Origin of the sequence: Xanthobacter sediminis (genome assembly GCF_043195015.1) — a bacterium.
Classification (GTDB): domain Bacteria; phylum Pseudomonadota; class Alphaproteobacteria; order Rhizobiales; family Xanthobacteraceae; genus Xanthobacter.
Map to the genome: position 1 here is coordinate 398,658 of NZ_JBAFWH010000002.1, position 55,466 is coordinate 454,123.

Sequence of the window (55,466 nt, forward strand, 5' to 3'; positions counted from 1 at the left end):
GGGGTCGGCGTCGAGCTCGACAAGGTGGGGGCGGTGGTGGTGGACGCGCAGTCGCGCTCCTCCGTGCCCTCCATCTATGCGGTGGGAGACGCGACCAACCGGGTGAACCTCACGCCCGTCGCCATCCGCGAGGGCCACGCCTTCGCCGATACGGTGTTCGGTAACAAGCCGTGGACCATGGACCATTCCCTGGTGCCCACCGCGGTGTTCTGCGAGCCGGAGATCGGCACCGTGGGCCTCTCTGAGGAGGCGGCGCGCGCCGCCGGGCGGCCGGTGGACATCTACAAGACCGCGTTCCGGCCGCTGAAGGCCACCCTGTCCGGCCGCGAGACGCGCATGTTCATGAAGCTGGTGGTGGATGGGGAGACGGACCGGGTGCTCGGGGTCCATATCGTCGGCGAAGGGTCGGGGGAGATGATCCAGGTCGCCGGCATCGCCGTGGGCATGGGCGCCACCAAGGCCGACTTCGACCGCACCATCGCGGTGCATCCCACCGCCGCCGAGGAGCTGGTGACCATGCGCACCAAGGCCTCCTGACGGCGGGCGTTCCACCCGTCCGCGCCGGAGCGCGGACGGGCATTCGCGCGGCCTGGCGGGGGTCAGGCCGCGCAAAGGGTGCTGGAGCGCAGCGGCATTTGGGCCATCTCCTCCAGCAGGCTGACGAGGGGCGAGTTTTCCGCCTCCGCCCGCACCTGGTGGCCGAGGCCCACTGCGGCATCGGTGAAGCCCGGCTCGTCGAGCAGGCGGCGCAGGGCGGCATGGATCTCGTCCACGCCCGCAGCCGCATCCAGCGTGAGGCCGGCGCCCCGCGCGGCGACGCGGGCGGCGTTGTCGGCCTGGTCGCGGCCGTGGGGCATCACCAGCAGGGGGCAGCCGGCGGCGAGCGCCTTCATGACCGTGCCATGGCCGCCATGGGTCACCACCACCGCGGCATCACGCATCAGCTCTCCGTGGGGAGCGGTATCGATCACCGCGACATTGTCCGGTATCGCTGCGAGTTCGGAGCGCAGCAGTGAGCCGCCGAGGGTCACGAGCCCGCGCGCCGGCAGCCGGGCAAGGGCGTCGACCACGTTCCGCACGGTGCCGGCGTGGTTCTGGAAGGTGGTGCTGAAGGCCACCGCCACCAGCGGCCTGCGGTCGTCCCGTGCGAAAGGGGATTCGAAGGTCGCCGCCCAGCCCGGCTCGGCCAGGACGGGGCCCACGTAGTGCAGTCCCTCCGGTACTGGATCGGGCGCGAAATCGAAGGCCCGGCTGGTGGCGAGCAGCAGGGCGCGGCCGGCCCGATGCTGGTCGACGAGGTGGGCGAGCGGCAGAAGGCCGAGACTCTCGCGCGCGGCGTTGAGCGCCGGCAGGGCGCCGGCGTCGAACGCGGCGCGGATGCCGTCGCGGACGGCTTCGTGCTCCGCCGCCTCCTGCGCGGTCGCGGCTGGCATCAGCCCCGGCCCCATGGGGGGCACTCCGGCGGGCGGGAACAGATTGATGTTCACCCCGAGCAGAACCATGTTCTGCCCCACCGCCTCGCAGCCCAGGTGCGTGCCGAACAGCAGCTCGTTCGCCACCACGAGGTCCGCCGGCTCGCGCGCCAGCTCGGCCATGATGTCGTCCGCGAAGGCGCGGGCCGGGCCGGTGAACTGGGCATGACAGGCGGCCATGATGCCCTCGATCGGCGTCGGGGCGGCCCAGTCGCGGAAGAGGTCGAACTCCCGTGTGCGGCCGATCTTGGAGGGGGCGATCGTCCAGGGCACGAAGCGGGCGCCGGTGGCAAGCGCGTCCACGCGGTTGCAGGCGTCGCTCATGAGGCGCACGCGATGGCCCCGCGCCACGAGGCGGCGGGCGACCTCCAGCACGGGCGTTACCGAGCCGCCCCCCTCGAAGGTGGCGAGAAGGAACGATTTCATGGGCATGTCAGTCACGGCGGGGCACCTCCGGGCGGACGGCGGCGGAGGGCGCCCCGGCGTGCGTGCCGAGAATGCCCTCCGCCAGGGATTGCATGAGAATGCGCGTCTCGTCAGCGCTGCGGCCCATGTCGCGGCGCAGGAGCTTCCAGGTGTAGAGGTCGGTGGCCACCACGAGGGTGTCGAGCCGGTCGCGGCGCGCCTCGTCCGGCAGCGGCTCCAGCCAGGGATTGAAGACGGCGGCGATCCAGGCGCGGTGGGAGGCGCGGCCGGCGTCCGTCATGGCCCTGAACGGGGCGTGGCGCTCCTCCTGCGCGAGGACGCGCATCACGAGGTCGCCGGCCGCCTCGTAATCCTCCACCAGCACGGTGAGCGCGCCGGCGATGTCACCGGGGGCAATGCGACGACGCTCGTGGATCTCACTGGCGAGGCGCTGCTGGACAGCATCAAGCAGCCCGTCCTTGCCGCCGAAGCGGCGCACCACGGTCGGCACCGTGACCTCGGCGTCGCGGGCGATCTGCTCAAGGGTGATCTCCTCGAACCAGTCGTCGCGGATGCGGCGGGCGAAGGCGTCGAGGATGCGCTCGGCCGTCTGCTCGGCGGCGCGGGCGCGGGCGCCCTGGTTGTAGGCGCGCCGGGGCGGATTTTCGGACGAGGGAGCGTTCGCAGATTTCATGATAGTATGACTATCTCGAAATCCGCGTCCGCGTCAATAAATCATTTAAGTGAGGCTTACATGAAAATGGCGGTCACGGCTGGTGGCCGAACAGCCGCCACTTCTCGGCCCACAGGGTCGCCACCACCGACAGCGCGGACAGCACCAGATAGGTGAGGCTCAGCGGCAGCACCGTGCCGTCGAAGGCGCGGCCGGCAGCGAGCGCCAGCAGCGCCGCCATGAGCGTGGTGTAGCAGCCGATGAAGGAGGAGGCGGTGCCCGCCACCGCGCCCAGCGGCTCCATGGCCATGGAGTTGAAGTTCGGCACCGTGAGCGCGAACAGGAACTGGCCCGCCGCGATCAGCGCGCAGAACAGCCAGAAGGGCGGCCGGCCGCCGAAGGCCAGCGCCGCGGTCACCAGACCCGCCGACACCACGAGGAAGCCCAGGAGCCCGCCGTGGGAGAGCCGCCGCATGCCCATGCGCCGCACCAGGCTGGCATTGAGGAAGGAGGCCACCGCCATGGTGCCCGCCACGCCCGCGAACAGCACAGGGAACATGACCCCGAGCTGGTACACGTCGGTCTGGAACACCTGGGAGGCGGAGCCCACATAGCTCATGAGGCATCCCATCATGAGGCCCATGGCCGTGGCGTAGCCCACCGAGCGGCGGGTGGTGACCGAGAGCCTCATGCCCGCGAGGATGGCGCGCGGCGAGAAGGGGAGGCGGTATTCGGGGTGCAGCGTCTCGGGCATCCGCAGGCCGAACCAGAGGGCGAGCACGAGCGCGAGCGCCACCATGGCCACGAAGATCAGCCGCCACGAGCCGAAGATCAGGATGGCGCTGCCCGCCGCCGGCGCCAGGATGGGCACCGCCAGGAACACCATCATGGTGAGCGACATGATGCGCGCCATCTCGCGCCCCTCGAAGCGGTCGCGCACGATGGCGACGGCCAGCACCCGCGCCGCGCCCGCCCCCGCGCCCTGGATCACGCGCGCCACGATGAGGGTGGAGAAAGAATCGGTGACCAGGGCCAGCAATCCGGCCGCGATGTAGATGGCGATGCCCACCATCAGCACCGGCCGGCGGCCCACCACATCCGACCAGGGGCCATAGACGATTTGCGCCGCGCCGATGCCGATGAGGTAGGCATAGACCGCAAGCTGTACGTCGTTCGGGTTGGCGAGGCCGAAATGGTCACGCATGAAGCCGAAGGCGGGCAGAAGGTTATCGATCGAGAAGGCGGTGATGCCCATCATCAGGGCGATCAGCGCGACGAATTCGGTGAAGCCGGGGGTGGTCTTCACCGCGGAACCGGGGGCAAGGGACATGACGCTCTCGGGGTGAGGTGTCCCGCAACAGACACGCGCAGGGGCTTGCGGCAACGAGAAAAGCGTTGGCGCGCGGCGGTGCACTCATAGGGGAAGGCGCCGGCGAAGAGAAGGGTGCCGCGCGCCGCGCCGGGTGATCTTGCAACTGCGATGCAGCATCGCCACATGGGCTTCCACGGATGGCGTCGCCTTTCGGAAGCCGCGGTGTTCATGTATAAACCCGCTTCCGGCTAGGCGAACACAAGAGGAACGCCAGTCCGGGTCCGGCCGGGAACCGTCCCGCACCGGCAACCTCATGGAGAGTCAAATGGTGACCCGCCCGCACTCCGCACCCGTTTCTGGCGCCGAGAAGTCTCGCCGCGCCGAAGGCTGGCGTCCGGAGAGCTGGCGATTTTATCCCGGCGTCCAGATGCCCGATTATCCGGACAAGGCGCTGCTCTCCGAGGTGGAGGCCAAGCTTGCCTCCTATCCGCCGCTGGTGTTCGCCGGCGAGGCCCGCAAGCTGAAGGCGGAGCTGGCCCGCGTTGCCAAGGGTGAGGCGTTCCTGCTCCAGGGCGGCGACTGCGCCGAGAGCTTCGAGGAGCATTCCGCCGACAACATCCGCGATTTCTTCCGGGTGTTCCTGCAGATGTCCGTGGTGCTCACCTTCGCCGGCTCGGTGCCGGTGGTGAAGGTGGGCCGCATCGCCGGCCAGTTCGCCAAGCCCCGTTCCTCGGACAACGAGACGGTGGACGGGGTGACTCTGCCCAGCTACCGCGGCGACATCGTCAACGATCTCGCCTTCACGGCGGAAGCGCGCGTGCCCGATCCGCGTCGCCAGCTCGAAGCCTACCGGCAGGCGGCGGCGACCTTGAACCTGCTGCGCGCCTTCGCCAATGGCGGCTATGCCAACCTTGCGAATGCCCATGCCTGGATGCTGGGGTTTGTGAAGGATTCGCCCCAGTCCTCCCGTTACCAGGAGCTGGCGAACCGGATCACGGAGGCGCTGGACTTCATGCGCGCCTGCGGGATCGATCCCAAGAGCCATCCGGAATTGAGCTCGACGGATTTCTTCACGAGCCACGAGGCGCTCCTGCTTGGCTATGAACAGGCCCTGACCCGCGTGGATTCCACCTCTGGCGACTGGTACGCCACCTCCGGCCACATGCTGTGGATCGGCGACCGCACCCGCCAGCCGGACCACGCGCACGTGGAGTATTTCCGCGGCATCCACAACCCGATCGGCATCAAGTGCGGTCCCTCGCTGACTCCGGACGGCCTCATCCGCCTGCTGGACATCCTCCAGCCCGACAACGAGGCCGGCCGCATCACCCTTATCTGCCGCTTCGGCGCGGACAAGGTGGGCGATCACCTGCCGGCGCTGGTGCGGGCGGTGGAGAAGGAGGGCCGCACCGTGGTGTGGTCGTGCGATCCCATGCACGGCAACACCATCAAGGCGGCCTCGGGCTACAAGACCCGTCCGTTCGAGCGGGTGCAGGCGGAGATCCGCGCCTTCTTCGACGTGCATGCGGCCGAGGGCACCCATCCCGGCGGCGTGCACCTGGAGATGACCGGCAAGGACGTGACCGAGTGCACCGGCGGCGCCCGCGCCATCTCCGACGAGGACCTGCGCGACCGCTACCACACCTACTGCGACCCGCGCCTCAACGCGGAGCAGGCCATAGAGACCGCCTTCCTGGTGGCCGAGCTGCTGAAGCGCGACCGCGTTGCCCGCGGCCGGGTGACGGTGGAAGCGGCGGAGTGATCCACCGCCGATGACATGGAGGGGGCATCCGGAGGCTTTCGGGCTCCGGATGCCCATCTCACCGAAGGTTGGGCTTTCCCCCGAGCGGGGAAGGCCGATTCCTCAAGGCGCTGCCGGTGACGGCGGCGCCTTTTCCATGTCGGATGGCGCTTCGGGCGCAGAGGACGCTGGACACCCGGCGCGGCCAACCGCCGGCCGCGGTTGGAAGGTGACGGTCGTCTCTCGTGCCAGGGCGGGGCGGGCACGCCTCGCAGGCCTGTGGATGATCGACGGGGGAAATGGGATAGGCGCCGCCTCGCGCGCCTTCAGGGCCGGTGGGCCGTTTCGCGCGGCACAGCCGCGGGGACTCCGTTTCCGGCCGGCGGGAGTGGGAGCGCCCCGCTGCCGTCATTGATCGGGGAGCCGGCGCCACTTCCGATAGCGCGGCGTGGCCGAGGGGGCTCCGTCGCGCCGAGGCGCCGCGCCGCAGCGGGTTTAGCGGATGTGCCCGATCGTCCGCGCTTCTCTAGGGCGGAGGCGAGGCCGCTACCTGCCCCCGCCGTGCTGCCCTACCCGCGCATGAGCGCGGAGACGTGGGCGGAGGCGGAGGAGGCGAGGGCTTCGAGGTCGTAGCCGCCTTCCAGCAGCGACACCACGCGCCCGCCGCACACCCGGTCGGCCACGTCCATGAGACGGCGCGTGACCCAGGCGAAATCGGTGTCCACCAGCCGCAGCGAGGCCATGGGGTCGCGCACATGGGCGTCGAAGCCGGCGGAGATGAGGATCAGGTCCGGATGGAACGCCTCCAGCCGCGGCAACACGCGGCTGTCCATGGCGTCCTTGAACTGGGTGCCGTCGTCACCGGCGCGCAGGGGCGCGTTGACGATGGTATCGGCGGTGCCGGTCTCGCTCACCTCGCCGGTGCCGGGGAAGAGCGGCATCTCGTGGGTGGAGCAATACATCACGGTCTCGTCGTCCCAGAAGATCTGCTGGGTGCCGTTGCCGTGGTGCACGTCGAAGTCGACCACGGCGACCCGCTCCAGGCCGTATTTCGCCTGGGCGTGGCGGGCGGCGACGGCCACCTGGTTCAGGAGGCAGAAGCCCATGGGCTTGCGCACCTCGCAATGATGGCCGGGCGGGCGCATGGCCACGAAGGCGTTGGCCACCTTGCCCTCCATCACCTCGTCCACGGCGAAGCAGGCGCCGCCGACCGCGCGCAGCGCGGCCTCCCAGCTTCCGGGAGACATGACGGTGTCGGAATCGATGCGCACCAGCCCCTCGCTCGGCGAGGCGCCGCCCATGGCGTCGAAGAAGTCCGCCGGGTGCACGCGGATGATGTCTTCGCGCTCCCCGCGGGGGGCGCTGTCGCGCACCAGCAGGGAGAACTTCTCCTGCTCGAAGATGCGGTCAAGAACCCGGATCCGGTCGGCGCGCTCGGGGTGGCCGAGCGGGGTGAGGTGATTAAGGCCGGCCGGATGGGTGACAAGCAGCGTGGACATGAAACGGCGGACCTCCCTATGAGTTTTATTTTATAGAACTCATAACATAGGTCGCCGTCGCGGGCACAGCTTTGAGACGGCTCAAAGCCGCGTGTTCTATTTTTCGTCGAGCCGCTTGGAGAAGACGATGCGGGGTTCCTCGATGAAGCCTTCGGCGTGATAGAAGGCGCGCACGTCGGCATTGTCGGGGCGCACCAGCAGCATCAGCTTGGGCACCGCGCGGGCGCGCAGCCAATCCTCCGCCGCGGTCAGCAGCAGGCTGCCGAGCCCCTGGCGCTGGCGCGCCGGCTCCACGCCCAGATAATAGACCCACCCGCGATGGCCGTCGTGGCCTACCATCACCGAGCCGAGCAGCGTGCCGCCGGCCTTGCCCGTGAGGATGGTGGAATGCGGCCCGCGCCGCGCAAGGGCGATATCGGCATGGGGGTCGTTCCAAGGCCGGGTGAGGCCCGCCCGCTCCCAGAGCGCGACGAGGGCGGGGATGTCCCCGTCCTCCGCGTGGGCGATGAGGATGTCCTGGGTGTCGGAGGCGCTGAGGGACTGAGCGGTCATGGCTGCTGCTCGTCTTGGGAGGAAGGACGGGGCGCGGCGGCGCGGCCGAGCCGGTCGGCGATGGCCTCGCCGAGGCCGGCACGCGGCAGCGGCACCACGGCGATGGCTGGTGCGCCCGAGGCATCGAGGCTGCGCAGGGCGCCGTAGAGCCGGGCGGCGGCCTCGGTGAGGTCTCCGCCGGGGCTGAGGTCGAGGATGGCGCAGGCGTCCGCGCTGCCCGGCGGGCGGGCGCCGGCGAAGGTGAGCAGGGCCTCGCCGGGGGCGATGCTCGTGGCGTCGAGCCGCACGCGGGCGCTTGGCGCATAGTGGGAGGCGAGGCGGCCGGGGGATGTGGGGCGTGCGGCGTCTTCCGCACCGGCATCCGCGAGGGGCCGGCCGAGGAGCGCCTCGACCGCCTCCCGCGTCACGCCGCCGGGCCGCAGCAGGCGCGGCGTCTCGCCGGTGACGTCGAGGATGGTGCTTTCCACGCCCACCAGTGTCGCGCCGCCGTCCACCACCAGGTCGATCAGGCCGGAAAGGTCGCCCAGCACATGCTCCGGCGCGGTGGGCGAGACGTGGCCGGAGCGGTTGGCGCTCGGCGCTACCACCGCGCCGCCGAAGGCCGCGATCAGCGCCTGCGCCACCGGGTGGGCGGGCACGCGCAGGGCCACGGTGTCGAGCCCCGCGCGGGCGAGGTCGCACACCTTCTCGCTCCCGGCATAGGGCACCACCAGCGTCAGCGGGCCGGGCCAGAAGGCTTCCGCCAGCCGCCGGGCGGTGGCGTTGAAGGCGCCGTGCGCGAAGGCCGATTCGGCGGTGGCGAGGTGGGAGATAAGAGGGTTGAAGGCGGGCCTTCCCTTGGCGGCATAGAGCGCGGCCACCGCACGCGGATTGGCCGCATCGGCGCCCAGGCCATAGACCGTCTCCGTGGGAAAGGCCACGAGTCCGCCCGCCCGCAGCCGTCCGGCCGCCTCGGCGATGCCGGCCGCGTCCGCAGTGACGGTGCGGGTCTCGATCACAGGAGCCTTGAAACCCTGGGTGTGAGCCATGCGTGCCTTACATGCGGGGCGGCGAGTGCGACCAATGGCCGGTAGACGCGACTTGACGAACAGGGGCCATCGCCGCGAATTGGGGCCCGGCCGGCGCCTGTGCTTAGAGCGCGGGTGAAGGGTCCGGTCAAGCCGCTGGGCACCCGAGGGGACAGGGGTGCCCGCGCATCGCAAGGAGAGAGTGATGGCCTATCGTGCGCCGGTCGAGGACGTATCGTTTTTCCTGAAGACCTGCACCTCACTGCCGAAGCTCATGGAGCAGGGGCTTGTCGACCTCACCTTCGATGTGGTGGACCCGGTGCTCGAGGAAGCCGGCAAGTTCGCCAGCTCCGTCATCGAGCCGCTCGACCGCGGCGCCGACAAGGAAGGCTGCACCCTTAAGGACGGCGCGGTGACCACTCCCACCGGCTGGAAGGAGGCCTTCCACGCCTGGAACGAGGCGGGCTGGAATTCGGTGGCGGCCGAGGAGGACTTCGGCGGCCAGCACCTGCCCACCACCATCACTTCCGCTTTGACCGAGTTCTGGAACACCGCTTCGCCCTCCTTCGGAATCGGCGGCGTGCTCACCCAGGGCGCCATCGAGGCGCTCACCGCCCACGGCTCGCCCGAGCTGCAGAAGATCTTCCTGGAAAAGATGGTTTCCGGCACCTGGACCGGCACCATGAACCTCACCGAGTCGCAGGCGGGCTCGGATCTCGCGGCCCTGCGCGCCAAGGCGGTGAAGCAGGCGGATGGCACCTATCGCATCTTCGGCACGAAGATCTTCATCACCTACGGCGAGAACGACATCGCCGAGAACATCGTGCACCTGGTGCTCGCCCGCCTGCCCGATGCGCCGGCCGGCACGCGCGGCATCTCCCTGTTCGTGGCGCCCAAGTATCTCGTGAATCCGGACGGCTCCCTGGGCGCGCGCAACGATGTCTACTGCACCGGCATCGAGCATAAGCTTGGCCTGCACGGCTCGCCCACCTGCACCATGACTTTCGGTGACAAGGGCGAGGGCGCCGTGGGCTATCTCGTGGGCGAGGAAAACCGCGGCCTCGCCTGCATGTTCACCATGATGAACAACGCCCGCCTCGCCGTGGGCATCCAGGGCGTCTCGGTGGCCGAGCGCGCCACCCAGCGCGCCTTCGCCTATGCCAAGGAGCGCCGCCAGGGCAAGGCCGTGGGCTACACCGGCGAGGGCATGGCGCCCATCGTCTTCCATCCGGACGTGAAGCGCATGCTGCTCACCATGCGCGCCGAGACCGACGCCGCCCGCGCCATCTGCCTGATGACCGCCGACGCGCTCGACCGCTCGCGCCGCCTGGCGGACCCGGTGGCCCGCGCCAGCGCCCTCGCCGAGGCCAGCCTGCTGACCCCGGTGGCCAAGGCCTTCTCCACCGACATCGGCATCGAGGTGGCCTCCATCGGTGTGCAGGTGCACGGCGGAATGGGCTTCATCGAGGAGACCGGCGCCGCCCAGCATTATCGCGACGCCCGCATCTTCGCGATCTACGAGGGCACGAACGGCATCCAGGCCATCGACCTCGTCACCCGCAAGCTGCCGCTGGAAGGCGGGGACGTGGCGACCACCTTCATCGGCGATTTCCGCGACATCGCCGACGAGGTGCACGCCCTGGAGCTGCCCGGGTTCGGCCGCGCGGGCGAGCGGCTGGCGGAGGCGGTGGACGCCCTCGGCCGCGCCACCCGCATCCAGCTCGACCGGCTGGGCGAGGAGAACCAGAAGGCGCTGGCCGGGGCTTCGCCCTACCTGCGCCTGTTCGCGCGCGCGGCCGGCGGCGCCTATCTCGCCAAGGCGGCCCTTGCCGCCCATAAGGAGCGGGCGGCGGGCAACACCGATCCGCGCCTCGAGGCCCGCATCGCCATCGCCCGCTTCTTCGCCGAGAACCTTTGCCCGCAGGCCAAGGGCCTTGAAGAGGCGGTGGAAGGCGGCCACGCCAGCGTGCTCGACGCCGAGAGCGTGCTCGCGCTCGGCTGATGTTATCGGCCCCGGTTCTCGGCCGGGGCCGAATCGGTTTCATACACAGCCTCGCAGACCGGACCGAAGGCCTGCGCCAGGAAGCCGCTGCCGCAGGAGCGCGCGCCGCTCCGCACGGTCACCTTGGTCGGCCGAGGGGATTTCAGGACGGCAGCGTGGCGTCGGGGTTGTTCTCGCCGCGCATGCCCAGTGCGCGCCAGGTGCCGCGCCCTGCGTTCTTGGCGAGATAGAGGGCGGCGTCGGCCTCGGCCACCAGGGCGATAGGGTCCACGTCGCCTTCGCTCGCCACCGCCATGCCCATGGAGAACGACGCCGGCAGCACCAGGCCCTCTGTCTCCACCGGCTTGGACAGGTGCTCGTGGAGACGGTCGGCCATGGGCGCGAACTCCTCCGCGCTCTTGCCCATGGCGATCACCGCGAACTCGTCGCCGCCGAAGCGGGCGGCCACGTCGCCGGAGCGCAGGGCCGATTGCAGCCGCCGCGCGGTGGTGGTGAGCACGAGGTCGCCCGCCACATGGCCATGCATGTCGTTGACGCGCTTGAAGTGGTCCACGTCGATCAGCAGCACGGCGAACGGCGCCAGATCGCGCAGGAGGCGACGGCGGGCCTGCTCCATGGCCCGGTCGAAGGTGGCGCGGTTGGCGAGACCGGTCAGGGGGTCGTGGCTCGCGGCGTGCTCCAGCGCCTCCTCCAGGTGTTTCTTCTGTGAGATGTCGGTAATGGTGCCGACCGCACGCAGCGGCCGGCCGTCGGGGCCGCGCTCCACCACCTTGCCGCGTGACAGCAGCCAGACATAGGAGCCGCTGCGGTGCCGGCCCCTCAGCTCCACCTGGTAGAGCCGGTGCCGCCCCGCCACATGCTCGTTGAACTCGCGGCCGGCCTGGGGCAGGTCGTCGGGGTGGATCAGATCCTGGAAGCGTGTCAGCGCGTCGGCGTCGGCCGCCGGATCGTAGCCGAGCATGCGATAGGCGCGGGCGCTGAAGAAGATGGTGTCGGAGGGCAGGTGCCAGTCCCAGATGCCGTCGTTGGCGCCTTCGAGCGCATAGGCGAGGCGCCGCTGGTCTTCTTCCAGGGTGCGCTTCTGGCGCTCGCGCTGCGCCATGATGGCGGCGATGATGAGCGCCGGGCACGCCGCCAGCACCAGCCGGCCCTGCGCCTTCAGCAGCTCCAGCGCGAGGCTTCCGCCCGGCGCGTGCCAGATATTGGCCAGGGTGAGGCCCAGCACCGCTCCGGCGAACGCGGTGGCGGCGACCGCGGTGGGGAACGGCCCGAGCCTGAAGGCGAACCACAGCAGCACGCACGCGCCGAGATCCAGCAGCAGCGGCTCTCCGGTTGCGACGGCCAGAATCACCGCGCCGATGAGGCTGGTTGCCGCTGCCAGGATCTCAATCAGGTTGCCGCTCGCATGGCGCGCCGGCGGTGGCCGTCCGCGAAGCGCCGCCACCGGCTGTCCCTGTGGCCACAGCAGGAACAGGGGCAGCAGAAGGATCACCGCCGCCATGTCGGGCAGCCACCAGCGCAGCACCATGGGCCAGTAGCGCCCGCCAGCGTCGCCAAGGCTGGCGCCCGCACCGACGAGGGCGCCCGGGATGCCGGCCGCGAATGCCACCGCCACCAGCCCCGCCACATGGCGCACGTCGAAGGGGCCCCCGGGGCGCAGGTCGACCTCCCGGCAGCCGACGACGATGAGGCTGAAGGTGAGACTGCTTGCCAGAGCGCAGGTGGCGGCGTAGGCGCTCGAATCCCCCATCAGCAGGTGGGCGCCGAGGGTCGCGGCCGCCACCCCTGCCACGCACCAGCCGAGCGCCACGTCCACCGCCAGCAGGTAGATGCCCGCGGCGAGCGCATTGGCGGGCCAGATCGCGGAATCCAGCTGCAGGCTCCGCAGCGTGGAGATGAGGATGACCAGCAGGCAGGCGTAGAAGGTGGTGAACAGCACGAGCTGCGCGACCGCCGCTCGGAAGGAGGAGAGCGCGCCGGCTTCAGGGGGGCCGGGGACGGAACCGCGCGGCGCCCCCGGCGGCGTCTCTGAAGCTCGGCCTCCCGCCACAGCGGTGATGCCGCCGGGAGAAAGGGGAGGTGGCTCGTGGGGGCGCATCGGGGGCTCGTTCTCGGGCCGGCTGCCTCCCCCAATTCAACAAACGCTCGGCGTATATCTTGCCGATCATTGCTGTCGTGTCGAAATCTGGGGCGGTGGACAGGTCGGGCAACTCTGGTGCGGTATTTAGCTACATCTGGTTACTACGCTTCCACTGACGCCAATTCTTGGCACGGCCCTGCGGGAAAGCAAAGCTTCTTTCCCGCTGTGAACGGCCGCTGGTCAGGGGAAAAGGCGGGTCTTGGTCCAAGGAGCGCCGGCTTCCGGCCTCCGGAACACCACCCGGTCGTGGAGGCGGAAGGGGCGGTCGTGCCAGAACTCGATCTGCACGGGCGAGATGCGGAAGCCGGTCCAGTGGGCCGGGCGCGGCACCGTGCCCAAGGCGTATTTCGCCGTGGCGGTGGCGACCGCAGCCTCGAGCGCGAAGCGACCCTCCAGAGGCTGGGACTGGCGGCTCGCCCATGCCCCGATCTGCGACAGGCGCGGGCGAGAGGAGAAATAGGCATCGGCCTCGGCATCGCTCACGCGCGCCACCGGGCCGCGCACCCGCACCTGCCGGTGCAGCGACTTCCAGTGGAACACGATGGCTGCCTTGGGGGTCGCCGCCAGCTCCTGGCCCTTGGCGCTGCCGGTGTTGGTGAAGAAGACGAAGCCGTGCTGGTCCACGCCCTTCAACAGCACCATGCGCACGTCTGGCAGGCCGTCCGGGTCCACAGTGGCGAGTGCCATGGCGTTGGGGTCGTTCGGCTCGCTCTTCTCGGCATCGGCCATCCAGGCGCCAAACAGGCGAAAGGGCTCGTCGGCCTCGGTGAAATCACCAGTTGTTAAGTGGTCCTGGGGTTCCATGGTGGTGTTCGTCGTCATGTGGAGCGCCCCGTGCCTCGCCGATTCCCGGTTGCCCCGCCCACTGGCGGGACGCCTTCTTATAGGAGCCTCGCGCGGCTGCGCGAAGTCCTGCGCACGGGATTGGGCGGCGCCCTCCTCCTCGTCGCCGCGGCCTGCGCCGGCTGCAGCAGCGTGCCCCTGCCTGACGACGACATCGTGACCGGCTCCATCAAGCCACGTCCCGCCTCCTATCGCCTCCCCGAAGGTGATGCCCCGAAGGGCATCGCCACTTCCGACTGGACGGCGGCCAAGCTCGCCCTCGACCAGGCGCTCGTTTCCGGCGAGGCCGACATCAGCGTGCCCTGGGAGAATGCCGACACCGGCGCGCGCGGCACCGCCACCCCCATCGGCACGGTGCGTTCCGGCGGCTGCCGCGACTTCATGATCGCCGTGGTGGACGGCAAGGTCGCTGACCGCTGGGTCCACGGCGAAGCCTGCCGGGCGCGCGGCGAGACGGTGCTTTCCCAGGTCCGGGTGCTCGGCAGGGCCTGACGGGCACGAAATCTCGGGGGTAGCGCGGCATAAGTGTTGCAATTTGGTTAAGGCCGACCCACATCTTGGACGCGGCCGGCCGCCTGAGCGCCGGCCGGCGAGGTGAGATTTCATGCGTGATCCATACGACGTCCTCGGCGTTTCCAAGACCGCCGACGAAGCCGAGATCAAGCGCGCCTACCGGCGGCTGGCGAAAAAGCTGCATCCCGACGCCAACGCCGACGATCCCAAGGCCCAGGACAAGTTCGCGGAACTGAACACGGCCCACGAGATCCTTTCAGACGCGGGGAAGCGCGGCCAATTCGATCGCGGCGAGATCGACGCCGAGGGCAAGCCGCGCGCGCCGGAGTTCTCCGGCTTCGGCGGCGGTCGGCGTTCCGGTCCGGGCGGTTTCTCGGGGTTCGACGGCGACACCATCTTCGAGAGCTTTTCGTTCGGCCCCGATGGTGCGCGCCGCAGCTCGCGGCGCGGCGGAGGCGCGGGCAGCCAGGGCGGCTCCAGCTTCGACGATCTGGGAGACCTGTTCGGCTTCGGCCGCCAGCGCCGCGGCGCCGGTGGCGGCTCCGCCCCTCCCGCAGGTGACGACATGGAGATCTCGCTGCCGGTCACCTTCGAGGAGGCGACCCACGGCGCCAGCAAGCGCGTGGGCCTGCCCAACGGCAAGCAGATCGACATCAAGATCGCCCCCGGCACGCGCGAGGGCCATCGCCTGCGCCTGAAGGGGCAGGGCGAGGTCTCAGTCATGGGCGGCGCGCCGGGCGATGCCTATGTCACCATCTCCTACGCGCCGCACCCGGTGTTCGAACGCGACGGCGACGACCTGCGCCAGAACGTGGACGTGCCGCTCTTCGACGCCGTCCTCGGCACCAAGGCGCGGGTGGAAACACTGTCGGGCACGGTGGAGCTCTCCATCCCCGCCTGGACCTCCGGCGGGCGTGTCTTCCGCCTGCGCGGCAAGGGCCTGCCCAACACCACCGGCGGCCACGGCGACATGCTGGTGCGCGTGAACATCCTGCTGCCCAAGGCGAAGGACGCCGAGCTTGAAGCCCTGATGCAGAAGCTGCGCTCGGCCGCGCAATAGGCTCCATCAGCCCTCTGCGCCTGACACGCCAGGAAGAAAGCGACAGCCAAGCTGTCGCTTTTTCTTCTTGTCGGGCGGTTTCCCCGGCATGGGGAAATGATCTAAAGTCCGCGCCCCGATTGGACCTTGACGGGTGCACCCCATGTTTCTCGAGCTGCAGAATCTCTATTTCGAAGACCTGACGGTGGGTCGCACCGAGCATATGTCGAAGACCGTCTCGTCTTCCGACATCGTCGGTTTCGCCGAGCTGACGGGCGACCGCAACCCCATCCACCTTTCCGAGCACTTTGCGGCGAAGACGCCCTTCGGCGGCCGCATCGCGCATGGCCTCTACACGGCCGGCCTCATCTCCGCCGTGCTCGGCACACGCCTGCCGGGCCCTGGTGCGGTTTACATTTCCCAGACCCTGAATTTCCGGGCGCCGGTGCGCATCGACGACACGGTGGAGGTGGAAGTCAAGGTGATGGAGCTGATTCCCGAGCGCTGCCGCGCCCGCCTGTCCTGCGTCTGCTCGGTGAAGGGCGAGGTGGTGCTGGACGGCGAGGCCTGGGTGAAGGTTCCCTCGTCGGGCGCGCAGAAGGTCGTTTCGGCCTGATGGCCGGCATGTGAAACGAGGCCGCGGCGCGGCCTCGCTCCGGGGGGGACGCGGCCATGTTCGAATCCGCCAAGGTGGAGCACCGGCTGGAGAAGGCGGCCTTCAAGGCCCTGGAACCCAGCCTGCGCGAAGACCTGCTCAATGCGCAGGCCCAGCTCATCGACCAGAAGCGCCGCAGCCTCCTGGTGCTGATCCAGGGACCCGACGGCGCGGGTAAGGGCGCGGTGCTCAACCGGCTCTATGAGTGGCTCGACGTCCGCAAGCTGGAGACGCTCACCTTCGAGGCGCCCTGCAGCCCGGATTCCGGCCGCCCCGCCATGTGGAAATACTGGCGCGGCCTGCCGCCGTTCGGCGAGATCGGCATGATGCTCGGCACCTGGTACCATCGGCCCCTGTGCCGGCGGTCACTGGGCGAGGTGGGGCGTTCGGGCCTCGTGCGCGCCATGGAGGAGATCCGCCGCTTCGAGGCCATGCTCCATGCCGAGGGGGTGGGCCTGCTGAAGCTCTGGCTCTATGTGGAGCCGGAAGAAGCGCGCCAGCGCCTGAAGGCGTTGAGCGAGGGCGCCTACCAGCGCCCCGTGGTGCGCGAATGGGCGGAGCTCGCGGGTGCCAAGGAACGTCGGCGCCTGGAACTGGCAGCGGAGGATGCCGCCCGCCTCACCTCCACCGATTTCGCGCCGTGGCAGGTGGTGCCCGCCGCCGACGAGGCCTATCGCGACGCAACCGTGGGCAGCGTGCTCCTGGAGACGCTGCGGGCCATGACCGCAGACGGCGGCGGCAGCGCCCCCCGCCCCACGCCCAGCCCCACCCATGTGCCCAAGGCCCTGCCCACCTTCTCCATCCTCTCCACGCTTGACCTGAGCCAGAAGCTGGAGAAGGCGGACTATGAGGAGCAGATGGCGCACGAGCAGAGCCGCATCACGCGTGCCACGCTCTCGCCCCTGTTCGCCGGTCGGGGCCTCGTCCTCGCCTTCGAGGGCAGCGACGCGGCGGGCAAGAGCTCCACCATCATGCGCCTGCGCCGCGCGCTCGACCCGCGGCGCTTCCGGGTGCACCCCATTGCCGCACCCACCGACGAGGAGCTGGCGCGCCCCTATCTGTGGCGCTTCTGGCGCCACATCCCGGCCCACGGGCACACCGTGATCTTCGATCGCTCCTGGTACGGGCGGGTGCTGGTGGAGCGGGTGGAAGGGCTCGTCACGCCTGAGCAGTGGGGGCGGGCCTATGGCGAGATCAACGATTTCGAGGCCCAGCTGGCCGACGCCGGCTATGCGGTGGCGAAGTTCTGGCTGGCCATCAGCCAGGAGGAGCAGATGCGCCGCTTCGCCGAGCGCGAGGCCATCCCCTACAAGCGCTTCAAGCTGACCCCGGAAGACTGGCGCAACCGCGAGAAATGGCCGCTCTACGAAGCCGCCATCACCGAGATGGTGGACCGCACCTCCACCCCGGCCGTGCCCTGGACGCTGGTGGAGGCGGAGGACAAGCACTTCGCCCGCGTGAAGGTGTTGCGCACGGTGGCTGACCGGCTGGAGGCGGCCCTCGCGGAATAGGCCGCGCCCGCCCCTACTGAAGGGGCACAGCGCTGTTCCAGATGCGCTCGTAATCGTCCAGATAGGCCTTCGCGAGCGCCGGGTCGCGCAGGATGAGAAGGTCGTTGTCCTGCTGCTTCAAGGCGTTGGCGCTGAAATTGGCCGAGCCGGTGCGCAACACCTTGCCGTCCACCGCGAACGCTTTCAGGTGCATGATCGGCCGGCGCGGCTTCTTGCGCACGCGCTCGCCCAGCGGCGCGAGCAGCGCGTAGGCCTGCTCGTGGGTGGGGTCGAGCACGACCCGCACCGCCACGCCGCGCTTCACCGCATCCAGGAGGGCGTCGATCACCGCCGGGTCGGTGAGAAAATAGGCGGCCATGTCGATGCGCGCCTGCGCGGAGGCGATCAGCGCCACGTCGATGCGCTCGAGGTCCTCGGCGGGCGAGTGATGGAGCTCGACCGTTGGCACAGCCGGCTCCGCACGCGCCGGAGACAGCGGCAGCATGGCGGCAAGAAACAAGGCAGCAAGAGCGCTGGCGGCGGTTCGCGAGATGGCCATGCTGCTTTCCTTTGGCGCTGTGGCCGGAACCGTCCGCGAGCAGGGCCGGACCGCTGGAAACGACCCGGCTGCGGGCGGTTTCCGGTCCGGCCTGGGCGCGAGACGTGCTCGCGCCGGCCGTGCAGGCCGGCAACTCTCTGATGCGGCGGATGCCTCCGCCCGATGTTCCGGCAAGAGGTACAGCCGGGAGGGGCGGCAGGGCAAGATATTCTCAGGATCTGCGCTGGCAGATCATCCCCGCGGCCGGAAGCGTCGCTGGCATTCGGGTCCACTTCGCTGGGCGGGAGGGCGCGAAGCCGCAGGCACCGGGGCGCCTGCGGCTTCGCCACTTTGGGCCTGCCTCGGGGGTCAGACCGCTTCGACCGGGGTATAGACCGGCCACCACTGCGCCTCGCGCACGTCCTCGACCACGTCGTCGAGCTTCTCCTGCGAGAGGCCCTGCTGGATGGCTGTGCGCGCCACCTCGATGGCGACGACGCTGGAGGTGATGCGCAGGTCCGCGTTCGACGGCAGAAGCGAAGCGCCCGGCGTGGGGTCCGGCGCCTGGCCGGCGACAGCTTGGGCGGCGGCGAAGATCATCTCGTCGGAGATCATCTTCGGGCGGGAGACGATGACGCCGAAGCCGAGCCCCGGATAGAGCGCGGCATTGTTGGCCTGGCCGATCTTGTAGGTCACCCCCTTCAGCACCACGTCGTCGAACGGCGCGCCGGTGGCGACGAACGCCTTGCCGTCGGTCCAGGTGAGAAGCTGGGTCGGTGTGGCCTCGTGCAGCACGGTCGGGTTGGACAGGGGGAAGATGATCGGGTGCTCCACCTGGGCCGCCATGGAGCGCACGATCTCCTGCGTGAACTGCTGCGGCGTGGTGGAGGTGCCGATGAGGATGGTCGGCTTCACCGCGGCCACCACCGTCGCGAGGTCGATGATGCCGCCCTTCGCCGCTGCCGCAGCTCGCAGCGCCGACATCTCGGGCCAGCGGGTCTCGGCCGCCGGGATCGCCTCGCAGGGGGTGCGGGCGAGGCCGGCCACCTCCGCTTCAGGACGCGCATAGGGCCGCTGGTAGTCGAGCAGGCCGCCGGTCATGTCGGCCGTGAGCAGGCCGGGCAGATCCACCAGCCACACCCGGCGGGTGGCATCTTCCTTGGAGAGGCCATGGCGGACCATCAGGTCGCGGATCTGATCGGCGATGCCGACGCCCGCCGTGCCGGCGCCGAAGACGACCACGCGCTGCTCGGTCCACGGGGTGCCGGTGCGGGCGACGGCGTTGAGCAGGCCGGAGAGCACGATGGCGCCGGTGCCCTGCATGTCGTCATTGAAGGTCGCGACCTTGTCGCGGTAGCGGCCGAGGATGCGGCGGGCATTGGTGGAGCCGAAATCCTCCCAGTGCAGCATGGCCTTGGGAAACAGCTTCTTCACCGCAGTCACATAAGCGTCGACAAAGTCGTCATAGGCCTTTCCGCGCACGCGGCTGTGGCGATAGCCCACATAGAGGGGATCGTTGAGCAGTTTCTCATTGTCGGTGCCCACGTCGAGCACCACCGGAATGACGCGGTGCGGATCGACACCGGCCGCCGCGGTGTAGACCGCAAGCTTGCCGATCGAGATGTCGATGCCGTTCGAGCCCCAGTCGCCGATGCCGAGAATCGCCTCGGCGTCGCTCGCCACCAGCAGGTCGATGTCGTCGGCGCCGGCGCCGAAGTCCGCCAGCTTCGCCTCGACGCCCTCGGGATCGTCGATGCTCAGGAAGACGCCGCGCGGGCGGGTCATCACTTCGCTGTAGTTCTCGATCGCCTCGCCCACCACGGGATCATAGACCACGGGCAGCATTTCCAGCATGTGGCGCTGCAGGAGCGCGTAGAACAGCGTGGCGTTGTTGTCGTGCAGGCGCCACATGTAAATGTGCTTGGCGAGGTCGGTCGGCGCCGCGTGATACGCCCGGTAGGCGGATATGAGCTGCGGCTCCAGCTCGGTCGTCACGACCGGCGGCAGCAGGCCCTGCAGGCCGAGAGCCTTGCGCTCGGCCAGCGAGAAGGCCGTGCCCTTGTTGAGCGCCGGGTCGCGCAGAACGTCATAACCGCGGGCGGTCGTGGTGATGCGGCGGCCGGCGCCATCCTTGATGACCTTGGCTTGTCTGCTGAACATATTGCACTCGCCTTTCCGAATGGGCTGGAGTTGGGTGTGCTGCTTTCGAGCCCAGGTCCGGTTCGCCGGCTGGGCAGGAACTGAGGCGAAGGGGCCGACTGGCGGCGCGATCCGCGCTGTTTTCAGGCGGCCGTGGCGCCGGTGGCGGCCATGGCCGAGGAATTTCTCGTCGAGGTGCTTCGCGCCGATGAAGTCGCGCCTGAAGCTGAGGTTGCTGCGTCGTGTCCTCGCCGGTCGCCTCGATCCCGGTCCGGCCGTCAGGAGCCTGATTGGTCTGGCACTGCGCGATCTCCGAATGATGATGTTACCAGCCAGACACACGCCACCCTTCCAGGCTGCCAATAGCAGTACGATGGGTAGCGTTGTTCAGATTTGAATAAAGTGTAATTTCAGTTTAATTATTTTATGTAGTTATAAATATATTCGTATCAATATAATAAGCATTCAGCGTCTTACGAGATGAACATAGTAACTGGCCATGAAAGGTCAATGACAGTGCGTGTCGGTTAATGCATATATTTAAATTTGGCGCATGCGGATCATGTTTATATGCGCTTCACGATATATGCTTGAAGCCCGGTCGCGCGCTCAAGTGCCGTCGCGCTGCAGTCTGCGCCTTCGTCTGAGGGGCTGCAGGGAAGCAAAATGGCAGTGCCATGTCGTGGAACGGCTCGCCACTTCCTTGAAATGACGAGCCGCACCAAGAGTTTTCAAACTCATCGAAGTCCTCGGACCGGCTGTATGCCGGCCGGAGGTGGTCAGCGCCGGAGCCGCGATCGAAATCTCGCAGCGCGGGCCTCCGCTGTTTCAGCCCTTGACCACCGGGCTATAGCCCTGGCGCAGGGATGAGGTGAAGGGCTCGCCGATGTCGAGATGCCCCTTCACGAGCTCCCGCGGGGTCAGCGCCAGCCACTGGTTCAGCGAGACGTCCTTGTATTCGCCCTTGTTGAACACGTTCAGAACCCGCATGGGTTCGTCGCCGATGTTCTCGATATAGTGGGCCAGCGTCTTCGGCACATAACCCACGTCACCGGACGTGTAGTCGAAGGTGCGAGCGTTATTCACGGCATCGAACACCGTCATGCGCGCCTTGCCGCCGAGGTAATATTGCAGCTCGTCCGCATCCGGGTGCCAGTGGATCTCGCGCATGCCGCCGGGTTCGAGGTCGATCATCAGTGCCGCCATATTGGTGACTTCGAATTTCTTCGAATCGATGATCTTAGTGCCGCCGCCAGGGAAGGCATTGAAGGGCACCTCGGACGCGCGGAACACGTACTTCCCGGTCATCGAGACGGCACCGAGCTGACGGCGCACCTCCTCGATGGGGCCGGGAACCGGCAGGCGGAAGATGTACTTCTCAGCCGCCGGAATGCCCTCGAAGGCGCTTTCCGGCACGCCGAAATTCTTCGCGAGCACCTCGCGCGGGGTATGGGCGAACAGCTCGGTGACGAGCAGCGTCTGGTTCTCCGAGAAGTTGCCGTCATTGAAGACCAGCACGAACTCGGTGCCTTCGTCGAGGCCCTGGATGGCATGGGGGAAGCCGGCGGGAGCGAGCCACAGGTCACCGGGATTGAGATCTTCCACCAGCACCTGACGCTGGTCATCCACCAGGTAGAAGCGCACCCGGCCCTGCACCACATAGGCCCATTCGGCCTCCTTGTGCCAGTGCAGCTCGCGCACCACGCCCGGGCCGAGGCGCATGTTCACGATGGCGAGCTCCTTGAGCGCGCTGCACTCGCGGACGGTGACCTCGCGCGCCCAGCCGCCGTCCTCGAGGCGATTGTGCGCCATGGCGAACGGGAACTTGAGATTGGGGATGCCGCCGTTGTCGGTGGCGGGGGGAATCAGGATGTCGGGGTTCTGCGCTTCCACCTGCGGGTTGCGCGGCCCGGCGATGGTCGCGCCCTTCGTGCCCACGATCGGCTGTACGAGATCGCTCATCGATACTCCTCCTGTTAGTTGGGGTTCGGTGTTGTCGAAGCCGGGTTCCTTGAAGCGGGATGCTCCGTGCCCATTTTCGGCCCGAGCCACTGCGCGCCCGGACGCGGCTATGCCGTGACCCAGATGAACACGCCCATGGACAGAACCGATAGAATGGTACTCCAGAACAGTGTGGAAGCCATTTCCTGTTCGCCGCACTTGTATTCCACCGCGAATATGACGGCGATGGAGGCCGTGGGGATGGCGAGCGTGACGGCCACCAGCCCCCGCTCGGCTGCAGGCACCGCCAGTCCGATCATGGCCGCAAGGATGATGCCGGGCAGCAGCAGGTTCTTGCACACCACGTTGATGATGACCGGCAGCGATACGCTCACTTTCTGCGAGAACAGCACGACGCCGACGGCGAACAGGGCTACGCCCCCGGTGGACTGCCCGAGCAGGATGAAGGACCCCTTCAGCATCTTCGGCAGCTCGAGGCCCGCCAGCAGCAGTGCGAAGGCCAGCACCGGCGCCCACACCACCGGCTGCCTGACCGCTTTGACGATGCTTGCCCCCGCGGTTGCCAGCGGGCTCCGCCCAGGAGCGCCTGGAGCGTTGCCGCCCACCAGGAAGATCAGCGCCAGCGGCACCTGGACCAGATTCATGAGCAGGCTGCCGGCGGCGATGGCGAGGTCAGCGTCTGAGGGATAGAGCACGCCCAGCACCGGCGTGCCGATAAAGGGCACCGCCGGTCCGGCGATGGCGATGGCCCGCAGCGCCGCCAGCTTGGCCGATGACCGGAACAGGAGCGAGACCACGAAAACCAGGACCAGCCCGCCCACCATGCCGACCGTGGTCCAAATGAACAGCGGCACGTTCCGGCCGATCTCCGCCAGCGGTGTCCCCAGGATGCCGGCAAACAGCAGCAGGGGCAGCGCGTAGAGCATCACCATGCGGTTGAGGACCGTGGCCTGGTCCTGCGTGAAGCTGCGCTCCCACCCCGCGAAGAAGCCGAGCATCAGCGTCACGAGGATGGGCAGCAGCGCAGTGACGATGGTTTCAAGCATGGCACGCCTCTCCGTCGGATGGGACGGTTTCCGGCCCCGGCCGGAAGATGTGGAGTAGGGTGGTGGCCGGGGCGGAATGATCCCGCCGGCTGGGGGCTGTCCGGTGCGCATGCGGGCCGCGCCCCGCCGGGATGGTTCCGGGCGAGGCGCCGCCTTGCGCGCTGCTCAGAGCAGCGGGGGGATGGCCGGCGCGATCGGCACCTCGATGACGGTCGGCCCCTTGCGGGTGAGCGCCTCGGCCACCGCCTTGCGCACCTCGTCCAGCGTTCCCGCCCGCACGCCCGCGCAGCCGTAGCCCGTGGCAAGCGCGACGAAATCGAGCCCGGGAATGTCGAGCCCCGGCACGCCGGGCGTTTCCTCCAGAACCGCGAACGATTTCAGGATGCAATACTGGCTGTTGCGCGGGACCACGAAGATGACGGGGAGCTGGTGCTGCGCCGCGGTCCAAAGACCCTGGATGGAATATTGGAACGATCCGTCGCCGATGATGGCGAGCACCGGCCGGTTGCGGCCGCTGTCACGTTCGGCGAGGGCGAGGCCGACGCTGGCCGGCAGGTTCCAGCCGAGGCTGCCGCTGGCGAAGGTATAGAAGGAGTCCGGCCGCTCCACCGGCCACGCCGCATGCAGTTCGCCGAGGTTGGAGGGCGATTCCTCCACCAGCACGGTATCGCCCGGCGTGGCCGCGCGCAGCGTCTTGAACAGGTCGAGCGCGCCGATCACGCCCGCGACCTCGGCCGGGGCCGCGGCCGGATGCGGAGCGGCGCCATGCGGCTGCCGGATCACCGGCTTCGCGGGCGCGGTGCGCGCGGTTACCAGCTTTTCCAGCGCCTCCAGGGCGAGCACGGCGTCACCCACCAGGCTGTCCCCCACCGGGGCGCGCGCAGTCTCGGCGGCATCGTCGCTGATGTGCAGCAGGCGCAACCCTTCCGGCAGATAGGGGCCGGGCACATAAGGATAATAGCGGAAGATGGGCGCGCCGATGACGATGGCGACGTCATAGCCTTCGAGCTTCTTGGCCAGCGGGCCGATGGCGAAGGGCAGTCCGCCGCTGTAGAGCGGATGGGTTTCCGGGAACGGCGGGCGCTCGGACGCCGGCGCGGCGAACACATGGGCCTTGAGCTTCTCGGCGAGGGCGATGGCCTGGGGCCAGCCCGCGCCGCGGGCGATGGCCGATCCGTAGATCAGAGCAGGATTCTTCGCCCCGGAAAGAGCTTCGGCGAAAGCGGCGATGCGGGCCGGGTCGGGCGCGATGCGGGTCGCCAGGGTGCGCACCACGGCGGGCGCGCTGGCCGGCTTGTCCCAATCGTCGAGGGGGATGGAGAGGAACACCGGCCCGGCCGGCGCCTGGACCGCCATCGCGTAGGCGCGCATGAAGGCGGCCGGTACGTCCTCGGCGCGCACCGGCTCGTAGCTCCACTTCACCCAGGGCCGCGGCAGGAGAGAGGGTTCCACGTTCGTCAGCCAGGGCTCCATCAGCAGCATGTCGCGGGTCTGGTTGCCGGCGGTGATGATGAGCGGGGTCTTGTTCTGGAATGCCGTGAGAATGTTGCTCATGGCATTGCTGAGCCCGGCGGAGGTGTGCACGTTCACCAGGGCCGGCTTGCGGGTCGCCTGCGCGTATCCATCCGCAGCGCCCACGGCAGAGGCTTCGTGCAAGGTCTGAATATAGCGGAAATCGCTGGGGAAGTCCTTCAGGAAGGTTTCTTCCGTGGAGCCGGGATTTCCGAACACGGTCGTGATCCCGAGCTCCCGCAGAAGCGCGAACGTGACGTTGCGAATGGTCGTCTCGGACATCTTCACCTCTGTTGTTCAGCGTTTCAAGTGGCGCGCGTGGAGCGAGCGCCAATACCCCACTCTGCTATTTATATTCGTAATAAGACAGTATTATTATGGTATGGAACTCGCCTTCAGTTGCTTTCGCACAGCTCCGTCACGTGCTCAAGAAATGTATCTTCCTGCAGGTGCTCGCGCTCAGGGTGCGATTTTGTGCCGAAAGGTAGGCGCATGCTTGTGCAGAAAGCCATATCCCAAATGGGAATGGCTTGAGCGGAGGTGTGGGTTCAATGGTCTTGCGCGTGCGCCGGATGACCCGTTTCCGCGGGAGCGTCGTGTCGGAGCCTTGCGGGTCGCGAATGGTTGGGTCGGTGAGCTTGGGGGTGTCAGCCCGTTCAGATCGCCATGCATTTCGCCTCTTCATGGGCGGCAAAAAACGTCGGTTCTCGCGCGGGGAAAAGATGTGGGCGCCCCAAGAGGATGCTCTTTCCATGGTGCTCAGACCATTTGGAAAAATCAAAATATTCGGATTTTACTTATTACTGTATCATAATTATCGGGTATGACGATGAGTGTGGCTGGATCATCGAGGGGGCTGTGATGTGACTGCCGGCATGCTACCAACGTGTGAATATTTACAGGCAGAAGCAGGCTGAACATGGCGGAGCATGACGATCTCATAGACACCGACGAGCTTCGGGCATTCGATGTGGTCGCGACACGGCGCAGCTTCAGCGTCGCCGCTGCCGAGCTCGGTTGCTCTCAATCTACGATCAGTCAGCGCATCGCACGACTTGAGAAGCGGCTCGGCCGGCAGCTCATCCGCCGCACCACCCGCCGGGTCGACCTGACAGTGGAGGGCGAGGCGATGCTGATCTATGCCCGCTCCATCCTCGCCATCGCCGAGGACGCGCGCCAGCACCTCCTGCGCCCGGTGATGAAGGGGGTGCTGAAGGTGGGCATCGAGGACGAGTTCGCGACCACGCGGCTGCCGCTGGTGCTGGCCATCTTCCGCGACCAGTTCCCGCACTTCGCCATGAAGTTCGTTACCGGCCGCAATGAGCATCTGCACGATGCGCTGCGCTCCCATGAGGTCGACATCATCCTGGGCAAGAGCCATCAGGAGGGCGGCGGCGAAGTGCTGTGGCAGGAGCGGCTGACGTGGGTGGGCCGCCACAAGGCGCTGCCCCCCGTTGGCGAGCCGCTGCCCCTCGTCACCTATACGAAGCCGAGCATGACGCGTGATCTTGCGGAGGCGGCCCTGCTTGCCGCCCGGCGTGCCTGGGTGAATGTCGCCGAAGGCAGCAACCTTCTCGGCCTGCTGGCGGCGGCGGAGGCCGGGCTGGGCGTGATGGCCATCGGGCGCAGCTTCCGCACGCCCGGCATTGCCGAGATCCCGGCAGAGGCGGGCCTGCCCCAGCTCGGCACGCTGAATTATGTGCTCGAGGGCTTCTCCGCCCAATCCGACGCGGCCTCGCGCGCATTCTTCGCCGTGCTTCGGGAGGCGGCCAAGCAGACCACCCATGATACCGCCGCGCCTGCTGGTGAAAGCTCCGGCACTGCGTCGCAGAGCTGAGCGGTCAGGCCCCGGAGCCTCGCCGGCTATTGGTCAACGCGATTACAGCGGCCGGGAGGCGTCGCAGAAGGTGGCTGGTTGAAGGCTGCGAGAGTGCTCGTCAGTGCCGTAGGAGCGCGGTCAGCTCGATCCTGCCAGAGGGAAAGCTCGAGCGAAGCCGCGCTGGCCAATTCTGGTGCGTCTCAGGGGCCACCCCGTGGGCGGCGGCGATGTCTTGCGCGGTGAGCTGATTTTGGATCCAGAAGCTGGCTGGGGCGCCAGGATTCGAACCTGGGAATGGGGGAATCAAAATCCCCTGCCTTACCACTTGGCTACGCCCCAAGACCGGAGGCGGCGGACAATATCGTCCGCGTCTCATCCTGTCCAATGCGGTGTGCGACATATCCAAAGCGTGCTGCGCCTGCCGTCAAGAGACGGAAGGCGCAGGCGGATCAGGCTCCGGTGAAGCGCGGGGCACGCTTTTCGGCGAAGGCGAGGCGGCCCTCGCGGTAATCGGCGCTGGCATTGGCGGTGCCGGTGGCGCGCTTGGCCTCCGCTAGCAGGGCGCTATGCGCGCTCTCGGCGGCGCGGATGGAAAGCTTCGCGGCCTTGAGCGTCAGCGGGGCGTTTTCCGCCATGCGCAGCGCGAGCTTGTCGGCGGCCGCCTCCACCTCGCCTGCAGGGGCGAGCGCGTCGATGGCGCCCATCTCGTGGGCGCGCGCGGCGGCGAGCCTGTCTGCGGTAAAGAAGAGTTGCCGGGTGCCCTGGCCGCCGAACACGCGCAGCAGGCGCGGGAGGCCGCGCGGGTCATAGCCCAGGCCGAGGCGCGCGGCGGGGATGGCGAAAAAAGAGTCATCGGCCGCGATGCGCAGGTCGCAGCTCGAGGCCAGCGCCGCGCCCGCGCCCACGCAGGCGCCGTGGATGAGCGCGAGGGTGGGGAAGGCAAGCGCCTCGATGGCCGCGCAGGCGCTCTCCACGATGTCGTCGTAGCTCTGCGCGCCGGAGGCGTCGGAACGGGCGGAGTCGAAGTCGGAGATGTCCGCGCCGCCGGAAAAGGCGAGCGCGCCCTCGCCGCGTAGGATGGCGACGCGGATGTCGTGCCGGCGTGCGGCCTCTGTGGCGAACGCCGCAAGCGCCTGCCACATGCCGCTCGAAATGGCGTTGCGCCGCTTGGGATTCGACAGGACCAGACGGGCGATGCCGTCCTCGACGGTAATGGCGATGCTGCCAGCCAACTCGGCCTCCAGTTCCAGCGTGCGCGTGCGGTTATACAGGGTTCCGGCTCTAGAGCATTTTTGCGCGGCATTGAAACGCGAAATGCGCCTCGCTGCGCATTTCAGCTCAGAGGCGCCGGGCGCGATGCCTTGGCGGGAGCTGAAGAGGGGAGGTCTCGGGGATGCGGGACGGTGCCGGAAGGCACCGTCCCGCCCCTACGGGCACCGGTCAGGGCTTGGTACCCGAAGCTGCGAGAGCCGAAAGGCTCTCAGCTCACGTGTGGGCCGTTTGTTTGGCGCGATCGAGCTTGAAGTTCAAGCGAAAAAAGAATGATAGGATAATCGAGCGTAGATCAACCCGCGAGTAGACCATTCACTGCAACTTTACGCTTAGGGGTGGAAGTGGTCACAAGTTACCATTTCAATTTTCTATTCTTTTCGAAAAAGGAAATTTCCTATAAAACCGATAATAAGGCTGCCGATGGCTACGACGATTCCATATATGAGTGCATCATTATGGGAAAATGAGGCGATATCCTGTTCAAATCCGGTTCTATTGACTTCAAAATGCTGGAGCTCTTGTGTGGTCACTCTGCCCTCCCGCAGCAACTTGACGCTGACATCATAGCGCCCGATGGGTGCCCGGCCGGGGATGGTCAGATTAGCGCGGAAGACCCGCGGCGCGAGGAAAGTGACGCCGCTCGGATTCTCCTGATACAGGTCCTCCGCCTCGCGGGTCCTGAGGAAGGCGAGGCGGAACGGGTCGGTCGGCACCACGTCCGCATAGTCTGGGCCGACCAGCTGTGTCAGCACGTTGCGCGAAAGGCCGATCTGCTCCACGCGGAGCACCTCGGGCGGCGCCATCTCCTCGGCCGGGCGGCTCGCTTGCACGCTGAGGAAGGCGGGGACGTCGATGAAGGTGCGGCTGTCGGCGTTCACCCACAGGCCGAGCACGCGGGATTTGCGCCAGGTGACGAAGCTCTGCTTCGGCCCGCGCACCGTGACCACCACGTCCGGCGTGGCGCCGTCCTGCGCGGTTTCGGCGACGCCGAACACCACGAGCTCGGCACCCGTGAAGGTTGAGGTAATGCGCACCTGCGGCTGCGACACTGAGACCACCAAGCGGTCTGCCGTGTTCTCCTGAGCAGTGGCGGTGTGCGCGCCGCAGGCGAGGGCGAGAGCCAGCACGCCGGCTCGCAGCGGGGCGCTGTGGCGCGGCGCGCTCACCGGCGCACCTCGATGGGGTTGACCACGTAGAGGTCGGCCGGCGTGCGCACCAGGTCCACCGCCACCCGCAGCCCTACCGAGAGCACCAGCAGGCCGAGGAGGAAGCGCAGGTTCTCCGGACGCAGGGTCTGGCCGGTGCGGGCGCCGAACTGCGCCCCCATGGTGCCGCCGATCATGAGCACGAGAGCGAGCACCGCATCCACCGTGCCGTTGGCCTCGGCGTGCAGCACGGTGGCGCCGGCCATGGTGACCAGGGTGAGTACCAGCGAGGTGCCGACTGACGTGGTCGTCGGCACCCGCAGCATGTAGATGAGCGCGGGCACCAGGATGAAGCCGCCGCCGACACCCAGAACCGCCCCCAGCACGCCGATGACGAAGCCGATGCCGACCACGGGGATCGCGGAGACGTAGATCCGCGATCGGCGGAAGCGCATCTTCAGCGGCAGGCGCATGAACCAGGCGTGGGTGCCGGGCCTGCGCACACGTGGGGCCTCGCCCCGTCGGCTGCGGCGGATGGCGCGCACGCTTTCCACCAGCATCATGGTGCCGATGGCGCCGAGCAGCAGCGTGTAGGCGATGTGGATGAACAGATCCACCTGGCCGATGACCCGCAGCCAGAGGAACAGCGCCACGCCCGCCGCCGTCCCGGTCAGGCCGCCGATCAGCAGCACGCCGGCCAGCGGCAGGTCCACCATGCCCTTTCGCAGGTAGGACAAGGCGCCGGAGAAGGACGAGGCGGCCATGTAGGGTGACACGCTCGCCACCGCCACGGCGGCCGGCACGCCGGTGAAGATTAGCAGCGGGGTCATCAGGAAGCCGCCGCCGACCCCGAACATCCCCGAGATGAAGCCCACCGCGAGCCCCATGGCGAAGACGGTGAAGATGACCACCGGCAGTTCGGCGATCGGCAGATAGATGGTCACGGGGATCGTCCGTAGCGTGTCACGGCGGTTGGGGCGGCTTTACGCCATCGCGCCGGCCCTGAGAAGGCCAAAGGCGCGCCATCGTCGGCCCATCCGAGCCTTTTCGGTGGTCTGCCGGGCCGGGCAGGCGGGGCGCGGGTGCTTGCTGAGTTTCAACACTAATTCAGTGTGGCTATCGTGCGGATTTCCCGGATGAATTCTGGATATGCCTGGCGTGGGCGCATCAGCGCCGCCGGGCCTGGGACCCCAGCGCTACGAGCAGCGCGCTGAGGGCGCGGGGCAGGGCGGTGCGGCGGGCGGGCAGGCGGCCGGGAATGTGCACGAACACCACGGGCCGTCCCTGCGCCCGTGCGAGCGCGGTGAGGTAGCTGGCGTTGCAGAGGTAGCGCCCGGCATCGCGCGAAGGGCGGACGGGCACGCCGGCCCCGCGCGCGGCGGCGAGCAGCGCCGGCACCCGTGCCGTCGTGCGCAGCACGGGCGGCGCTTTGGCCTCCAGCCGCCGACCGGCCGGATGCCGGCGGGCGGCATCCGGCCGGTCGGCGGCGACATTCACCGCGCGGGTCTCCACGCACAGGGCGCGGCGGCGCGGGGCGACGCCAAGGAGCAGCACCGCGTCGGGCGCGTGCCGGTCGAGGTGCCGCTCGAGCAGGCCGAGGGCCGCCCAGCGCGTCGGCAGGATTTCAAGAGCGAGGTCGCAGCCCGCAAGCGCCGGGCGGCGCATGTGCGCTAGGGTGCGTCCGAGCCGCTCGGACGGGTTCACCGGCACGCCCGGAAAGGGCCCGAAGGCGCAGATGAGGATGCGCGGGCGCCCGGCCATCACACGGACCTCCGGTCGACGTCGCGCGCACGGAAGCTTCGGATGTGCCCCAACTCCCGGCGCCTCGCGGTTTCGGCCGCGGAACCGCCGCGCACTGTCGGCGGCATGACGCCTAGAGGCCGATGAGGTGGGCGATCTCGGCCGCTGCGAGCGCGGGCGCGAGGGTGCCGGCGGCCACCTCGCGCTCCAGCGCCGGCAGCCGGGCCTTCACGCCAGGGTCGCAGGACACCTTCTCGGCAAGCCGTTCATTGAGCAGGGTCCACATCCAGCGCACCTGCTGGGCCTGCCGGGTGGCGGCGAAGGCGCCGGCGGCCTCGCATTTCTGCCGGTGCAGTACCACCTGCGCCCATACTTCGGCGATGCCGTCGCCGGTGAGGGCGGAATAGGTGAGCACCGGCGGCGACCAGTGGGCCTGCCGGGCGCCCAGGAGGTGGAGCGCCGCGCGATATTCGCTGGCGGCGGCTCGTGCGCGGACGATGTTGTCGCCGTCGGCCTTGTTCACGGCGACGATGTCGGCGAGCTCCAGCACGCCCTTCTTGATGCCCTGCAGTTCGTCGCCCGCGCCGGGCAGCATCAGCACGAGGAAGGTGTCGGTGAGGTCGGCCACCGCGGTCTCGGACTGGCCGACGCCGACGGTTTCCACCAGCACCACGTCGAAGCCGGCAGCCTCGCACAGCAGCATGGTCTCGCGCGTCTTGGCGGCGATGCCGCCCAGGGTGCCGCTGGAGGGGGAGGGGCGGATGAAGGCGCGCTCGTCCATGGAAAGGCGGGCCATGCGGGTCTTGTCGCCGAGGATGGAGCCGCCGGTGCGGCTGGAGGAGGGGTCCACCGCCAGCACCGCCACCTTGTGGCCGAGGCCCGTGAGGTGGGTGCCGAGCGCGTCGATGGTGGTGGACTTGCCGACCCCCGGCACGCCGGTGATGCCCACCCGGAAGGCCCCGCCCGTGCGCGGCAGAAGCGACTGGAGCAATGCCTGGGCGCGGGCGCGGTGGTCGGCGCGGCGCGATTCGACGAGGGTGATGGCCCGCGCCAGCGCGGCGCGCTCGCCCCTTGCGACCCCTTCGGCGAGCTTCGCATCGTCCAGCACACGCGCAGCCGTCATCGTGCTTCTTCTCCGGTGTGGCCAGCCTGGGCCGGCCTCGTCTTCGCATTGCAACGGAACTCGGCATGGTCCGCGGGCGTTGTCCAGGCAAATTTCCACTTCGACCCGGCGGCGCGTGGGCTTCCTCCCCGCTGCCGGACATTCGGCGCGACGCCTCCGGGCCGCGCCTGAACGGCGGGCGGGCATGGCCGCGCCGTGGTGGCCGCCGCCCGCACAACAGAGGAGGAGAAGCCGATGAATTGGGATCGCATCGAGGGGAACTGGAAGCAGCTCTCCGGCCATGTGAAGGCCCAGTGGGGCAAGCTGACCGATGATGACCTCAGCCAGATCGCGGGCCAGCGCGAGGCCCTCGAAGGCAAGATCCAGGAGCGCTACGGGCTCGCCAAGGACGAGGCGAAGCGGCAGGTGGACAAGTTCACCGGCTCCATCAATTAGCGCCCGCGCACACGTTTCAGGAAACCTCCGACCCCCGCGTCGTCTCTCGGCGCGGGGGCTTTTTTGTCTGGGCAGCGCCCTTTCGAGTGTGATCCGGGAGCCTGCGCGTGTGCGGAGCTTCAGCCGGCGAAGGCGCGGATGCCGCTCGCGTCGAGCCGGGCCAGGGCATCGGCCGCACGCGTGCCCGAGATAACGATGTCAGGCGCGATTTCCACCAGCGGCACCAGGGCGAACGCCCGTTCCAGCAGGCGGGGGTGGGGAATCTCCAGATCCGGCTCGGCCACCTTCGCGCGGCCATGGAGCAGGATGTCGATATCGATGCGCCGAGGGCCGAAACGCACCTCGCGGCCGCGGTCGCGCCCCAGCATCCGCTCCACCAGCAGGCACAGGAACAGGAGGCTGCGCGCGCCCACCGGGGTTTCCACCGCCACCACCTGGTTGAGGTACGGCCCCTGCGGCACCGGGCCCCAGGGCGGCGTTTCGTAGAGCGCCGAGCGGGCGCGGATGGTGAGCCCCGCCCGCGCCAGCACGCCGAGGGCCAGGCCGAGGGTTCCCGCCCGGTCGCCCACGTTGGAGCCGAGGCACAGATAGGCCGTCTCTGCGTTCATGAGGCATCCCGGATGGCTTCCGCGACGCGCGCCGCCTGCACGTGGGCGGCGACATCATGGACGCGGATGATCTCCACCCCCGCCATGATGCCGATGACGTTGGAGGCGATGGTGCCCGGCAGGCGCTCGGCGGGCGTGGTCTCGATCACCTTGCCGATGAGGGACTTGCGGGAGGTGCCGAGCAAAATCGGCAGGCCCAGCACCCGCAGCTCGTCGAGCCGGCGGATGGCGGCGAGGTTCTGCGGAAAGGTCTTGCCGAAGCCGATGCCGGGATCGAGCACGATCTTCTCGCGCTTCACGCCCGCCCGCTCGGCCTTCTCCAGGGCTACTTCGAAAAAGGCGAGCATGTCGGCGACGATGTCGAGTGTCTCGTCCACCTCGGCGCGATTGTGCATCACCACCGCCGCCGCGTCGTGGTCCGCCACCACGCGCGCCATGTCGGGGTCATGGGCGAAGCCCCACACGTCGTTGACGATGTGCGCGCCGGCCCTCAGCGCCTTTTCCGCAACCTCGGCCTTGTAGGTATCCACCGAGATGGGAACCGGCATCTCCGCCGCCAGCGCGGGCAACACCGTCGCGAGGCGGGCCCATTCGGCGTCCGCCGGCACCGGCGTGTGGCCGGGGCGGGTGGATTCGCCGCCCACGTCGAGGATGTCGGCGCCCTCTGCCACCAGCCGCCGGGCATTGGAGAGGGCGTCGTCGGGCCGGGCGCTGCGGCCGCCGTCGGAAAACGAATCGGGCGTCACGTTGAGGATGCCCATGACGAGGGTGCGCGGGCCGAGCGGGATGGCGCGGTCGCGGGCGTTCAGGATGCGGGGAGGAGGCAGGGTCATGGCACGGCGATGAGATGAGGTCGCCCCACTCAAGCCCCTGGGGGCGCGCGTGGCAAGCGGCGAAGGGGCGGGTTTTCCTCAAGCATCCCGCGCGGCGCGGATGGCGGGCGCGGCGGGGCGCACTTGAGGGGCCGGGGCGCTCGGCTTACATCTTGGGGATTGCTTCAGAAAGGACGGTCCCATGCCCGTCGTTCATTTGACCGATCGTGCCCTCATTCGCGCATCCGGCCCGGAAACGGCCAAGTTCCTCCACGGCGTCATCACCTGCAACGTCGCCACCATGGCGGTGGGCGATGCGCGCTACGGCGCTCTGCTGTTCCCGCAGGGCAAGATTCTCTCCGATTTCCTCATCTATCGGGACGGGGAGGAGAGCTTTCTCCTCGATGTTCCCGCCGTGCAGGCAGACGACCTGCTGAAGCGCCTCACCTTCCATCGGCTGCGGGCCAAGGTGGCGTTCGAGAAGGCCGGCGATCTCGCCGTCGCCGCCATGTTCGGTGAGACGGAGGTGGTGCCGGAGGGGGCTGCCTTCGCGGACCCCCGCCTTGCCGCCCTCGGGCGCCGGCTGGTGTTGCCGCGTGTGGTGGCCGAGGGGCTGCCCGCCGATCTCGACACCTATGAGGCGCACCGCATCGGCCTCGGTATTCCCAAGGGCGGCGTCGACTTTCCCTATGGCGAGACTTTCCCCCACGAGGCCGACATGGACCAGCTCGGCGGCGTGGATTTCAAGAAGGGCTGCTATGTGGGCCAGGAGGTGGTGAGCCGCATGGAGCACCGCACGACTGCCCGCAACCGCCTCGTGGAGGTGGTTCTGCCCGCTCCGGCCGAGGTCGGGGCCGAGATCATGGCCGGCGAAAGGGGCATCGGGCGCCTGTCGTCCGTGGCCGGGGCAAAGGCCATCGCCAGCGTGCGCCTCGATCGCGCCACCGATGCCAGGGCCGAGGGCGTTCCCCTCACCGTGGCCGGCGCGGAAGTGGAGCTGAAGGCGCCGGACTGGGCCGAGTTTCCGCTGGAATGGGAGCGCAAGACGAGCGCTCTCGACGCCAAGTTCAAGAAAACGCAAAGCTGATGGGCATCGGCGAGGCTATTGCGCACGATGACGGGCGGCTGCGCTGCCCGTGGTGCGGCACCGACCCGCTCTATGTCGCCTACCACGACCAGGAGTGGGGCGTGCCGGAGCGTGATAGCCGGGCGCTGTTCGAGAAGCTGCTGCTCGATGGCTTCCAGGCCGGCCTCGCCTGGATCACGATCCTGCGCAAGCGGGAGAACTTCCGCCGCGCCTTCGACGGCTTCGAGCCGGAGCTTATCGCGCGCTACGACGCCGCCAGGGTGGAGGTGTTGATGCAGAACGCCGGCATCGTGCGCAACCGCGCCAAGATCGAGGGCGCGGTGCTCTCCGCCCGCGCCTATCTCGACCTGCGGGAGAAGGGGATCTCCTTCTCAGACTTGATGTGGGAGGCGGTGGGCGGCGAACGGCGGGTGAACCACCTGCGGCACCTCTCCGAAGCCCAGGCCGAGACGCCCGAATCGCGTGCGCTCTCCAAGCGGCTGAAGGGGCTGGGCTTCAAGTTCTGCGGACCCACCATCGTTTATGCTGCCATGCAGGCCTGCGGCCTCGTGGATGACCACCTGGTGGATTGCTACCGCCATTCCGGACAGCGCTGATCCCCGGCTCAGAACCGGGTGACGATCCGCGAAAGGTCCGGCCGCGGGCGATCCTCCATCTTCTGCGCCGGCATGCCGATGTAGATGAAGCCGGCCACGCGCTCGTGGGCGGCCAGCCCCAGGGCCGCGCGCGCGTCGGCGTCATAGGTCGGCCATTCGCTGATCCAGGTGGCGCCGTAGCCGAGCGCGAGCGTCGCCAGCAGCATGTTCTGGCAGCAGGCCGCCGCCGAGAGAAGCTGCTCCCACTCGGGGATCTTCACATGGGGCGCCGCGGTGGAGATCACGCCCACCACCAGCGGCACCCGCAGGAAGCGGGCGCGCTCCTCCTCCAGCCGCTTTTCGCTGGCCTCGCCGTCCTTGGCGGCGAGCACGCGGGCCAGGGCCTCGCCGGCGCGGGCGCGGCCTTCTCCCTCAAACACAATGAAGCGCCAGGGCGCGAGCTTGCCATGATCGGGCACGCGCGCGGCGATCGTGAGGATGGTGTCCAGTTCCTGCGCGGAGGGGGCGGGCTCCTGGAGGTCCATGATGCGGGAGGAGCGGCGCGTGCTCAGGAGCTCAATGGCGTCGGGCATGGGGCGAGGGGCCTTCGCTGGTAGCCGGCTGCGAGCCGGCGGGTCTGGCCGATCTATAAAGGGCATGGGGCATGGGGCGAAAGCGCGCCGTTGCCGCGCCGCACTTCCGCAGCGGTACGGCGGCGGCGACTTGAAACCGCCCCGAATTTTGTGCACCTCAAGGCGATGACCTGCTTCGCTCCCCTGTTCCGGCGTCTTTTCCGCAGCTCCGGCCCGGCCGGCAGGCCGCTGGTCCACGTGGCGCTCGCTCTCGCGGCGGCTTTGTCTTGGAGCATGCCGGCGGGTGCGCAAAGCATGCAATTTCTGGGCTCGACAGGCGCGGTGCCACAGGCTGGCCCCTTCGCGGCCCCGCCTGCTGGCCCCGGCGCGCGCTCTCCCGTGCTGGCGCCCGGCGCGGGAAGCGCGCCTGCCGCGGGCTCGCGCGAGCCCCATGCGCTGCTGCCCAGCGCGCCGCCCGGCAAGGCTGCGCTTGGCGTGTTCGCCCGCTTCGGCGAGGAGGGGGCTCCGGTGCAGCGTGGGCTGGTGTGGCGCGTGTTCGCGGACCAGCCGGAAAGCACCGGCGCCTTTGCGCTGGTGGCGGAAAGCGCGGAAGCGGCGCCGGTCTTTTTCCTCAGCCCTGGCGGCTACATCGTGCATGTCACCTATGGGCTCGCCACCACGGCGCAGCGGGTTGCGGTGGGTGCGGTTTCGCGGCGCGAGGCATTCGCGCTGCCGGCGGGTGGACTGCGCCTCCAGGCGGATGTGGAGAACCACGCCATCGCCGCGCAGAAGCTCACCTTCGACATTTACGAAGGCTCGTTCCTGCAGGGGCGCGCTTCGAGCCAGCCCTATTACCGCGGCGCGGGGGCTGGCGAGGTGATCCTGCTGCCTGAGGGCACCTACCATGTGGTGTCCACCTATGGCGATGCCAACGCGGTGGTGCGCGCCGACGTGAACGTGGCGCCCGGCAAGCTCACCGATGCCACCATGCACCACCGCGCCGCGCAGGTGATGCTGAAGCTGGTGAAGGCCAAGGGCGGGGAGGCGCAGCCCGATACACAGTGGACCGTCATCACCCCAGGCGGCGACACCATCAAGGAATCCATCGGCGCCTTTCCCACCTTCGTGCTCTCGGAGGGGGACTACACCGCCATCGGGCGCCATGATGGCAAGAATTTCAGCCGCGACTTCAAGGTGGAGGCGGGCAAGGACCAGAACTTGGAAGTGATGATGCAATAGCGCATCATCACTTTTTGAAAGCGACCCAGCGAAAGGCGAGGCCCGTGATCCGTTCCCTGCGTCCTGTATCCGGCCTGCTGGCGGCGGCCGTTGTATTCGTTTCGGTTCTCGCCGGGGAGGGCAGGGCGATGGCGGGCGGAGATGCCGCCTCGGGGCACGTGATCGCGCAGACATGGTGCGCGAGCTGCCACGTGGTTGAGCGCGGTCAGGAACGGGCGCAGAGCGATGCGCCGCCCTTCGCTTCCATCGTGCGCCGGGCGCTCGATCCCTCCGCGGAATGGATCGCCTTCCGCCTTCTCTCCCCCCACCCGCAGATGCCCCAGGTTTCCCTGACCCGCGCCCAGGCTGAGGACCTCGCGGCCTATTTCAGGACCCTCGAGAAGGAGCAGTAGCTGAGCGCCGGCGGCCGACCGCAAAGGCGAGGCCGTTCGCGTTGTTCCCAGAGGCCGTATGAGCTTGGCGCCGGAAGGCAGGCGGCGGTCTTGGCGTGTCTTGCCCGCAGATCCGCGTGGTTCGAGGCCTGCCTTTCCGAAGGCTGCGGCATGCTGCGCATGGGCGAAAATCGTGGTCCGCTCCGGAATGGCCCAGCCCTGGAGGCTGCCGGGCGGAATCAGAACTTCCGCATGTAAAAAGACCCCCGGAGCATGGCTCCGGGGGTCTTTTTTGGGTCGGCGAAGCGTTTCGCTCAGGTTGCTGCGCTCGCAAGGCTTGCCTTGCGCTTCAGGTCCGGCGGCACGGCCTCCTCGCTCAGGGCGGCGAGCACCTGGTCGAGGCTCCCGCTCTCCTGGGCGTTGGAGCCCAGGCGGCGGATGGAGAGCGTGCGCTCGGCCGCTTCCTTCTTGCCCGCCACCAGCAGCACCGGAACCTTGGCCAGCGAATGTTCGCGCACCTTGAGGTTGATCTTCTCGTTGCGAAGATCCACTTCGGCGCGCAGGCCCGCCGCCTTCAGCCGTGCCACCACTTCCTCGGCGTAGGCATCGGCCTCGGAGGTGATGGTGGCCACCACCATCTGGGCGGGCGCGAGCCAGAGCGGGAAGTGCCCGGCGAAGTGCTCGATCAGGATGCCGGTGAAGCGCTCCATGGAGCCGCAGATGGCGCGGTGGATCATCACCGGCGTCTTCTTCTGGCCGTCGGCGTCCACGTAGAAGGCGCCGAAGCGCTCCGGCAGGTTGAAGTCCACCTGCGTGGTGCCGCACTGCCATTCGCGGCCGATGGCATCCCGCAGGGTGTATTCGAACTTCGGCCCGTAGAAGGCGCCCTCGCCCGGCAGGATGCCGGTCTTGATGCGGCCGCCGGAAGCCTCCTCGATCTGCTTGAGCACGCGGGTCATCACCTCCTCGGCGTGATCCCACACGGCGTCCGAGCCCACGCGCTTGTCGGGGCGCGTGGAGAGCTTCACGATGATCTCCTCGAATCCGAAATCGGCATAGGTGGAGAGGATCAGGTCGTTGATCTTCAGGCACTCGGCCGCCATCTGCTCCTCGGTGCAGAAGATGTGGGCGTCGTCCTGGGTGAAGCCGCGCACGCGCATGAGCCCGTGCAGCGCGCCCGAGGGCTCGTAGCGATGCACCGCGCCGAACTCGGCGAGGCGCATGGGCAGGTCGCGGTAGCTCTTCAGGCCATGCTTGAAGATCTGCACATGGCCGGGGCAGTTCATGGGCTTCAGGGCGAACACGCGCTCGTCCTTGGTCTCGTCGCCCGCGGACTGCACCTTGAACATGTTCTCCTTGTACCAGCCCCAGTGGCCGGAGGTCTCCCACAGGCCGGCGTCAAGCACCTGGGGGGCGTTGACTTCGCTATAGTCGGCCTTAAGCCGGCGGCGCATATAGGCCACCAGTTCCTGGAACAGGGTCCAGCCCTTGGGGTGCCAGAACACGGTGCCGGGGCCTTCCTCCTGGAAGTGGAACAGGTCCATCTCCCGGCCGAGGCGGCGATGGTCGCGCTTCTCGGCCTCCTCCAGGCGGTGGAGATAGGCGGCAAGCTCCTTCTCGTCGTGCCAGGCTGTGCCGTAGATGCGGGTGAGCATGGGGTTGTTGCTGTCACCGCGCCAATAGGCGCCGGCCACCTTCATGAGCTTGAAGGCGTTGCCGATCTTGCCGGTGGAGGGCAAATGCGGGCCGCGGCAGAGGTCGAACCACTCCCCCTGCTTGTAGATCTTCACGTCCTGGTCGGCGGGAATGGCGTCCACCAGCTCGACCTTGTAGTTCTCGCCCATCTCGCCGAAGACGCGCTTGGCCTCGTCGCGGGTCCACACTTCCTTGGTGAAGGGGCGGTCGCGAGCGATGATCTCGCGCATCTTCGCCTCGATCACCGGCAGGTCCTCGGTGGTGAAGGGCTCGTTGCGGGCGAAATCGTAATAGAAGCCGTTCTCGATCACCGGGCCGATGGTGACCTGGGTGCCTGGCCACAGCGCCTGCACCGCCTCGGCCATCACATGCGAGCAATCGTGGCGGATCAGCTCCAGCGCGCGGGGGTCGTCGCGGGTGACGATCTCGAATTTCGCGTCGGCGCCGATGGGGGCGGCAAGGTCGGCCAGCTCACCGTCAAGGGTGACGGCGACCGCCTTCTTGGCCAGGGATTTGGAGATCTGGGCCGCGATATCGGCGCCCGAGGTTCCCTCGGCGTATTCGCGCTTGGCGCCGTCGGGGAAGGTCAACGAGATCATTAGCATCCTCCTGCCCACTCCTGCGCACCACGCAGGTAGGCTTGTGTCCCATATGGGGCGCACCTTTTAAGGGGGAAGGGCCGGCGGCGTCCAGATGGCCCCGGGCGTATGGATCGGGACCGGCTGTCCTCGGCGATGAGGCGGTTGTGATCGGAAAGCGGCGCCTCGCGGGGGCTGCTCCCCCTTTCCCTCGGGGCGCGGCTCAGCTAATCGGATTGCGGGGATGTGGGTTGTGCATGCCGCATGAGTCCTTCCGGGGACGAAGGGGCATGGCCCATGCGCGGGGCTGAGTGACGGGAACGGCCGGCGTTAAGCCGCGCTTAAGCCGAACCCGGTGACAACGTCTGCTCCCGAAGGGACGCGACAGATGAGGCGGGCATGATTTCCTCGACCTTCAAGACCTTGACCTTCGCCGCCCTGCTTCAGGCTGGCCTGCTGGCCGGCGTGAGCGCGGGCCATGCGCAGACGGCGCCGCGCGGTACCCCCGGCGCCACCATGGATATCGGCGACCAGCCCGGCTACGTGCCTCCCGATGACGACGAGGCCCAGATGGACCCCGCCTTCCGTCGCCAGCCGGTGTATTTCCGCACCACCGAGCCGCCGGGCACCATCATCATCAGCACCAACGAGCGCTTCCTTTATCTCGTCCAGGGCGACAACCGCGCCATCCGCTACGGCATCGGCGTCGGCCGCGACGGCTTCCAGTGGTCGGGCCTGAAGAGCATCGAGCGCAAGGCCGAATGGCCTGACTGGCGCCCGCCGTCCGAGATGATCGAGCGCCAGCCCTACCTGCCGCGCTTCATGGCCGGTGGCCCCGGCAACCCCATGGGCGCCCGCGCGCTCTACATCGGCGGCACGGTCTACCGCATCCACGGCACCAACCAGCCGCAGACCATCGGCTATGCGGTGTCCTCGGGCTGCTTCCGCCTCGTGAACTCCGACATCATCGACCTCTACCAGCGCGTGCCGGTGGGCACGAAGGTCATCGTGCGCCAGCAGGCCACCCTCTGAGGGTGGCCCTTTTCCTTTTCTCCCTTCTCCTGAACCGGGGGCATTCATGAAGAAGTTACTGGCCCTTCTGGCCGGCGCGGTCGCGCTCGCGGCCACCGGCGCCTCGGCCGAGACTGTGGCGCCGTCGCAGACCCTGAAGACCGTGAAGGACCGCGGCGAGCTTATCTGCGGCGTGTCGAAGGGCCTGCCGGGCTTCTCGGCGGCCGACGCCAAGGGGCAGTGGAGCGGCTTCGACGTGGACCTGTGCCGCGCGGTGGCTGCCGCCGTGCTCGGCAGCGGCGACAAGGTGAAGTTCGTGCCTCTCTCGGCGGAGGAACGCTTCCCCGCCCTGCAGAAGGGGCAGGTGGACCTGCTCTCGCGCAACTCCACCTGGACGCTGGACCGGGAAGGCAAGCTCGGCCTGCTGTTCGCCGGCATCTCCTATTACGACGGCCAGGGCTTCCTGGTGCGCGACCAGCGCAAGATCACCTCGGCCCTGGAGCTGGGCAAGTCGAAGGTCTGCGTGCAGGAAGGCACCACCGCGGTGGGCAACACGCAGGACTACTTCAAGGCCAACGGCATGGAGCTGGAGCTGATCACGCTGCCCAACTCCGAGGAGCTGGTGAAGGCCTACGAATCGGGCAAGTGCGACACCCTCACCACCGACGTGTCGCAGCTCTATGCCCTGCGCCTCAACATGGCCAAGCCGGCCGACCACATCGTGCTGCCCGACGTCATCTCCAAGGAGCCGCTCGGCCCCGTGGTGCGCCAGGGCGACGACCAGTGGTTCAATGTGGTGAAGTGGGTGCTCTACGGTATGATCAATGCCGAGGAGCTGGGCGTGACCTCCGCCAATCTCGACGAGGCGCAGAAGTCGCAGAAGCCGGACGTGAAGCGCCTGCTCGGCGTGGAGGGCGACAACGGCGCCTCCCTCGGCCTGCCCAACGATTTCGTGGTGCTGGTGGTGAAGGCCGTGGGCAACTACGGCGAGAGCTATGAGCGCAACGTGGGCGCCGCCTCCAAGCTCGGCATCCCCCGCGGGATCAACCAGCTCTGGAGCATGGGCGGCATCCAGTACGCCCCGCCCATCCGCTGACGCGCGGGCGCATTCCAAGGTTTCCGGCGCCGCTCGCAGGCATGTGAGCGGCGCCTCCGTTTGTGGCGTCGACCGTCGACAGGGGCGTGGCTATGCTGCCGGCCGAGAGGCTTTCCCTCGCGCCGGAAGGATTTCCATGACCGCGTTGTCGCGCCGCACCCTCGTTGCCGGCACCGCCGGCGCAACCGCCGCCGGCCTCCTGGGCGCCCGCATCACGCCGGTCGAGGCGCAGGACGCGGCGCCGGGGCAGGGCGCTGCGCGGCCGATCCCGAGCGCCTACCGCTACAAGGTGGGCGAGGCGGTCGTCACCGCCGTCAGCGACGGCGTGCGTACCTTCCCCATGCCCGAGGGCTTCGTGCGCAACGCGCCGCGCGAGGCGGTGAACGGCGCGCTCGCCGCCGCCTTCCTCCCGGTGGACCAGATCTCGATCCCCTTCAACGTGCTGTTGATCGAGACCGGCGGGCGGCGCGTGCTGGTGGATACGGGCAACGGGCCTGGGCAGGGACCGGTGGGCCGAGCACGGGAGACGCTGGCGGCCATCGGCGTGCCGGCCGAGAGCATCGACCAGGTGGTCGTCTCCCATTTCCACGGCGACCACATCAACGGCCTTTTGACCGCGGAGGGAACGTCCGCCTTTCCGAAGGCTCGCGTCTTCGTGCCGGAGGCGGAATGGGCGTTCTGGATGGACGAGGGCGAGGCCAGCCGCGCGCCGGAGGGCATGAAGAGCAGCTTCCAGAACGTGCGGCGGGTGTTCAAGCCGTTCGAGAACGAGGTGGAGCGCTATGCCTGGGACAAGGAGGTGGCGCCGGGCCTCACCAGCCTCGGCACGCCCGGCCACACGCCGGGGCACACCTCCTTCACGCTCGGCTCGGGGGCGGATGCGCTCTTTATCCAATCCGACATCACGAACATTCCCGCCCTGTTCGTGGCGAATCCCTCCTGGCAGGTGATGTTCGACATGGACGGCGCCAAGGCTGCTGAGGTCCGCCGGCGCACCTATGAGCGCCTCGCCGCCGAGCGCATGAAGGTGGCGGGCTATCATTTTCCCTTCCCCGGCGCGGCCCACCTGGTGAAGGAGGGCGAGGGGTATCGCTACGTGCCGGTGATGTGGAACCCGGTGCCCTGAGTGCTCATTCGGGCGGCAGGGGCTCGGTCTCGGTGGCGATCCAGCGGAGATAGCCGGGATCTCCGCCCGAGACCGGCACCACCAGGATGGCCGGCTGCTCATAGGGGTGGATGGCGCGGACGGTCGCCACCACCTTTTCGGCGTGGGCCGCCGTGGTCTTCAGCAGCATCGCGACCTCTTCTCCCCGCTCGATCTCGCCCGCCCAGCGGTATATGGAAACCATGCCCGGCAGAATGTTGGCGCAGGCGACGAGGCGCTGCTCCACCAGCAGGCGGGCGGTGGCCTCGGCCGGCTCCAGCGCCGGGAAGGTGGTGTAGACCAGGGCGGTGGCAGAATGGCTCATGGGGCGCCTCTATGGCCGAGCGCCGCCCGGAGCGAGCCTGCGCCCGGCCAGGATGGCGCCAAAGCCGGCAGCCGCCAAGGTGGCGGTGGATGCCGCCGGCCTTGGCGTCCTCCCGCACGCAGGGAGCTGCACATTGCTTTGCCTCGACAAGACCCGATCGGGGCATTAGACGAAAGCGGGTGTTTCTGCCCCTGCGCGGCCTGCGCCGCCGTTCTGAACGCTTCAATCCATGAGCCAAGCCGCCGGTCTCTCCCCCAAGATCGCCTTTGTCGCCAGCCAGACTCCTGAAGCGGAGGCCGCGCGCGATCGCCTTGACGCGCGCTACGGCGGCACCTCGGTGGCCGACGCGGACGTGATCGTGGCGCTGGGCGGCGACGGGCTCATGCTGCAGACCCTGCACCATTTCCGGGACCGGGGCCTGCCCATCTACGGCATGCATCGCGGCTCGGTGGGCTTCCTCATGAATACCTTCCGCGAGGATGACCTGGTGGCGCGCCTCGCCGCCGCCCAGCACGTGAGGATCCACCCGCTGGTGATGGAGGTGATGGACGCCAACGGCACCCGCCACCGGGCGCCCGCCATCAATGAGGTGTCGCTGCTGCGCCAGACCTACCAGGCGGCGAAGCTCCGGGTTTCCATCGATGGCAAGGTGCGGCTCGAGGAGCTCATCTGCGACGGCATCATCATCGCCACCCCGGCCGGCTCCACCGCCTACAATCTCTCCGCGCACGGACCCATCCTTCCGCTTGGCACGGCCCTGCTCGCCATCACGCCGATCTCACCCTTCCGCCCCCGCCGCTGGCGCGGCGCGCTGGTGCCGGACAAGGCGCGCATCGACATCGCGGTGCTTGAGGCCGAGAAGCGCCCCGTGAGCGCGGCTGCCGACCATTACGAGGTGCGGAACATCGTCGCGGTATCGGCACGGCTTGACACTTCATCGTCCATCGACATGCTGTTCGACCCGGACCACGGCCTGGAAGAGCGCATACTGCGCGAGCAGTTCGTGTATTAGACCCCTCCTGCCCGCGACGCCCGATGGTTTTTTCCTCAGTCACCTTCCTCTATTATTTCCTGCCCGCATTCCTGGCCTGCTACTTCCTGGCGCCGGGTATACGGATCAAGAATACCGTTCTGCTGGTCTTCTCCCTCGTCTTCTATGCTTGGGGCGGGCTGGCGAACGTGGTGGTGCTCGCGAGCTCCATCGTGGCGAACTATTTTCTGGCGCTGCTGATCGACGGGCGGTCCGAGCGCTACCGGCTGAAGACGCTGGGGGTCGCGGTCGCGGTCAACCTCGCCGGGCTCATCGCCTTCAAATACGCGGGCTTCCTCGCCACCAACCTCAATATCCTCATCGCGCCCCTCGGGCTTGCGCTGCCCGTGGTGCATCCGGAGCTGCCGTTGGGCATCTCCTTCTTCACCTTCCACGCCATCTCCTACCTGGTGGACGTCTATCGCCGGAAGGCGCGGGCGAACGGGCGGTTCGAGGAGATCGCGGTCTACATCACCATGTTCCCGCAGTTGGTTGCGGGCCCCATCGTGCGCTACTCCACCATCGCCCACCGCATCCGCGAGCGGCGCACCACGCTGGGGCGGGTGTCGGCGGGCTTGCGCATCTTCGTCATCGGCCTGTCCTGGAAGGTGCTGATCGCCGACGAGGTGGCGCCGGTGGTCTCCGTCGTGTTCGACAAGACGGCGGTGCCCAACCTCTGGGAAGCATGGATCGGCGTGAACGCCTACGCGATCCAGCTCTATTTCGATTTCGGCGGCTATTCCAACATGGCCATCGGGCTCGCCATCGCCATGGGGCTGAAGTTCCCGCGCAACTTCAACCTGCCCTATCGCTCGCGCTCCATCGGCGAGTTCTGGCGGCGCTGGCACATGAGCCTGTCGAGCTGGTTCCGCGACTATGTCTACATCCCCCTGGGCGGAAGCCGGAAGGGGCCGTGGCGGTCCATCGGCAATCTCTGGGCGGTGTTCTTCCTGTGCGGCCTGTGGCACGGGGCGAGCTGGAATTATCTGGTCTGGGGCCTCTATCAGGGCCTCTTCCTGATGCTGGAGCGCACCCGGCTCGGCACGTGGCTGGAGCGCTCGCCGCCGGTGGTGGGCTTCCTCTACACCCAGGCCGTGCTGTTCTCGAGCTGGGTGTGGTTCCGCGCGAGCTCCCTCGAGCAATCCAAGATGCTGTTCGGCAGCCTCATCGGCCTCAACGGGACGGGCGAGATCTCGGCCGCGCTGCTGGCGGAACTGCAGTGGATGACCATCGCGGTGAGCATCCTCGCCTGGCCGCTGGCCATCTTCGGCCTGCCGAAGCCCGGCGCGGGCATGATGCGCCTGCCGGAAAAGGTGCGCGGCGCGTTCTATGCCCTGGGCGACAGCACGGTCATGCTGGTGCTGTTCATCCTGTGCGCGCTTTCGGTGGGGGCGGCGGCCTACAGCCCCTTCCTCTATTTCCAGTTCTGAGAAACGGGAGGGGTCGTCATGGCGCTGCTCATGTCCTTCCGCCGCTATTGGGCGGTCTTCTTCTTCTCCGTGCTGGTGCTGCCCACCATCGGCTTCTTCGCGCCCGACCTGCCGGCGCCCCTGCGCACGGTGGCGGCCCCGGCGGAGAGCTGGTGGCTCAGGGCCTCGGAGCGGCTCGATCCTTACATTAACAACGTCTTCGGCTTCCGCGGCGCGGTGCTGGCGGCGCACGACCGCTACGTCCGCTGGCTTGGCGTCGACGGCGAGCGGGTGATGAAGGGCGAGGGCGGCGCGCTGTTCATCAAGGACCAGCAGGCGGTGGAGCAGTCCATTGGCCAGCTCGTGCGCCCCTGGGTGGTGGAGCAGGTGGCTGACGTCGCCACGCGCCTGGACCGCTACATGAAGTCCATCGGCGGCCGGTTCGTGACGGTGGTGCCGCCCAACGGCCAGACCGTGAACTGGGACCGGCTGCCCGCGTATGCGCGCGACCTGCGGCGCTCGCCTACCGAATACGACCTGCTCGCCAAGACCATGGCGGCGCGCGGCATCCCCTTCGTGGACCTGCGCCCGGTGATGGCCGAGGCGCGGAAGGACGGGCCGGTCTACCGCCTCAACGACACCCACTGGAACGACCGCGGCGCCGTTCTCGGCTTCAACGCCACCATGGATGCCCTGGGCCGGCCGGACCTCGCGTTCAATCCCGCCGACGTGCTCGGCCCGCCCCGTGAGCGGTTCGACGGTGATCTGGTGCGCCTCATGGGCGCCACCAAGGCCGAGGTGCCGGATGTGGACTATCCGCGCAAGGGCGCCATGGTGCGGCGCGAGGACCTGACGCCGATCCCCGACATCGCGACCCAGCGCTCGCCCAAGGACCCCTTCCAGCCCCAGGTCTACGAGACCGGGCATGCGGGGCCGCGCATCATGGTGATCGGCGATTCGTTCACCCAGAGCTTCTGGCCGGGCCTCCTGGCCGCCCGCGCCTCCGCCTACATGTGGACCCACCACCGCAGCTGCGGCTTCGACATGCAGGAAGTGGAGCGCTTCAAGCCCGATATCCTGATCTACGCCCCCGCCGAGCGCTCTCTGCCGTGCCGGGCGGAGAAATAGCGCGCGCTCCGCCTCAGGCCTTCGGGCGCGGGCGGGCGACGAGGCGATCCACCGGGGCGTAGTCGAGGTAGCCGCAGCGCGCCAGGGTGTGCAGACGGGCGATGTCCAGCCGCCCATCCACGAGGGTTTCGTCGGCGATGTGGACGCCGACGACCTCTCCGATGACCATGTAGTTGTCGGTCACGCGCCCGTCGCGTCCGCGGAGGCGGATGGTTTCCACATGCACGCATTCCAGCGCGCAGGGGCTCGCGGCCACGCGCGGCGGCTTCACGAGGCGCGAGGGCGCTGGGACGATGCCGCACGCGGCGAACTCGCTCACCTGCGGCGGCAGCGGGGCGCTGGAGGCGTTGACCGCATCGATGAGGTCCAGCGTGGCGAGGCTGCACACGAACTCGCCGGTGGCCTCGATGTTCGCCACGCTGTCCTTGTGTCCGATGGAGGAGAACATGACCAGCGGCGGCGCTTCGCTCACCATGTTGAAGAAGGAGTAGGGCGCAAGGTTCGCCGTGCCTTCCGCCGAGAGGGAGGAGATCCACCCGATGGGGCGGGGCGCCACGATGGCCTTCAGCGGGCTGTGGGGCAATCCGTGGTCGTTGCGGGCGGGCTCGTAGAACATATGGTGTGCATCCGGGCGGCAAGGGTAGTCCGGCGCCATCGTTATCCGCGCGCGTCGGCGTCGTCACCGCCTCACGCACTCACTTGAGCGTGGCCACGGCGGCGGCGATGTCGTCCAGGCTGCGCTCCACCGCCTCGGCGCCCGCGGCGATGGCCTCGCGGGCCCGCTGGAAATCGAACAGGCCGATGGCACCGAGCCTAGGGGATACCATCAGGTCCGGCGGGTCCCCGGCGAGGCGCGAGCGGGCGATGCGGTCCTGCGTGATGTTGAAGGCGTCGATCATCACGCTGGAGAGACCGCGCGGACCGTCCTCGTCGGGGGCGGAGAAAAACTGCCGGCGCAGCCGGTCCGGGCTCAGCCGGCCCATCAGGTTGCGGCGCTTGCCAGTGAGCGCGGCATCCGCCACATGGCCCACAACGCCGCCGTGGTCATGGATGACGGTGCCGCGCCCGAACACGTCGGAATTCAGGTTGACCGCCACCACCAGCCGGGCGCCCAGCGCCCGCGCGGGGGAAACGGGCACCGGGTTCACCAGCGCCCCGTCCATCAGCCACCGTCCGCCCACGTTCACCGGGGTGAAGATGCCGGGCAGGGCATAGGAGGCGCGCAGCGCGTCCACGAAATCACCGCGCGTGAGCCAGATCTCGTGGCCGCTGCCGAGCTCGGTGGCGATGGCGCCGAACACCACTGGCAGGTCCTCGATGGCAACGTTACCCACCTTCTGGCGCATCAGGTCCACCAGACGGCGCCCGCCGATGAGCCCGGCGCCGCCGAGGGCGAAGTCCAGCATGCCCAGAACGCGCCGCTTGTTGAGAGCGAGCGCCCATTCTTCCAGCGCGTCGAGCTGGCCGCAGGCCCACACCCCGCCCACCACGGCACCGATGGAGGTACCGGTGACCACGCCGGGCCGGAGGCCCGCCTTCTCCAACGCCCGGAGAACGCCGATGTGCGCGAATCCGCGCGCCGCGCCGCCGCCGAGCGCGAGGCCGAAGGCGGGCCGGTGCGGGTGGGCCGATGGGTGAGGCGGGGCGGCGTCGAGATCGGGACGCAGCTCGGTCTCGTTCACGGGCGGGGCATTTGCCTGGGGGTCGTCGAGCCGGGGCCCCGTGGGGTCGAGAGCGCTTTCGCCACGCCGGAGAAAGGGATGAAACATGATCGCCTCGCAGTGCCGCCGCGTCGAGACGCGTGCTTTGCAGTAGCAATGCCCCAGCCCGCGCGCCGGTTCCGACGCGCCCCTCCATTACCTGTATCTTGCCACAGGCGGATGTCGGAACCGTGGCCGTGGCGTGGGGAGCGGTGCGGCAGATCGGGGGCCGGAGCCGGGCAGCAATTGCTGCACCCGGTGCGTTTGTCGATGGCGCCGCCCGGTATCGACGGAGCGCTCATGGCGCCGGCATCAGCGGGCAAGGCCCTCCTGCGATACCGGCGGGACGGATGCTTGGAGGTTATCCCGCAAGGCGAAGCAGACCGGTGGCCGCCTTGGAACCAGACAAGGAAGGGGAGCTCCGGCGGCGTCATCCGGCCGCCAGGAGCCATTTTCCATGCCCGGAAGGTCTGCTCAGCGGACCTGCGAGCGGCGCGTGGGCGGGCGGCTGTTCAGTGGTCGTGCGGCTTGCCGTAGACGGCGGCGGGGTCGAAGCGCGGGGTGTCGCCGGTGAAGCCGAGGGCGGTGTCCGGGCCCGGCGCGGCGCCCAGGGGCACGGTGCGGTAGAAGCAGGAGCGACGGCCGGTGTGGCAGGCGGCACCCGTGCCGCCCATCTCCACCTTGATGACCACGGCGTCCTGGTCGCAGTCCACCAGCATCTCCAGCACCTTCTGGGTGTGGCCGGAGCTTTCGCCCTTCTTCCAGAGCTTGCCGCGCGAACGGCTGAAATAATGCGCCTCGCCGGTGGCCATGGTGAGGGCCAGCGCCTCGGCGTTCATGTGGGCGAGCATCAGCACCTCGCCGGTGTGTGCGTCCACGGCCACGCAGGTGATGAGGCCGTTGGCGTCGAACCTGGGGGTGAGCTGGGTTCCTTCCTCCAGCGCCGCGCCGGAGGCGGGGGGGGCGAAGAGGGCGGCGGGGGCGGTCATGGGAGAGGCTCTCAAGCATGGGGCCGCTGCCTTGCGGCGCGGCCCCGTTGAAAAACGTCGGTGGAATGGCGGATCAGGCCCTGGCGGCGCGCACCATGGTCATGAAGCGCACCTGCTCGGCCGGGTCATCGCGGAACACGCCGGTGAACTGGCTGGTGAGGGTGGTGACCCCGGCCTTGGTGATGCCGCGCATGGACATGCACATGTGCTCGGCCTCGATCATCACCGCCACGCCGCGCGGGCGCAGGCCCTCGTCCAGCGTGGTGACGATCTGCGAGGTGAGGTGCTCCTGGGTCTGGAGGCGCCGGGCGAAGGTGTCCACCACCCGCGCGATCTTGGAGAGGCCCACCACCCGCTCCACCGGGAAATAGGCCACATGGGCCCGCCCGTAGAACGGCACCATGTGGTGCTCGCAATGGGAATAGAAGGGGATGTCCTTTACCAGCACCATGTCGTCGAAGGTGCCGATCTCGCCGAACGTGCGGTCGAGCATCTCGTCGCCGCCCTCGGCATAGCCGGAGAACAGCTCGTCATAGGCCTTGATGACGCGCTTGGGGGTGTCGAGCAGGCCCTCGCGCGCGGGGTTCTCGCCCATGTAGGCGAGCAGGGTGCGCACCGCGGCCTCGGCTTCCTCGCGGGACGGGCGGGGGCTGCCGTCCGGCAGCGGGGGAAACACCGCGCGGGGCGCCGGCTGGCCGTCCGCGGCCGGCTTGTGTCCCTTGCGGGCGTTCTTCGCGGCTTCCATCTCGCGCGCCTGCGCCTGGCGCTGGCGTTCTTCGTTTTCCGCCTGCGCCTTGAACAATTTCACAACCGCGTCCATGACGTACACAACTCCGTTCGACCCGCCGCGGCGCAAAGCCGGATGGCGGGAGTGTCACCGGTCGTCGGCTACGCATGCGCGGGAGCCTTTCCCAACCGCGCCCCGCCTTGCGGCGGCGGCCATGCCGTCCGTACCCTTCCAGCCTGGAGCGCTTCCAGGCGAAGCTCCATCATGGGGCGGCGCGCGTTCCGGCGCAAGCTGCGCGGCGCGCATGGGACGGGGGCCTTACCGGCGTCCGACACAGCGCTATATAGGGATGAGCCGCGGTTCTTTCGCCGGCACGGCGCCGGGGAGGGGATCACGTTTGGTTCAAGGCCGGCAGGGCCGGCGGGTTCGGGCCCATGATCAACGACATCTACAACGCGCGCATCCTGACACTGGCGGCCGAAATTCCCCGGCTCGGGCGCCTCCCCGCGCCGCAGGCCACGGCGAAAGCCCATTCGCGCCTGTGTGGCTCCACCGTGGTGGTGGATCTCGCCATGGAAGGCGACACGGTGACCGATTTCGCCCACGAGGTGCGCGCCTGCGCCCTGGGGCAGGCGTCGTCCTCCCTCATGGCGCGCCACGTGATCGGCGCGAAGGCCGCGGACCTGCGCGCGCTGCGCCAGACGGTGCTGAGGATGCTGAAGGAGAACGGCCCGCCGCCGGAGGGCGCCTTCGACGAGTTCAAGGTGCTGGAGCCCATCCGCGACTACAAGGCGCGCCACGCCTCCACCATGCTCACCTTCGACGCCGTGGTGGACTGCATCGACCAGATCGAGCGGGCGCGGGCCGGCGAGGCGGGCCATGCGGCCGAGTGAGCCGCGCGGAGGAGGAAGCGCCCTCGACGAGCTGCCGTGGACGGCGCCGAAGCGCCGGGGGTGGGGCCTTCCCGCTTTGATCGGCCGCGTGCCGCGCGCCATCCTGCGCGCGCCGATCCTGCTGTATCGCTACACCCTTTCCTCCTTCATGGGCCGGCAGTGCCGCTACCTGCCCACCTGCTCCGAATATGCCGACGAGGCCATCTCCCGCCACGGCGCCTGGCCCGGCCTGTTCATGGCGACGGCGCGGCTGTGCCGCTGCCATCCCTGGGGCGGCCACGGCTATGATCCGGTGCCGGGGGAGCTTTCGCCGGAGGGTCGCTGGTATCTGCCGTGGCGCTACGGGCGCTGGCGCTGCGAGGCGCCGCCGCAGGACGAATGAGCGCCGGAGCCGCTTGCCCGGCGCCGGGGGCGCTGCCTATGCTCTGCGTGGTTTCCGGGTGTGGAACGCGTAAGCCGGAGGGGATGGCGTGACGATCTCGGTGGTCAGCGGCGGGCCGGTTTCCGATGCCGCCTCGGTGGCGGCGCGTCTCGCCCTCGGCACCATGGAACTGCTGGGGCCGGCGGCGGCGGGCGCGCCGCTCATGGCGCGGGTGCGGCTGCCGCTGGAGCCCTTCAAGGCCGGCGGCGGCGGCGTGCAACAGGTCTTCGGCCCCTGGTTCGGCACCGCGCGCCGCGATGGACCGGTGGAGAGCTTTCGCCTCGCCTCCGTAGACGGCGGGCTTGCGCTCACCGGCCAGGTGGGCGCCGATCTCCGGCTCGATGCGCCAGCGCTCGCCTACGGCAAGGTGGTGGACATCACCTCCGGTCAGATGTCGGTGTTGCCGGGGGGCGTGGTGGCGCTGGGCCTGATGGGGAAGATGTCCGTGCCGCAGCCGGCGGGGCAGGAATTCCATGTGCATTGGGATTCCTGGTACGAGAGGCCTGACTCTGCCTATCCCGAGGGCTTCCACCTCACCAACCTGCCGCCCTATGTCTCCACCGTCACGCTCTGCTTCGCGCGGCCACAGGTGACCTACGAGGGGCTGGATGACAACGTCTATGCCACCACCGGCCTCCAGTTCCAGGGCACCGGCCACCAGCTGAAGACCGCGCTCGACCTGTTGCGCATGCGGCGGCCGGGCATCCGCGTCGCGCTCGCGGTGCAGCAGGGCGGGCCGCTCGGCTTCGAGCCCTACGACCGCGACGGGTGGGCCGGCATGAACGGCACCCACTTCCGCGCCCTTGCCCTGTTCATGGACCAGATGGGCATTCGCGACATCGACGTGGACTATGAGTGCGTGGCCTCCTCCATGGACGGGGACAAGCACTGCCTCGTGAAGGCCGGCGGCGACGTGTGGTGCTACACCGACGGCGAGCTGGTGCGCGTCATCAAGGCGTTCCGCGACAGGTTCCCGCGGCCGAAGTACCGGCTCGCCATCGACGCCTACAACACGGGTGCCTATTTCGGCCCATTCGCGAAGCAGATTCCCGTGGGCTGGAACCACGGCTATGTGGCGGCCCTGGCGCGGGACCCGAAGGCGCGCGCCGCCATCGACGCCATCAACATCATGTCGTTCGACGAAAAGCCGGGATACGACCCGGTGCGCGCGCTAGAGGCCTATCAATACCACTTCCCGGAGGCACAGGTGTTCCTGGGCCTGCGCTCCGGGCCGCCCTGGCACGGGGACGTGAAGCGCTCGCTGACCGATGTGATCGATTTCGCCAACGCCGCCATCCGCCTGAAGGCCGGCGGGCTGTGGCTCTATTCGCTGCTGTGGGACATGGGCGAGCCGCACGGGCCCTATGGCCCCGATAATCCGGACGTGAACATGATGGCCCGGCTGGTGGCCGAGCGCTTCCAACTGCCGGGCGCGGACGAGCCGCTGGTGCGCACCGGCGGCTGAGGCCCCGCCCTGCCCGACCCCGAAGGGCCGTGCGGGACGGGGAGCCGGCTCCGCACCTCAGCTGGTGAAAACGTCCGGACCGCCGCCGCCGATATGCTCCAGGATGATCTGGCGCACGGCCTTCTTGGAGAGCTTGCCGGTGGCGGTGTGGGGCAGTTCCGGCACGATCACCACGTCGTCCGGGATGCTCCACTTGGAGATCCTGCCTTCGTAATGGGCGCGCATGTCGGCACGGGAGAAGCTCGCGCCCGGCTTCAGCACCGCCACCAGCACCGGGCGCTCGCCCCAGCGTGCATCGGGCTTCGCCACGATGGCGGCTTCCTGGATGGCCGGGTGCGCCTGGGCGATGTTCTCCAGCTCGATGGAGGAGATCCACTCGCCGCCGGATTTCACCACGTCCTTGGTGCGGTCGACGATCTGGATGAAGCCGTCGGCGTCCTGGGTCACCACGTCGCCGGTGTTGAACCAGCCAGGCGCCTCCTCGTGGGCGGGGCTGTGCTCCGTGTTGAAGTAGGAGGCGGCCACCCACGGCCCGCGCACCAGCATGGCGCCAAAGCTCTTGCCGTCGCGCGGCACCTGCGCGCCATCGGCGCCGGCCACGCGGAACTCCATGCCGAACAGGGGGCGGCCCTGCTTGCACTCCAGGGCGAGGCGCGCCTCGGGGTCGAGCGCCTCGTGCTTGGGCTTGAGGGCGGCGGCAAGGCCCACCGGGCTCGTTTCCGTCATGCCCCAGGCGTGGCGTACCTTCACGCCCATGTTGTGGAAGCGGCTGATCATGATGGGCGGGGTGGCGGAACCGCCGATCACCACCCGCTTGAGAGCGGAGAAGCGGCGGCCGTGGGTGTCCATCCAGTCGAGCAGGCCGAGCCACACGGTGGGCACGCCGGCGGTGATGGTGACGCCCTCGCCCTCGAACAGGGTGTAGAGGCTGGCGCCGTCGAGGTGGGCGCCGGGCAGCACCAGCTTCGCGCCCACCATGGCGCCCACGAAGGGCAGGCCCCATGCGTTCACATGGAACATGGGCACGATGGGGGCGATGATATCGGCGCTGGAAAAGCCGAACGCGTCGGGCATGGAGACCGCCATGGCGTGCAGCACGCAGGAGCGGTGGCTGTAGAGCACGCCCTTGGGATCGCCCGTGGTGCCGGAGGTGTAACACAGGCTGGAGGCGGTGTTCTCGTCGAGGACCGGCCACTCGAAGGTGTCTGGCTCGCCGGCGATGAGGGTCTCGTAGCAGAGGAGGCCGGGCAGGGCCTCGGACGTGGGCATGTGGGCCTCGTCCGTCATGGCGACGATGGCCTTGAGGTCCTTCAGCTCGCCGGCCAGCTCTTCGACGATGGGCAGGAAGGTGAGATCGAAGAACAGCACGCTGTCGGCGGCATGGTGGATGATGTAGGCGATCTGCTCGCGGAACAGGCGCGGGTTGATGGTGTGGCACACGAGGCCGGAGCCGGAGACCCCGAAGTAGAGCTCCATGTGGCGGTAGCCGTTCCACGCCAGGGTGCCCACCCGGTCGCCGTCCTTCAGGCCGAGCCGCGCGAGGGCGTTGGCGAGCTTGCGGGTGCGCTGCGCCAGCTCGCCGTAAGTGTAGCGGTGGAGGCCGCCCTCCACGGCCGCGGACACCACCTCGCCATCGGCATGGTAGGCCTCTGCGTGCCGCAGGATGGATGAGAGCAGCAGCGGGACATCCATCATTGTTCCGAGCATCGTTTCCTCCGTTGGAAAGTTGTCGTTCCGGGCGTTGCCGGTCGTTGGTCAGAAAGCGTCGGCGGGAAGCGCCATGAGCGAGGGCGCGCCATGGGAGAGCGCGGCATCGAGGCCGAGCGTCTCGGGCAGCATGCGCTCCACGAAGAAGCGCGCCAGCGCCGCCTTGCGCCGCACGGTGGGCGTCGCCGTCTCGCCGAGGCCGGCGGCGGCCGCCGCCATGCGCACCCACATCCAGCCGAACGAGACGAGGGCGAACATGCGCAGGTAGTCGGTCGCCGCCGCGCCCGCCTCGATGGCGCCGCCGTTCTCCGCGAGCCGGGCGGTGGCGCTCCGCAGGCGCTCCAGCGCGTCGGACACCGGCTTCACCAGAGCCGCGCCGGCCACGGGCAAGGCGGCGTCGAGATCGGCTTCCACCAGGGCGAAGAAACGCGCGGGAAGGGCGCCGCCGTCGAGGGTGAGCTTGCGGCCCACGAGGTCCATGGCCTGCACGCCGTTGGTGCCCTCGTAGATCTGGGCGATGCGGGCGTCGCGCACGAACTGCTCCATGCCCCATTCGCGGATGTAGCCGTGTCCGCCGAGCACCTGCTGGGAGGCCACCGCCGTCTCGAAGCCGAAATCGGTGAAGGCGGCCTTCACCACCGGCGTCAGCAGCGCCACCATGCCGTCCGCGTCGCGCCGCGCGGCGGCTTCCGGGTGGTGGGCGGCGATGTCCATCTGCAGGGCGGTCCACACCGCGAGCGCCCGCGCCGCCTCGATGTAGGCGCGGCCCTTCAGCAGCATCTTGCGCACGTCGGGGTGGGCGATGATGGC

General features: G+C 68.7%; 51 protein-coding genes and 1 tRNA gene (2 of these 52 cut by a window edge). 22 read left to right on the top strand and 30 right to left on the bottom strand.

The window, feature by feature from the left end:
- A protein-coding gene (gor, locus tag V5F61_RS03785) for a glutathione-disulfide reductase (RefSeq protein WP_393987425.1) crosses the window boundary here: on the top strand, positions 1-537 show its 3' end. The gene continues 837 nt to the left of window position 1, outside the view; the window shows 537 of its 1,374 coding nt (coding positions 838-1,374); its start codon lies off the left edge, out of view; its stop codon occupies positions 535-537.
- A 62-nt stretch (positions 538-599) separates the two neighbouring features.
- On the opposite strand, the gene V5F61_RS03790 is transcribed toward gor, so the two are convergent.
- From V5F61_RS03790 to V5F61_RS03800, 3 genes are all read right to left on the bottom strand, one after another.
- Positions 600-1,898 carry a nucleotide disphospho-sugar-binding domain-containing protein gene (locus V5F61_RS03790; protein WP_393987426.1) on the bottom strand — a complete coding sequence of 433 codons (1,299 nt, stop codon included), beginning with the start codon at positions 1,896-1,898 and terminating at the stop codon, positions 600-602.
- Between the two features lie 7 nt (positions 1,899-1,905).
- On the bottom strand, positions 1,906-2,571 hold the full coding sequence (locus tag V5F61_RS03795) for a TetR/AcrR family transcriptional regulator (protein WP_393987427.1): 666 nt from the start codon (positions 2,569-2,571) through the stop codon (positions 1,906-1,908).
- A gap of 73 nt (positions 2,572-2,644) precedes the next feature.
- Positions 2,645-3,880 (bottom strand): multidrug effflux MFS transporter, encoded by a 1,236-nt coding sequence (locus V5F61_RS03800; RefSeq protein WP_393987428.1) that lies wholly within the window; start codon positions 3,878-3,880, stop codon positions 2,645-2,647.
- 307 nt (positions 3,881-4,187) lie between these two features.
- Between V5F61_RS03800 and V5F61_RS03805 the strand changes: the two genes are divergently transcribed.
- The gene (locus V5F61_RS03805) at positions 4,188-5,624 is read left to right on the top strand and encodes a class II 3-deoxy-7-phosphoheptulonate synthase (RefSeq protein ID WP_393987429.1); all 1,437 of its coding nucleotides are present in this window, start codon (positions 4,188-4,190) and stop codon (positions 5,622-5,624) included.
- A gap of 548 nt (positions 5,625-6,172) precedes the next feature.
- Here the strand turns inward: V5F61_RS03805 and V5F61_RS03810 are convergent.
- The 3 genes from V5F61_RS03810 to V5F61_RS03820 form a co-directional block, all read right to left on the bottom strand.
- On the bottom strand, positions 6,173-7,102 hold the full coding sequence (locus V5F61_RS03810; protein ID WP_393987430.1) for a histone deacetylase family protein: 930 nt from the start codon (positions 7,100-7,102) through the stop codon (positions 6,173-6,175).
- Positions 7,103-7,198: 96 nt separating this feature from the next.
- The gene (locus V5F61_RS03815) at positions 7,199-7,654 is read right to left on the bottom strand and encodes a GNAT family acetyltransferase (protein ID WP_393987431.1); all 456 of its coding nucleotides are present in this window, start codon (positions 7,652-7,654) and stop codon (positions 7,199-7,201) included.
- Positions 7,651-8,682: an L-threonylcarbamoyladenylate synthase gene (locus V5F61_RS03820; RefSeq protein ID WP_393987432.1), complete on the bottom strand. Its 1,032-nt coding sequence runs from the start codon at positions 8,680-8,682 to the stop codon at positions 7,651-7,653. Before V5F61_RS03820 ends, V5F61_RS03815 begins: the two co-directional genes overlap by 4 nt.
- A gap of 184 nt (positions 8,683-8,866) precedes the next feature.
- Between V5F61_RS03820 and V5F61_RS03825 the strand changes: the two genes are divergently transcribed.
- Entirely contained in the window at positions 8,867-10,663 is a 1,797-nt protein-coding gene (locus tag V5F61_RS03825) for an acyl-CoA dehydrogenase (RefSeq protein WP_393987433.1), read from the top strand.
- Positions 10,664-10,805: 142 nt separating this feature from the next.
- On the opposite strand, the gene V5F61_RS03830 is transcribed toward V5F61_RS03825, so the two are convergent.
- The gene (locus V5F61_RS03830) at positions 10,806-12,761 is read right to left on the bottom strand and encodes a diguanylate cyclase (protein WP_393987434.1); all 1,956 of its coding nucleotides are present in this window, start codon (positions 12,759-12,761) and stop codon (positions 10,806-10,808) included.
- Positions 12,762-12,983: 222 nt separating this feature from the next.
- Positions 12,984-13,625, bottom strand: a complete 642-nt coding sequence (gene pdxH, locus V5F61_RS03835) for a pyridoxamine 5'-phosphate oxidase (RefSeq protein ID WP_393987435.1) — start codon at positions 13,623-13,625, stop codon at positions 12,984-12,986.
- 153 nt (positions 13,626-13,778) lie between these two features.
- Here pdxH and V5F61_RS03840 point away from each other — a divergent pair, with 153 nt between their 5' ends.
- The 4 genes from V5F61_RS03840 to pap all read left to right on the top strand — a co-directional run bounded on the left by V5F61_RS03840 (position 13,779) and on the right by pap (position 17,364).
- Positions 13,779-14,138 carry an RT0821/Lpp0805 family surface protein gene (locus V5F61_RS03840; protein WP_393987436.1) on the top strand — a complete coding sequence of 120 codons (360 nt, stop codon included), beginning with the start codon at positions 13,779-13,781 and terminating at the stop codon, positions 14,136-14,138.
- Positions 14,139-14,250: 112 nt separating this feature from the next.
- Positions 14,251-15,219: a DnaJ C-terminal domain-containing protein gene (locus tag V5F61_RS03845; RefSeq protein WP_393987437.1), complete on the top strand. Its 969-nt coding sequence runs from the start codon at positions 14,251-14,253 to the stop codon at positions 15,217-15,219.
- Positions 15,220-15,361: 142 nt separating this feature from the next.
- Complete coding sequence (locus V5F61_RS03850; RefSeq protein ID WP_393987438.1) at positions 15,362-15,814, top strand: MaoC family dehydratase; 453 nt, start codon at positions 15,362-15,364, stop codon at positions 15,812-15,814.
- Positions 15,815-15,870: 56 nt separating this feature from the next.
- Entirely contained in the window at positions 15,871-17,364 is a 1,494-nt protein-coding gene (pap, locus tag V5F61_RS03855; RefSeq protein ID WP_393987439.1) for a polyphosphate:AMP phosphotransferase, read from the top strand.
- Positions 17,365-17,377: 13 nt separating this feature from the next.
- On the opposite strand, the gene V5F61_RS03860 is transcribed toward pap, so the two are convergent.
- From V5F61_RS03860 to mdlC, 5 genes are all read right to left on the bottom strand, one after another.
- On the bottom strand, positions 17,378-17,902 hold the full coding sequence (locus tag V5F61_RS03860) for a phospholipase D-like domain-containing protein (protein ID WP_393987440.1): 525 nt from the start codon (positions 17,900-17,902) through the stop codon (positions 17,378-17,380).
- 348 nt (positions 17,903-18,250) lie between these two features.
- Entirely contained in the window at positions 18,251-20,041 is a 1,791-nt protein-coding gene (locus tag V5F61_RS03865) for an NAD-dependent malic enzyme (RefSeq protein ID WP_393987441.1), read from the bottom strand.
- A gap of 807 nt (positions 20,042-20,848) precedes the next feature.
- On the bottom strand, positions 20,849-21,982 hold the full coding sequence (locus V5F61_RS03870; RefSeq protein WP_393987442.1) for a cupin domain-containing protein: 1,134 nt from the start codon (positions 21,980-21,982) through the stop codon (positions 20,849-20,851).
- A 107-nt stretch (positions 21,983-22,089) separates the two neighbouring features.
- The gene (locus tag V5F61_RS03875; RefSeq protein WP_393987443.1) at positions 22,090-23,028 is read right to left on the bottom strand and encodes an AEC family transporter; all 939 of its coding nucleotides are present in this window, start codon (positions 23,026-23,028) and stop codon (positions 22,090-22,092) included.
- Positions 23,029-23,193: 165 nt separating this feature from the next.
- Positions 23,194-24,822, bottom strand: coding sequence for a benzoylformate decarboxylase (gene mdlC, locus V5F61_RS03880; protein ID WP_393987444.1), 1,629 nt, complete (start codon positions 24,820-24,822; stop codon positions 23,194-23,196).
- Between the two features lie 637 nt (positions 24,823-25,459).
- Here mdlC and V5F61_RS03885 point away from each other — a divergent pair.
- Complete coding sequence (locus tag V5F61_RS03885) at positions 25,460-26,377, top strand: LysR family transcriptional regulator (protein WP_393987445.1); 918 nt, start codon at positions 25,460-25,462, stop codon at positions 26,375-26,377.
- Between the two features lie 246 nt (positions 26,378-26,623).
- Here V5F61_RS03885 and V5F61_RS03890 read toward each other — a convergent pair.
- The 6 genes from V5F61_RS03890 to meaB form a co-directional block, all read right to left on the bottom strand.
- Positions 26,624-26,698 (bottom strand) — tRNA-Gln (locus tag V5F61_RS03890).
- A 110-nt stretch (positions 26,699-26,808) separates the two neighbouring features.
- A complete protein-coding gene (locus V5F61_RS03895) occupies positions 26,809-27,591 on the bottom strand; it encodes an enoyl-CoA hydratase-related protein (protein WP_393987446.1) in 783 nt (260 codons plus the stop codon).
- 408 nt (positions 27,592-27,999) lie between these two features.
- Entirely contained in the window at positions 28,000-28,797 is a 798-nt protein-coding gene (locus V5F61_RS03900) for a TIGR02186 family protein (protein ID WP_393987447.1), read from the bottom strand.
- The gene (locus tag V5F61_RS03905) at positions 28,794-29,720 is read right to left on the bottom strand and encodes a sulfite exporter TauE/SafE family protein (RefSeq protein WP_393987448.1); all 927 of its coding nucleotides are present in this window, start codon (positions 29,718-29,720) and stop codon (positions 28,794-28,796) included. Before V5F61_RS03905 ends, V5F61_RS03900 begins: the two co-directional genes overlap by 4 nt.
- A 223-nt stretch (positions 29,721-29,943) precedes the next feature.
- Positions 29,944-30,537, bottom strand: a complete 594-nt coding sequence (locus tag V5F61_RS03910) for a pyroglutamyl-peptidase I (protein ID WP_394104005.1) — start codon at positions 30,535-30,537, stop codon at positions 29,944-29,946.
- Positions 30,538-30,649: 112 nt separating this feature from the next.
- On the bottom strand, positions 30,650-31,639 hold the full coding sequence (meaB, locus tag V5F61_RS03915; protein WP_393990240.1) for a methylmalonyl Co-A mutase-associated GTPase MeaB: 990 nt from the start codon (positions 31,637-31,639) through the stop codon (positions 30,650-30,652).
- Between the two features lie 234 nt (positions 31,640-31,873).
- On the opposite strand from meaB, the gene V5F61_RS03920 reads away from it, so the two are divergent.
- Positions 31,874-32,074, top strand: coding sequence for a CsbD family protein (locus V5F61_RS03920; protein ID WP_393990239.1), 201 nt, complete (start codon positions 31,874-31,876; stop codon positions 32,072-32,074).
- 119 nt (positions 32,075-32,193) lie between these two features.
- Here the strand turns inward: V5F61_RS03920 and folK are convergent, their stop codons facing one another.
- Together folK and folP are read right to left on the bottom strand one after the other, a co-directional pair.
- Positions 32,194-32,682, bottom strand: coding sequence for a 2-amino-4-hydroxy-6-hydroxymethyldihydropteridine diphosphokinase (gene folK / locus V5F61_RS03925; RefSeq protein ID WP_393990238.1), 489 nt, complete (start codon positions 32,680-32,682; stop codon positions 32,194-32,196).
- Positions 32,679-33,515, bottom strand: a complete 837-nt coding sequence (gene folP, locus V5F61_RS03930; RefSeq protein WP_393990237.1) for a dihydropteroate synthase — start codon at positions 33,513-33,515, stop codon at positions 32,679-32,681. Before folP ends, folK begins: the two co-directional genes overlap by 4 nt.
- A gap of 181 nt (positions 33,516-33,696) precedes the next feature.
- Between folP and ygfZ the strand changes: the two genes are divergently transcribed.
- Positions 33,697-34,581 (top strand): CAF17-like 4Fe-4S cluster assembly/insertion protein YgfZ, encoded by an 885-nt coding sequence (gene ygfZ / locus V5F61_RS03935; protein WP_393990236.1) that lies wholly within the window; start codon positions 33,697-33,699, stop codon positions 34,579-34,581.
- The gene (locus tag V5F61_RS03940) at positions 34,581-35,177 is read left to right on the top strand and encodes a DNA-3-methyladenine glycosylase I (RefSeq protein ID WP_393990235.1); all 597 of its coding nucleotides are present in this window, start codon (positions 34,581-34,583) and stop codon (positions 35,175-35,177) included. Before ygfZ ends, V5F61_RS03940 begins: the two co-directional genes overlap by 1 nt.
- A gap of 8 nt (positions 35,178-35,185) precedes the next feature.
- Here the strand turns inward: V5F61_RS03940 and V5F61_RS03945 are convergent, their stop codons facing one another.
- Complete coding sequence (locus V5F61_RS03945; protein ID WP_393990234.1) at positions 35,186-35,749, bottom strand: nitroreductase family protein; 564 nt, start codon at positions 35,747-35,749, stop codon at positions 35,186-35,188.
- A 294-nt stretch (positions 35,750-36,043) separates the two neighbouring features.
- On the opposite strand from V5F61_RS03945, the gene V5F61_RS03950 reads away from it, so the two are divergent.
- Together V5F61_RS03950 and V5F61_RS03955 are read left to right on the top strand one after the other, a co-directional pair.
- A complete protein-coding gene (locus V5F61_RS03950; protein ID WP_393990233.1) occupies positions 36,044-36,967 on the top strand; it encodes a hypothetical protein in 924 nt (307 codons plus the stop codon).
- Between the two features lie 44 nt (positions 36,968-37,011).
- Positions 37,012-37,359 (top strand): c-type cytochrome, encoded by a 348-nt coding sequence (locus V5F61_RS03955; protein ID WP_393990232.1) that lies wholly within the window; start codon positions 37,012-37,014, stop codon positions 37,357-37,359.
- Positions 37,360-37,652: 293 nt separating this feature from the next.
- Here V5F61_RS03955 and thrS read toward each other — a convergent pair whose 3' ends face one another.
- Positions 37,653-39,632, bottom strand: coding sequence for a threonine--tRNA ligase (thrS, locus tag V5F61_RS03960; protein ID WP_393990231.1), 1,980 nt, complete (start codon positions 39,630-39,632; stop codon positions 37,653-37,655).
- 378 nt (positions 39,633-40,010) lie between these two features.
- On the opposite strand from thrS, the gene V5F61_RS03965 reads away from it, so the two are divergent.
- The 3 genes from V5F61_RS03965 to V5F61_RS03975 all read left to right on the top strand — a co-directional run bounded on the left by V5F61_RS03965 (position 40,011) and on the right by V5F61_RS03975 (position 42,844).
- Entirely contained in the window at positions 40,011-40,643 is a 633-nt protein-coding gene (locus V5F61_RS03965) for a L,D-transpeptidase (RefSeq protein ID WP_393990230.1), read from the top strand.
- 46 nt (positions 40,644-40,689) lie between these two features.
- Complete coding sequence (locus tag V5F61_RS03970; RefSeq protein WP_393990229.1) at positions 40,690-41,718, top strand: amino acid ABC transporter substrate-binding protein; 1,029 nt, start codon at positions 40,690-40,692, stop codon at positions 41,716-41,718.
- Positions 41,719-41,854: 136 nt separating this feature from the next.
- Positions 41,855-42,844, top strand: a complete 990-nt coding sequence (locus V5F61_RS03975) for an MBL fold metallo-hydrolase (protein WP_393990228.1) — start codon at positions 41,855-41,857, stop codon at positions 42,842-42,844.
- A gap of 4 nt (positions 42,845-42,848) precedes the next feature.
- Here the strand turns inward: V5F61_RS03975 and cutA are convergent, their stop codons facing one another.
- Entirely contained in the window at positions 42,849-43,187 is a 339-nt protein-coding gene (gene cutA, locus V5F61_RS03980) for a divalent-cation tolerance protein CutA (protein ID WP_393990227.1), read from the bottom strand.
- Positions 43,188-43,416: 229 nt separating this feature from the next.
- Between cutA and V5F61_RS03985 the strand changes: the two genes are divergently transcribed.
- From V5F61_RS03985 to V5F61_RS03995, 3 genes are read left to right on the top strand one after another with little or no spacing between them, the layout of a single operon-like run.
- Positions 43,417-44,199, top strand: coding sequence for an NAD kinase (locus V5F61_RS03985; protein ID WP_393990226.1), 783 nt, complete (start codon positions 43,417-43,419; stop codon positions 44,197-44,199).
- A gap of 23 nt (positions 44,200-44,222) precedes the next feature.
- Positions 44,223-45,647: an MBOAT family O-acyltransferase gene (locus V5F61_RS03990; RefSeq protein ID WP_393990225.1), complete on the top strand. Its 1,425-nt coding sequence runs from the start codon at positions 44,223-44,225 to the stop codon at positions 45,645-45,647.
- An 18-nt stretch (positions 45,648-45,665) separates the two neighbouring features.
- On the top strand, positions 45,666-46,754 hold the full coding sequence (locus V5F61_RS03995; RefSeq protein WP_393990224.1) for an alginate O-acetyltransferase AlgX-related protein: 1,089 nt from the start codon (positions 45,666-45,668) through the stop codon (positions 46,752-46,754).
- 13 nt (positions 46,755-46,767) lie between these two features.
- Here V5F61_RS03995 and V5F61_RS04000 read toward each other — a convergent pair whose 3' ends face one another.
- The 4 genes from V5F61_RS04000 to folE all read right to left on the bottom strand — a co-directional run bounded on the left by V5F61_RS04000 (position 46,768) and on the right by folE (position 50,263).
- A complete protein-coding gene (locus tag V5F61_RS04000) occupies positions 46,768-47,370 on the bottom strand; it encodes a flavin reductase family protein (RefSeq protein WP_393990223.1) in 603 nt (200 codons plus the stop codon).
- Between the two features lie 79 nt (positions 47,371-47,449).
- Entirely contained in the window at positions 47,450-48,523 is a 1,074-nt protein-coding gene (locus V5F61_RS04005; RefSeq protein WP_393990222.1) for a patatin-like phospholipase family protein, read from the bottom strand.
- A 443-nt stretch (positions 48,524-48,966) separates the two neighbouring features.
- On the bottom strand, positions 48,967-49,443 hold the full coding sequence (hisI, locus tag V5F61_RS04010) for a phosphoribosyl-AMP cyclohydrolase (protein ID WP_393990221.1): 477 nt from the start codon (positions 49,441-49,443) through the stop codon (positions 48,967-48,969).
- A 73-nt stretch (positions 49,444-49,516) separates the two neighbouring features.
- Entirely contained in the window at positions 49,517-50,263 is a 747-nt protein-coding gene (gene folE, locus V5F61_RS04015; RefSeq protein ID WP_393990220.1) for a GTP cyclohydrolase I FolE, read from the bottom strand.
- A 341-nt stretch (positions 50,264-50,604) separates the two neighbouring features.
- On the opposite strand from folE, the gene V5F61_RS04020 reads away from it, so the two are divergent.
- The 3 genes from V5F61_RS04020 (at position 50,605) to V5F61_RS04030 (ending at position 52,949) form a co-directional block, all read left to right on the top strand.
- Positions 50,605-51,063 (top strand): iron-sulfur cluster assembly scaffold protein, encoded by a 459-nt coding sequence (locus V5F61_RS04020; RefSeq protein WP_393990219.1) that lies wholly within the window; start codon positions 50,605-50,607, stop codon positions 51,061-51,063.
- Positions 51,050-51,445, top strand: a complete 396-nt coding sequence (gene yidD / locus V5F61_RS04025) for a membrane protein insertion efficiency factor YidD (protein ID WP_393990218.1) — start codon at positions 51,050-51,052, stop codon at positions 51,443-51,445. Before V5F61_RS04020 ends, yidD begins: the two co-directional genes overlap by 14 nt.
- Positions 51,446-51,533: 88 nt before the next feature.
- A complete protein-coding gene (locus tag V5F61_RS04030; protein ID WP_393990217.1) occupies positions 51,534-52,949 on the top strand; it encodes a hypothetical protein in 1,416 nt (471 codons plus the stop codon).
- Between the two features lie 57 nt (positions 52,950-53,006).
- Here the strand turns inward: V5F61_RS04030 and V5F61_RS04035 are convergent, their stop codons facing one another.
- Complete coding sequence (locus V5F61_RS04035) at positions 53,007-54,656, bottom strand: long-chain-fatty-acid--CoA ligase (protein WP_393990216.1); 1,650 nt, start codon at positions 54,654-54,656, stop codon at positions 53,007-53,009.
- Positions 54,657-54,704: 48 nt separating this feature from the next.
- Positions 54,705-55,466: the end of an acyl-CoA dehydrogenase gene (locus V5F61_RS04040; protein ID WP_393990215.1), read on the bottom strand. It continues 1,002 nt past the right edge of the window; the window shows 762 of its 1,764 coding nt (coding positions 1,003-1,764); its start codon lies off the right edge, out of view; its stop codon occupies positions 54,705-54,707.

Bases quoted from the DNA above. Each gene is read 5' to 3' on its own strand.
- V5F61_RS03790 (WP_393987426.1), bottom strand. From the start codon at position 1,898: ATGAAATCGTTCCTTCTCGCCACCTTCGAGGGGGGCGGCTCGGTAACG.
- V5F61_RS03795 (WP_393987427.1), bottom strand. From the start codon at position 2,571: ATGAAATCTGCGAACGCTCCCTCGTCCGAAAATCCGCCCCGGCGCGCC.
- V5F61_RS03800 (WP_393987428.1), bottom strand. From the start codon at position 3,880: ATGTCCCTTGCCCCCGGTTCCGCGGTGAAGACCACCCCCGGCTTCACC.
- V5F61_RS03805 (WP_393987429.1), top strand. From the start codon at position 4,188: ATGGTGACCCGCCCGCACTCCGCACCCGTTTCTGGCGCCGAGAAGTCT.
- V5F61_RS03810 (WP_393987430.1), bottom strand. From the start codon at position 7,102: ATGTCCACGCTGCTTGTCACCCATCCGGCCGGCCTTAATCACCTCACC.
- V5F61_RS03815 (WP_393987431.1), bottom strand. From the start codon at position 7,654: ATGACCGCTCAGTCCCTCAGCGCCTCCGACACCCAGGACATCCTCATC.
- V5F61_RS03820 (WP_393987432.1), bottom strand. From the start codon at position 8,682: ATGGCTCACACCCAGGGTTTCAAGGCTCCTGTGATCGAGACCCGCACC.
- V5F61_RS03825 (WP_393987433.1), top strand. From the start codon at position 8,867: ATGGCCTATCGTGCGCCGGTCGAGGACGTATCGTTTTTCCTGAAGACC.
- V5F61_RS03830 (WP_393987434.1), bottom strand. From the start codon at position 12,761: ATGCGCCCCCACGAGCCACCTCCCCTTTCTCCCGGCGGCATCACCGCT.
- pdxH (WP_393987435.1), bottom strand. From the start codon at position 13,625: ATGACGACGAACACCACCATGGAACCCCAGGACCACTTAACAACTGGT.
- V5F61_RS03845 (WP_393987437.1), top strand. From the start codon at position 14,251: ATGCGTGATCCATACGACGTCCTCGGCGTTTCCAAGACCGCCGACGAA.
- V5F61_RS03850 (WP_393987438.1), top strand. From the start codon at position 15,362: ATGTTTCTCGAGCTGCAGAATCTCTATTTCGAAGACCTGACGGTGGGT.
- pap (WP_393987439.1), top strand. From the start codon at position 15,871: ATGTTCGAATCCGCCAAGGTGGAGCACCGGCTGGAGAAGGCGGCCTTC.
- V5F61_RS03860 (WP_393987440.1), bottom strand. From the start codon at position 17,902: ATGGCCATCTCGCGAACCGCCGCCAGCGCTCTTGCTGCCTTGTTTCTT.
- V5F61_RS03865 (WP_393987441.1), bottom strand. From the start codon at position 20,041: ATGTTCAGCAGACAAGCCAAGGTCATCAAGGATGGCGCCGGCCGCCGC.
- V5F61_RS03870 (WP_393987442.1), bottom strand. From the start codon at position 21,982: ATGAGCGATCTCGTACAGCCGATCGTGGGCACGAAGGGCGCGACCATC.
- V5F61_RS03875 (WP_393987443.1), bottom strand. From the start codon at position 23,028: ATGCTTGAAACCATCGTCACTGCGCTGCTGCCCATCCTCGTGACGCTG.
- mdlC (WP_393987444.1), bottom strand. From the start codon at position 24,822: ATGTCCGAGACGACCATTCGCAACGTCACGTTCGCGCTTCTGCGGGAG.
- V5F61_RS03885 (WP_393987445.1), top strand. From the start codon at position 25,460: ATGGCGGAGCATGACGATCTCATAGACACCGACGAGCTTCGGGCATTC.
- V5F61_RS03910 (WP_394104005.1), bottom strand. From the start codon at position 30,537: ATGGCCGGGCGCCCGCGCATCCTCATCTGCGCCTTCGGGCCCTTTCCG.
- meaB (WP_393990240.1), bottom strand. From the start codon at position 31,639: ATGACGGCTGCGCGTGTGCTGGACGATGCGAAGCTCGCCGAAGGGGTC.
- V5F61_RS03920 (WP_393990239.1), top strand. From the start codon at position 31,874: ATGAATTGGGATCGCATCGAGGGGAACTGGAAGCAGCTCTCCGGCCAT.
- folK (WP_393990238.1), bottom strand. From the start codon at position 32,682: ATGAACGCAGAGACGGCCTATCTGTGCCTCGGCTCCAACGTGGGCGAC.
- folP (WP_393990237.1), bottom strand. From the start codon at position 33,515: ATGACCCTGCCTCCTCCCCGCATCCTGAACGCCCGCGACCGCGCCATC.
- ygfZ (WP_393990236.1), top strand. From the start codon at position 33,697: ATGCCCGTCGTTCATTTGACCGATCGTGCCCTCATTCGCGCATCCGGC.
- V5F61_RS03940 (WP_393990235.1), top strand. From the start codon at position 34,581: ATGGGCATCGGCGAGGCTATTGCGCACGATGACGGGCGGCTGCGCTGC.
- V5F61_RS03945 (WP_393990234.1), bottom strand. From the start codon at position 35,749: ATGCCCGACGCCATTGAGCTCCTGAGCACGCGCCGCTCCTCCCGCATC.
- V5F61_RS03950 (WP_393990233.1), top strand. From the start codon at position 36,044: ATGCAATTTCTGGGCTCGACAGGCGCGGTGCCACAGGCTGGCCCCTTC.
- thrS (WP_393990231.1), bottom strand. From the start codon at position 39,632: ATGATCTCGTTGACCTTCCCCGACGGCGCCAAGCGCGAATACGCCGAG.
- V5F61_RS03965 (WP_393990230.1), top strand. From the start codon at position 40,011: ATGATTTCCTCGACCTTCAAGACCTTGACCTTCGCCGCCCTGCTTCAG.
- V5F61_RS03970 (WP_393990229.1), top strand. From the start codon at position 40,690: ATGAAGAAGTTACTGGCCCTTCTGGCCGGCGCGGTCGCGCTCGCGGCC.
- V5F61_RS03975 (WP_393990228.1), top strand. From the start codon at position 41,855: ATGACCGCGTTGTCGCGCCGCACCCTCGTTGCCGGCACCGCCGGCGCA.
- cutA (WP_393990227.1), bottom strand. From the start codon at position 43,187: ATGAGCCATTCTGCCACCGCCCTGGTCTACACCACCTTCCCGGCGCTG.
- V5F61_RS03985 (WP_393990226.1), top strand. From the start codon at position 43,417: ATGAGCCAAGCCGCCGGTCTCTCCCCCAAGATCGCCTTTGTCGCCAGC.
- V5F61_RS03990 (WP_393990225.1), top strand. From the start codon at position 44,223: ATGGTTTTTTCCTCAGTCACCTTCCTCTATTATTTCCTGCCCGCATTC.
- V5F61_RS03995 (WP_393990224.1), top strand. From the start codon at position 45,666: ATGGCGCTGCTCATGTCCTTCCGCCGCTATTGGGCGGTCTTCTTCTTC.
- V5F61_RS04000 (WP_393990223.1), bottom strand. From the start codon at position 47,370: ATGTTCTACGAGCCCGCCCGCAACGACCACGGATTGCCCCACAGCCCG.
- V5F61_RS04005 (WP_393990222.1), bottom strand. From the start codon at position 48,523: ATGTTTCATCCCTTTCTCCGGCGTGGCGAAAGCGCTCTCGACCCCACG.
- hisI (WP_393990221.1), bottom strand. From the start codon at position 49,443: ATGACCGCCCCCGCCGCCCTCTTCGCCCCCCCCGCCTCCGGCGCGGCG.
- folE (WP_393990220.1), bottom strand. From the start codon at position 50,263: ATGGACGCGGTTGTGAAATTGTTCAAGGCGCAGGCGGAAAACGAAGAA.
- V5F61_RS04020 (WP_393990219.1), top strand. From the start codon at position 50,605: ATGATCAACGACATCTACAACGCGCGCATCCTGACACTGGCGGCCGAA.
- yidD (WP_393990218.1), top strand. From the start codon at position 51,050: ATGCGGCCGAGTGAGCCGCGCGGAGGAGGAAGCGCCCTCGACGAGCTG.
- V5F61_RS04035 (WP_393990216.1), bottom strand. From the start codon at position 54,656: ATGCTCGGAACAATGATGGATGTCCCGCTGCTGCTCTCATCCATCCTG.